The organism is Streptomyces sp. NEAU-YJ-81 (assembly GCF_017592595.1).
Lineage (GTDB): Bacteria > Actinomycetota > Actinomycetes > Streptomycetales > Streptomycetaceae > Streptomyces > Streptomyces hygroscopicus_B.
In genome coordinates this window covers 1-57,671 of the sequence record NZ_JAGFNO010000031.1, presented here as the reverse complement: position 1 = coordinate 57,671, position 57,671 = coordinate 1, and the positions used below count along the sequence as shown (strand labels likewise).

Below are 57,671 nucleotides of genomic sequence, written 5' to 3'. Positions count from 1 at the left end.
TTCGACGGCATGCTCGGCCGGCTCGCGCGCTCCAAGGACGACCAGCGGCGGCTGGTCGAGGACGCCGGGCACGAGCTGCGCACCCCGCTCACCTCGCTGCGCACCAATATCTCGCTGCTGCGCCGCTTCGAGGAACTGCCGGGGCCCGCGCGCGAGGATCTGCTGGCCGATCTGGCGGGGGAGACCCGGGAGCTGACCGACCTCGTCAATGAGCTGGTGGAGCTGGCGGCCGGGCAGCGGGACGACGAACCCCCTACGGAGGTCTCGATGGCGGACGTGGCCACCACCGCCGCGACCCTCGCCCGGCGCCGGACCGGCCGGGAGATCACCGTACGGGCCGAGGGCGACACCCGGCTGACGGGCCGTCCGGCCGCCTTGCAGCGCGCGATCTCCAATCTGGTGGAGAACGCCGCCAAGTTCGACCAGGACGGCACCGAGCCCGTCGAGGTGGTGATCACCGGCCGCCGGGTGGAGGTCCTGGACCGGGGCCCCGGCATCGCCGAGGAGGACCGAGAGCGCGTCTTCGACCGTTTCTACCGCGCGCCCGGCGCACGCAGCCTGCCCGGTTCGGGGCTGGGCCTGGCCATCGTGCGCGAGGTCGCCCTCGCACACGGCGGCACCGTCTTCGCCCGGCCGCGCCCGGGCGGGGGCGCGATACTGGGCTTCACGGTCGGCGACGGCACCGAGGCGCCGTGACACCGGGCCGTGAAGCCCGGCCGCGACGATCGTGCCGCTGGGGCTTCCCGGCTGCCGTTAGGACTTCCGGGCCACTCCCGCCCACATGTTGATGTCCGCGCTGCGGATGTGCTCCGGGCGGTCGCCGGGGTCCGGGTTCCAGTGGTGGGGCTCCGACACACCCGGGTCGACCAGCTCCAGACCGTCGAAGAAGCCCCCGACCTCGCTCTGGGAGCGGGTGGTGAAGGAGATGCCGCTCTCCTTGTAGACCTGGATGACGTTCCGCCAGGTCTCCGCCGAGAAGTCATGCGTGGAGTGGGTCAGCATCAGATAGCTGCCCGGGGCCAGGGGCGCCATCAGCTCGCGGATGATCTCGTACGGCTTGTCCTCCTCCGAGATGAAGTGGAAGAGCGCGTTCACGGAGATCGCCACCGGCTGGTCCAGGTCCAGCGTCTCATGCAGCTCGGGGGCGCTCATGATCCGCTGGGGATCGCGCACATCCGCCTGCACATAGGACGTACGGCCCTCGGGGGTGCCGATGAGCAGCGCCTGGGCATAGGCCAGCACGATGGGGTCGTAGTCGGTGTAGACCACCCGGGCCTCCGGGGCGACGCCCTGGGCGACCTGGTGGAGATTGGGCTCGGTGGGTATGCCGGTGCCGATGTCGAGGAACTGCCGGATCCCTGCCTCCCGGGCCAGCCAGCGGGTGGCGCGGTGGATGAAGGCCCGGTTGATGGTGGCGTTGAGCCGGACGGTCGGATAGACCTCCAGCACCCGCCCGGCGGCCTCCGCGTCGACCTCGTAGTGGTCCTTGCCGTTGAGGTAGAAGTCGTACATCCGAGCCGGGTGCGGCTTGGTGGTGTCGATCTGGTCAGGGGCGAGCCCGTAGTCGGTCACGCGGCCCTCCGTTCCGGTGCGGTACCCGCCGAGGAGGTCAGGTTGGGGTCTGGACGATTGAGCAGGAAGTCCGCGGCGCCGGCCTTGGCGCCCTGGATGAACCTCTCGATTTCATGGTGGGTGTAGATCAGGGCAGGGCCGTCCGGATCGGTCGACTGGCGCAGGGCGATCCGCCCGTCGTGCAGCCTCATGGCCTCCACGCACGCACCGCCGTTGGGACCGCTCCACGGCTTGGCCCAGCCTTCGGTCCCCAGATGTTTGGCCGGCATGCCGTTGTACACATGTACCTGATCCACAGTCAGAGCTCCTTGCGAATCCCACGGAGGAAACTCTCCGTGCGCCGCGCCGGTGTGGCCTGGGTGCCCATGCGGTCCAGGGCTTCCAAATAGGCGACCACATCGGAACGTTGGTCGAGATAGCCGGCGCCGGTCAGGCCCTCGGCGTAGACGATGTCCGGCAGTTCCGGGATCTTGAACCGGAAGAGCTGGAAGGGTCCGCCCATACCCGGGTGAGGGCCGGCGGAGAACGGCACCACCTGAAGGGTGATGTTGGGCTTCTGTGTCGCCTCGATCAGGTGGTCGATCTGGGCGCGCATCACCTGGGGACCCCCGATGGACAGACGGAGCACCGTCTCGTCCATCACCACCCACAGATGCGGTCCGTCCGGGCGGCTGAGCAGCTCCTGGCGCTCCATCCGCAGCGCCACCCGGCGGTCGAGCTCCTGGGCGGAGCCGTGCGGGAAGCCGATGGAGAGCAGCGTGCGGGCGTACTCCTCGGTCTGCAGCAGTCCGGGGATGAAATGCGGCTCGTAGGCGCGGATACGGCTCGCCACGCCCTCGAGGCTCACATAGAGACTGAACCAGTCCGGCAGCACATCGCGGAAGCGGTGCCACCAGCCGGGTCTGTTGGCCTCCTCGGCGAGCGCGAGGAAGGAGTCGATCTCTTCCTGTTCGGCGCCATAGGTCTGCAGCAGCTTCTCGACGTAGGGGAGTTTCAGGCCGACCTCGGCCTTCTCCATCCTGCGCACCGTGGTCTGGTTGACGTGCAGCGCCCTGGCAGCCTGGTCGTAGCTGACGCCGGCTTTCTCGCGAAGGTCCCGCAGCCTCATGCCGAGGACCATCTGCCCGACGGTCGGGGCAGATCGCGCTTCACCCACGTCGTACCTCCTGGGACGGTCTTGTCAGGATCAGTGTGCCACGTGCGAGGTGAGGGCAACAGAGTGCGCTGGCTATTCTGCATTTTGCAGATCGCGCCTTGCCAACTGATGCTCGCAGCAACGATAGTGACGGGTGTGACCAGTCCAACGTGGCTGCTGTGTCGCGCACTTGCGGCATTCACGTACGGCATTCACGCCCCCACATAGACGGACGGAAGGCACATGGCCGTGGCATTGCGTCAACGCTCGACGATGGCCCACCACCCGAACTCCGGGAGCGTTGACTCCGCCCTCCGTCAGGAGAGGTTCCAGCTGCCTGCCAGAGGCGCCTCGGTCGCCGTCGCCCGGCACCGGGTGTGCTCACGGGTGCTGGAGTGGGGCTTCGAAGAGGATCTCTGCGACGCCGCCGAGCTGGTGATGTCCGAACTGTTCACCAACGCCCTGGTGCACACCGGAAGTGAGCAGATCCTCTGTGTGCTGCGCGCCCATGAGCGGCGCATGCTCTATATCGAGGTCGCCGACCAGGGCGGCGGACCGGCCGTCCCCACGCCGAGGGAGGCCGGTCTGGAGGACGAGTGCGGACGCGGACTCGCGCTGGTCCGCGCCCTGGCCGACGCATGGGGGGACCGGCCGGGCGTGAACGGCGGACGGGTGGTCTGGGCTCAGCTGAGCGTGACCGCCGGCCGCTGACGCCGGGCCCGGCCCCTCGGCGCCGTCACACCGCCGTCGTCCGCTGCTTCCCCGGGGCGGCCGGGCCGTCCGCGCGGTCCCGGGAGAGGGCGGCGTCGCGGGTCTCCCGCATGGTGAGGTAGACGATGAGCGAGACGGCCGCACACGCCGAGACGTACCAGTAGTACCCGGACTCCGCACCGCCCTTCTTGAACCACAGCGCCACATACTCGGCGGTGCCGCCGAACAGCGCGTTCGCCAGCGCGTACGGCAGGGCCACCCCGAGCGCCCGGACATGGGTGGGGAACAGCTCGGCCTTCACCACCGCGTTGATCGAGGTGTAGCCGGTGACGATGACCAGCGCCGCGAGCGAGAGCAGCAGCGCTCCCGTGAAGGTGTCGGTGTGTGACAGCGCCGTCATGATGGGGACGGTGCCGAGCATCGAGCCGAAGCCGAAGGTGATCAGCAGCGGACGGCGCCCGATCCGGTCCGAGAGCGATCCGGCCAGCGGCTGCAACAGCATGAACAGGAACAGGGCGCAGAAGCTGACCAGCGACGCGTCCGACTTGCTCAGACCGGCCGTGTTCGACAGGTACTTGGTGAGATAGGTGGTGTACGTGTAGTACGCGACCGTACCGCCCATGGTCAGCGCGATGACGAGCGCCGCCTCCTTGCGGTGGCGCAGCAGCTCGGCCATCGTCCCTCGTTCGTCCTGGTGGGCGTCCTCCTCGGTGTAGACCTCGGTCTCCAGCAGATTGCGCCGCAGCCAGAAGACCACCGCCGCGCCCACGGCGCCGACGATGAACGGAATGCGCCAGCCGTAGGAGTGCAGCGCGTCATCGGACATGGTGTGCTGCAGCACGATCTGGAGACCGAGACCGATGAGCTGGCCCATCGTCATCGACACGTACTGGAAGCTGGAGACGAAGCCGCGACTGCCGGGCTGGGACGCCTCGGTGAGATAGGTGGCGCTGGCCGCGTACTCCCCGCCCACCGACAGACCCTGCAGCAGCCGCGCCACCAGCAGCACGGCCGCGCCGAAGTAACCGACCTGGTCATAGGTCGGGGCGATGGCGATGAGCAGCGCGCTGGCCGACATCAGCGTCACCGTCAGGGTGAGCGCCGCCTTACGGCCGCGCCGGTCGGCGAACCGGCCCAGCAGCCAGCCGCCGACGGGACGCATGAAGAAGCCGACCGCGAAGATCCCGGCGGTGTTGAGGAGCTGTGCGGTGTCGTTGCCCTTGGGGAAGAAGGCTCCGGCGAAGTAGGTGGCGAAACTGGCGTAGACGAACCAGTCGTACCATTCGACGAGATTTCCGATCGAGCCGCCGAACACGGCTCGCCAGGGTGTGCGCGTTTGGCTCCGGGGAGCGCTGTCGGTCACGGGGGCCTCCAAGTGAGCGGGGTGATCTCCACACCCCTACCCCGCGGAGGCCCGGTTGGAAAATACGCGCGACAGCACCGGTTGACGCCGATTCCCCGGCGGGGCCGCGGCTCCGGGCGGTGCGGCAGCCCTGGAAGTCAGCCCTGCCCCGTCTCCTCCTCCAGCACCGCCATCCGGCGCTTGCCCCACGCGCCCAGCGGGCCCAGTGCCGTATTCAGCTCGTCGCCCAGCCCGGTCAGCGAATACTCCACCTTCGGCGGCACCACGTCGTATATCTCCCGGTGGACGATTCCGTCCGCCTCCAACTCCCTGAGCTGCTGCGTCAGTACTTTTTCGGTCACGCCCGGAACCAGCCGCCGCAATTCCCCGAAACGGCACCGCTGGTGATTGAGCGCCCAGATGATCAGCACTTTCCACTTGCCGTCGATCACATCCACGGCCGCGTCCAGACCGCAGACATAAGGCTGATTCCGCATGGCCCCGCCCCCACTGACCTCAAGGTAAGTACGCACTCTTTAGTGGGTACTTGCCCACATTACCGCCGGGGAACGAGGCTGTGAGCGGCGCGCCGGACCCCTACGGACCAAGCGGTATCGAAACAACTGGAGCAACCGAGATGAGCGAAACCCCCGTGACGGTGCTGGGGCTTGGCGACATGGGCACGGCGCTGGCCCGCGCCCTGGTGACGGCCGGGCACCGGATGACGGTGTGGAACCGTACGGCCGCCAAGGCCGAGGCGCTCGCCGCCGAGGGCGCGCTGACCGCCGCCACGGCCGGTGAGGCCGTCGCGGCGAGCCCCCTGGTGGTGGTCTGCCTGCTGGACTACGACTCCGTACGGCAGGTGCTGGACCCGCTCGGGGACGCCCTGTCCGGGAAGGCCGTCGTCAACCTCACCAACGGCACTCCGCGGCAGGCCCGTGACCTGGCCGCATGGGCGGCCGGACACGGTGCCCAGTACCTCGACGGCGGCATCATGGCCGTCCCGCCGATGATCGGGACGCCCGCCGCCTTCCTCCTCTACAGCGGCTCACCGGCCGTCTTCGCGGCCCACCGCGCCGTGCTGGACCTCTTCGGCGAGAGCCACCATCTCGGCGAGGACCCCGGCCGCGCCCCGCTGTACGACCTCGCCCTGCTCAGCGCGATGTACGGAATGTTCTCGGGCGTGCTGCACGCCTACGCCCTCGTGCGGTCGGACGGTGTGGCGGCGGCCGATGCCGCCCCGCTGCTGGGGCGCTGGCTGACCGCCATGTCCGGGGCCGTGGACGGCTACGCGCGGCAGATCGACTCCGGTGACCACGCCACCGGGGTGGTCTCCAACCTCGCCATGCAGTCGGCCGCGTTCGTCAACTTCACCGGCTCCGCACGGGACCAGGGCATCAGCCCCGAACTGATCGCCCCGATCGGCGACCTCATGGCCCGCCGGGTCGCCGACGGCCATGGCCATGAGGGCCTCTCGGGGCTGGTGGAGCTGCTCGGCGCGGGACGGCCCGGCGCCGTGTAGGCGAGGTTGCCGCCTAGGCGTGGTGCTGCAGTACGGCCTCGCCGCATTCGGGCAGGCGCGGGCCGGGGTCGTCCTCGCTGGTGGGCTGGCGGGGGATCGGCTGGGGGAGCAGGAGCGGGGTACCGGGCTCGGCGGGCCCGGCGGGGGCGTCCGGCACCGCGTGCGGGCCGGATCCGCCGGGCCCCTCCGGATCCTCCGGCCCGCCGCCCCCACCGGTGGCGTCGTGCCCGTCGTGTCCGGGGGCGGCCGGGGCTTCGGCGACCGCGACCGGGTCCTCCCCCGCGGCTGCTTCGGTCTCGGCCTCCGCCTCGGCGTTGTGCACCGTCAGCATCACCAGGCCGGTGCTCGCGACGAGGGCCGCGACCAGGGCGAGCAGGGTGCCCGGCGTGCCGTGCCGGAAGTTCTCGCCGAGCGCCGCGATGCCGACGGCGGTGGCGACCACGGGGTTGACCACCGTTGCCGTCGCCAGCGGCGAGGCCAGCCCGGCGCCCCGGTACGACGCCTGGGAGAGCAGCACCCCGCCCGAGGCCAGCAGCCCGATCGTGACCAGGCCGGGCAGGGCGTCCTGCCACGCGTCCCAGGTCCACTCCACGGCCACGTTCTTGGTGACCACCGACGAGACACCGAAGGCCGTGCCCGCGGCCGCCGCCAGCAGCACACTGCGGATGACGGGCGACCGCATCAGGCGAGCCGCCCCGGCCAGCACGGCGATGGTGGCGACCGTGATCACGATCAGCCAGACGCCCTCCTGCTCGGCCAGCGACTGGGCCCGCGAGGTGCCGGTCAGGGAGAGCAGCCCGGCGAGCCCCGCGGTCGCCAGCAGCGCGCCCCGCCAGCCGGATCCGCCGACCCGGCGGCGGACGAATATGGCCGCCATCGGCAGGGCGAAGACGATCGTCAGAGCCCCTAGGGGTTGCACCACGCTCAGCGGGCCGTAGGCCAGGGCGATCACATGGAGGACCGCGCCCGTACCGTTGAGGGTCACGGCGGCCCACCAACTCCCGCGCCGCAGCGGAGCGGCGGCGAGGCGCGGCGTCGTGGCCGCGACATGCTCCTGGAGTATGGCTCCGGCGGCGTAGCAGACCGCCGAGACCAGGGCCAGCAGCACAGACAGCGCAAGGGAGGTCACGTCGCGGCCCCCTGGGCCGATCGGTCGTCGTCCATGCCCTCATCCTTGACGGTGGGAGGCGCCCCCGTCGTCGTCCTTGAGCACAGATTTCCGAGTACTACTTGCGTAGTAGAGACCTCCACCAATGGGGGGCCTTCGCGGCGGCCGTACGGGCCCTTTGGAGCAGCTCGTTCTGCGGCTCGGCGGGGCGGTACACGGTGAGCGCCCCGGGCCACTTGTCGATCAGCAGCTCCTCCGCGGGGTCGGCGGCGACCTCTCCATCGTAGGCCCGGCTGTCCACTGCGTGGAGGCCCGACAGCCGCAGTTGGCGCATGCGCCGTGTCGTGTAGACACGGGACCGCCCGAGCGTGCCGGTGAGCGCCGAGATCAGCAGCCGGGTGCGGGCCAGCCGCTCCTCGCCGTCGATCGCCCGCACATCGAGTAGCCCGTCGTCGAGCTGCTGACGGTAGGTGGGCGCGAATCCCTCGGGGGAGTAGATGCCGTTGCCGGCGAACAGCATCCACAGCCGCCGCGGTCGCCCGTTGACCTCGACCTCCATGGGGCTCGCGGTGCGCAGCACCCGGGTGAGCGCGACGGCGGCCGCGGGCCACTTGCCGAGCCGGCCCTCCATGCTCTCCCGGATCCGCACCAGTTCCGGGTAGAAGCCGATGCTGAAGGTGTTGACGAACTGGCTGGTCGCACCGCCTCCCACGAGGGGGGTGGCGCGGCCGAGGTCCACGGCCACGGCGTCGCCCTCGGCCACGGCGTGGGCGGTGTCCTCGAAGGCCGGTACGCCGAGGTCCAGCGCGAAGTGGTCGAGGGTGCCGCCGGGAAACACGGCGAGCGGCAGCCCGCGTTCGGCCGCGATCGTGGCGGCGGCGTTGACGCTGCCGTCCCCGCCGCAGATGCCCAGCGCCCCGGCCCGGTCGGCGGCGCGCCGGGCGGCCTGCCGGAGCAGGTCGATGAGGTCGTCGTCGGGCCCGCACTCCAGGATCTCCGCGGCGGGCAGCAGCACCTGCAGTTGCTCGGCGACCGTGAACCCGCCGGTGGGGGTGGCCATCCCGGCCCGCTGGTTGACCAGGACCACCAGCCCTTCGCCCTTGGGCAGGGCGGGCGCCGAGATCCGCGGCCGGGCCTGCGCCGGGGCCTCGGGGCGTGGCGGCCAGTAGCGGCAGGTCAGCGCGGCGGCTCCGGCGCCGAGGGCGATTCCGGCCAGCACATCGCTGGGGTAGTGGACGCCCACGTACACCCGGGAGGCGGCGACGGCGGCGGCGAGCGGGGCGACCATCAGGCCGTACCGCGAGGACTCCAGGGCCACCCCGGTGGCGAAGGCGGCGGCGGAGGCCGAATGCCCGGAGGGGAAGGAGCTGGTCCAGGGCTGCCGGCGCAGTCGGCGGACCAGGGGCACCACGTCCGGGACCGGACGCTTGCGTGCCACTGTCCACTTGACCACGACGTTCGACACGAGTGAGGCGGCGGCGAGCGAGCCGATCCCGCGCAGCGCGGCCCGCCGCGCGGTACGGCCGCCGACCGTGGCGAGCACCCCGGCCGTGCCGAACCACAGCCGGCCGTGGTCGGCGGCCCGGCTGAGCCGGGGCAGCAGCGGATGGGCGCCGCGGAGCCGGCTGTCCGCGACCCGCGCGAACAGCCGGCGGTCGAAGTCACTGATGCGTCTCATGCGTGATGGGTATCCCGGAACCGCGGTCGGCAGTCGTCATTGGACGGCGACCGGGCCGAGCCGGACCGTTCCATCGACGGGACCGTGCCGTCGAACCGGACCGCGTCATCGGACCGATCCGGGCCGACTGGGCCGATCCGGGCCGACTGGGCCGATCCGGGGCGGCCGGGCCCGGCTGGGAGATCGCTGCTGGGAGATCCTTGCCGGGGGATCAGGACGCGGGGAGCCCCCAGCGCGGCGCCGGCTCGCCTGCCTCGACCGGGCGGACCGTCAGGTCCGGGCGGTCGCCGCGGGCGGTGATGATCGCCTCCTGGCCCCTCCTGAGCGCGATCCGGATCGTTCCCGCGCCCACCGTCTCGTACGGCAGCCGCCGCCCCCGCGCGTCCCGCACCTCGATCGGCCCGTCGAGGGAGTGCCGTACGACACAGGGCGCGCCCGCCTCGCTGCGCAGCCGCACCCAGCGGGTACGGCCGTCCTCGCGGGCGGCGCTCAGCAGGAACGCGCCCTGGGTGCGGAAGTCGTGGACCACCAGCTCACGCCAGGCGGCGGGCAGCGCGGGGAAGATCCGGATCAACCCGCCCCAGCTCTGGCACACCATGTCGTGCAGCGACTGCGCGGCGGACAGCGGAGTCTCGATGACCGGGCCCGACTCCTTGTACATGGTGTTCGCCTGGATGAAGCGGCTCATCAGCTCGCCCAGGTACTTCAGCGCGTCCTCACCACGCCCCATCTGCGCGGACATCGAGGCGGCGCCGGTGAAGGTGTAGCCCTGGAGCGCGCCCTCGAAGCCGACCCAGTGGTTGAGGGAGGTCTCGATCAGCTCGCGCTTCGCCGGGTCCTCCCAGGTGACCTCGTAGAGCGGATAGACGGCGAGCATATGGGAGTAGTGGCGGTGGGACTTGGCGAACGGAACACCCGCGCCGATCATGAAGCCGTTCTCGTCGACGGGGTACGGCGTGAGCTTGGCCAGCACCTCCCGCCAGCGCGGCGCGGCGGGATCCTTGACGCCGAGCTGCCGGGCCGAGTCCAGCAGGGTGGCGCAGCCCCAGCGCAGCAGCATCAGGTCGTAGTTGCAGTCGGGCGCGTTGACGCCGTACTCGGGCGAGAAGGTGGCGGGCAGATGCAGCTTGCCGTCGCTGCCGGGGGTGAGGAAGTGGAGGTAGTAGGCGATGGCCTTGCGCAGCAGCGGATAGACCACCTCGCGCAGCACCGACTCGTCCATGGTGTGGCGGTAGGTCAGCCAGACGTTGTGCAGCGCCCAGGTGAGGTTGCCGACCTCGGGGGTGGGCGGGTCCTGGCCGGGAATGCCGACCGCGTAGCCGCCGTTCGCCGCGTCGCCGCCGTTGACCAGGTGGATGTCGGTGGTGCGGGGGATGCCCGCCGAGTCCTTGCGGTACGGGGTGTCGAGCTGGTTGGAGAGGTTGTCGCGGAATTCGCCGAGCGCCCGGGTCACCGCGTCGAGTTCGAGGTGATTGGAGCCGTGGATCAGCCAGTACTCGAGCTGCACATTGAGGTTCCACCAGGTCGCGGGCCACGGGGTGGACTCCAGCCAGGGGCCCGAGGTGGCCATCACGGGGGCGTCGGCGCGCGCGGCCGCGGCCACCTTGTAGAGCTGGATCCAGTAGAAGCGCTGCAGCCGGGCGTCGGGGAGGGAGAGGAAGCTCTTCCGGTAGTACGCGTGCCACCAGGCGCGATGGCTGGGCGCGAGGACGTCGTAGGAGAGCGCCGAGGCGAACCGGATGTCCTTGAGCGCACGGTCGCGCGCGGTGCGCCGGGGGTGGGAGTGGGCCACGGTGACGTACAGCGTCCGCCGCCCCGCGTGGGTCCGCTCCCGCCAGGCCGTCACATGCTGTCCGCCGGCGAGCAGCGGCTGCACGGCGGCCTGGATGCCGTGGTGGTCCTCGACGACGGCCGGGGGGTTGCCGGTGTAGCCGTCGGGGACCGGTTTGAAGGCGACCCGCGGGCTGATGGCCTCGGCGGGGTGGAACACCCAGCGGAACGCGGCCTCTCCGGCGCTCGGGGTCACCTCGATGGCCAGCAGGGAACGGGAGTTGTGGACGAGGGCGCGCAGGCGGAGGGTGCCCTTGTCGGTGGTGATGGTCCCGGTCAGCTCGGCGTCGCGCAGCCGCAGCCGCCAGTCGATGGCGGTGATGGCCCCGACCGGCTCCAGGGTGAAGTACCCGATGGGCAGCCGGGCGAGCCCGAAGAGGGAGCCGAACTCCGGCCGGTGGTCCTGGACCTCGCTGTGCTGCACATTGAAGCGCACCGCGTTCGCGTCGCCCGGTTCGGCGTAGATGCCCGAGCCGAGCAGGGCGTTTCCGAGGAAGGGGCCCTCGTACCAGGTCTGCGGCATCTTCTGCCACACCATGTCGGCGTCGGCGAGGACCGTGGCCCAGGGGTCCCCCGCGGGATGGGCGGCCACGGCCGCGGCGGGGGCCTGCGGCTCGGCGGCGTGCGCGGTGGCCGGGCCGGCGAGTCCGGCGGCGGCACCGGCGGCCACGGCGGTGCCGACGACTGTCCTTCGGGTGGGTGCGGATGACATGACGCTCCAGGGGATGTGAACCGGGTGCGGGCGATCTTCTGCGGGGGCAGCAGCGGGCGGTCACGTACATGCCTGAGGTTCCACGATCTGAACCCCCGCGGGCATGATGCAGCCCGCGTGGCGGAACCGGAACCCCTTGTGCGTCATAAACATCGGATGGACGGCGAGCAGTCGTGGGGAAAATGGCGCCTGTGCGGCGGCAGACGCGGTAAGACCTCGGACCTCCCGGCCCTGGGTGAGCCGGTTACGCGCTCGCTTCCCGCCCCCTGACGATCAGCCCGACGCCGTGCTGGAAGCGGTGCTCGAAGTCGCCGAAGTGCTCGGCGACCGCGGCGAGGGCGGGGAAGCGCTCGGCGGTGGCCGCCCGCAGCAGCGGCTCCATTCCGCCGAGGCCCTGGGCGGCCTGTTCCTCCTGGGTCAGGCCGAGCGTGAAGTAGACCAGCGACCAGGTCCGCCAGCCGGCTTCGGCGGGGCTGTGGCCGCCCCTGAGGAACGCGCCGGTCAGGGCCTCCGCGAGGCGCAGGGTGTGCTCCTCTGCGACATACGTCCCGGCCACGACCCGTGCGCCGTCGCGGCGGGAGAGCAGCGCGGCGCGATAGCGGTGGGCCAGGGTGCACGCCCGGTCGTCCCAGGGGTCCGGGAGCGGCGCGTCGGTGCATCCCTCGAGCATCGTGTCGGCCATCAGCTCCAGCAGCCGGGGCTTGCTGGAGGCGTGCCAGTAGACGGTGTTGAGCTGCACGCCCAGCCGCTCGGCCACCTTGCGCATCGTGAGCTTGTCCAGCCCCGCCTCGTCGAGCAGTTCCAGCGCCGCCGTCACCACGGCCGTGCGGTCCAGGCCCATGCCACCGATCTCCTTCGCTTGCCTCTTGATCCGGGATCAAGTCTACTGGGGGCGGCTTATTGATCCTGGATCAAGAGAGGGATCAAGGAGCGGACCGAGAGACAAGATCGAGAGACAAGGGAGATGGTGTGGTGAACGACGTCGTCGTGGTGGGGGCCGGACCCGTGGGGCTGCTGCTCGCCGCCGAACTGCGGCTGGTGGGTGTGGGCGTCACCGTGATCGAGCGCGCCGCCGCCCGCAGCCCGCACTCCAAGGCGCTGACCCTGCATCCGCGCACCCTGGAGGTGCTGGCGATGCGCGGTCTCGCCGGGCCGTTCGTCCGCGAGGGCGTTCCGATGCCCACCGGGCACTACGGCGGGCTGCCGGTCCGGCTGGACTTCTCCGTGCTGGACACCCGATTCCCGTACACGCTGGTCCTGCCGCAACTGCGCACCGAGCAGCTGCTGGAGGAGCGGCTGCGGGAGCTGGGCGGGGAGATCCGCTGGGAGCACCGGGCGCTGGAGGTGCGCCAGGACGCGGACGGCGCCGAGGTGGACGTGGCGGGCCCCGAGGGGGCGTACACCCTGCGCGCGGCATGGGTGGTGGGCTGCGACGGGGCCGGAAGCACCGTACGGAGCTCCGCCGGTATCGACTTCCCCGGCGCCCTGGCCACCACGACCGGCTTCCTCGGCGATGTGGTGCTCGACGCGCCGCCCTCGGTCCCCTCGGTCGACAATGAGCACGGGGGCTTCCTGGTCGTCCCGCTGGCCGACGGACACCACCGCATCGCGGGCTCCACCGGGGAGTCCCTCACCGTCCCCGCCGATCAGCCGCTCACCTTCGACGAGCTGCGCGGATATGTGCGCCAGGTCGCGGGCACGGACTTCGGGATGCGGGCGCCCCGCTGGCTGTCCCGGTTCGGCAACGCCTCCCGGCAGGCCGCCCGCTACCGCGACGGCCGCATCCTGCTCGCCGGGGACGCGGCGCATATGCATATGCCCATGGGGGGCCAGGGCCTGAACGTGGGGCTCCAGGACGCCTTCAACCTGGGGTGGAAGCTGGCCGCGGTGTGCCAGGGCCGCGTCCCCGAGGGGCTGCTGGACACCTACCACGCCGAGCGCCACCCCGTGGGGGCCGCGCTGCTGGAGAACACCCAGGCCCAGACCGTGCTCGGCGCCACGCACACCGCCGACGGGCGCGCCCTGCGCTCGGTGTTCGGGCGGCTCCTGGCCGCCCACCCGGCGGTGAACCGGCAGTTCGCCGGGGAGCTCTCCGCGCTCGACGTGGCCTACCACCCGGCGGTGGGGAAGTCGGGCGAGGCCGGGGAGACGGGGGAGCCGGGAGGGGCCGGGGAGACGGGGGAGCCGGGAGGGGCCGGGGGCGGCCACTCGCTGGCCGGCAGCCGCGCCCCCGACCTCGGGCTGGACGGGGCGCCCGAGCCCAGCCTGTACCCGCTGCTGGCCGACGGGCGCTTCGTACTGCTCCACCTCGGCCCGGGCGGCGATGCGGGGCATGCGGCGGCCGACGGCCCGGGTGCCGCCGACGCCCGCGCCGCCGCCGAGGCGATCGACGGGCGTCCGGACCGGATACGGGCCGTGACCGCGCGCCCCACCACCGCCCATGACGGCTGGGCGGGCCGGAGCACGGTGCTGGTGCGCCCGGACGGCCATGTCGCCTGGGATGCCGCGCTGTCCAGCAGGTGAGACGAGTTCGGTGGGACCCGTACGTACCAGCTCACCATGGACGGCTCCGCGCGGCCACCGGGCGCGGAAGGGGGTCCCGGCGACGGCTCGTTGTCCAGTCCCTGAGAATCGACGCGCGGACCGTTCAGACGCTGGTTAATCTGACGACAGATCCGGTTCAGCCGACACGAGGGAGTGTGCGGTGACCCCCGAACAAACACAGAGCGACGACGCGCGCGCCGATAACAGCGGGCGGTTCGTGCAGGCCGTGGAGGTGGGCAGTCTGGAAGTATGGGCGCGTTCCGCGCCGATCCGACTCGCCGGTTACGAGGACGACCTCGCCGAACCGCACATTCTCCAAAGCGTGGACTGAGCGCCCGGCGCATGCGCTGAGAGCGAGGGAGGACACCGGCCCCTCGGCCGCGGCCGCTGGCAGCAAGCGGACATCGCGGCCGTCGGCCGACCTCCTCCCTCGCCTGATCGATCACCCTCTTGGCCCAGCTACCAACTGGTAGTTAAGTCGGCCGCCCCCACGATTCGGCACCGGACTGGTGTGCTGTGCGATGGACATGGCAGGATGCGTCGCGCGGCATCGTCCGCCTTAACCAACCGTGAGGGTGTTCGAGCCCGGAGCAGCCGTGAGGGGGCGCAGATGGCAGCGGGTGCCGACAGGTCACCGGACGCCGCCGACAGCCCGCTGGCGGACCGGCTCAACTACCTGTTCACCACCATGCACCCGCCGGGCGCGCCGTACACCAACGCCTACGTCGCCGAGGAGATCAGCGGTGGCGAGGAGTACGGCGGGGTGAGCGTGACCGAGCAGTATCTGTCGATGCTGCGCAACGGCAAGCGCACCAATCCCAGCCCGGACGTGCTGCGGGCGCTCGCCAAGTTCTTCGCCGTGCCCGTCGGTTATCTGCTGGGCGACCTGTCGCCTTCGCAGGCCGAGCGGGTCGAGGAGGAGGTGCGGTTCCTCGTCGCGATGCGCGACAAGCGGGTCCGCAGCATCGCGCTGCGCTCCGTGGGCCTCCCGCCGGAGGTCCAGGACAGTCTCACCACGATCATCTCCCAGTTCCGGCAGCAGATGAACCTTCCGCCCGAACCTCCCGGTCCGAACGGGGCCGCCGGAGCGGACGGTTCGGGCGGTCCGGACGGCGAGGCGACGAATGGCCGTCGATGACCCGGAACTGTTCTCCTCCTGGCGGCGGACCGGATACGAGGGTGGTGCAGGCATGCGAGTGGGCCGGATACGGCGGCAGTGCAAGCAGCTCATCAAGGAGCTCGGGCTGCCCGCCTCGACCGACCTGCCCGGTCTGTGCGACATCGTCGCCCGCCGCGTCGGACGCCCCGTCCACCTGGTGCCGATGAGCCTGGGCGGTGTGGTCTCGGGCATGACCGCCTCCACCGACGAGGACTACTGGATCTTCTACGAGGTCCGGACGTCCCCCTGGCACCAGATCCATATCGTGCTGCATGAAATCGGCCATCTCCTGCTCGGACACGAGCAGGACCCGGCGGTCACCGAGGAAGCACTGCGGATGTGGACGCCGTCCGTCGATGTGACCACCGCGATGCGCCGGCTGGGGATGACCCCGGACTTCGCCCGCCACCACTGCTACGACAACCTCACCGAGCGCGAGACCGAGGTGCTGGGCACGCTGCTGATGGAGCATGTGGTGCCGACCTCGCCGGACCACGGGCTGCCGCTTCAGGGCCGGGCGGCCGAACTCGCCGCGGCTCTCGGCCCGGCGCTGCGCCACGTGCGCACCGACCGCGCCGACAGTGCCGACCGCACCGACAGTGCCGACCACGTCCACGGGGCCGACCGCACCGGCGGCGCCGACGGTGGCGTACGCGGTGAACCGGGCGGTGACACCGGTGTTTGACCTCGTGTATCTCTGCTTCGGCGCCGCCGCCTGGACGATGGCCGGCTACAAGGCCCGGGCCTGGTTCCGGGACCGCGCCAACGCCGATCTCGGCCTGGCCTGTGTGATGACCGCGGCCGTGGCGAATGTGTTCCTGCTCTCCGCGCCCAGCGTCTACCGCTGGTTCGACGGCCTGGTGGGTGTCGCCAATCTCGCCATGGTCTTCCTCTACTCCTCCGTCGTGCTGTTCGCCACCGGCGCCCTGGTGCTGCTGCTGCGCTGGACGGGATCGGCGGTGCGGCCGGTCGTGGTGGTCGCCGCCGTGGCCGTGGCATGGACCGTGGCCATCGTCGGCTTCGCGGTCGGCCGCCCGGACGCGGTCGAGCACCCCCGCGACTTCAGCACCGCCTATGCCGACGCCCCCGGGGTGGTCCTCTTCCTGGTGCTGTATCTGGCCATTTTCGGAGCCGGTCTGGCGGGGCTCGGCATCCTCTGCCCGCGCTATGCCGCCAGCCTGCGCGGCTCATGGCTGGCCCGGGGGCTGCGGGTGCTGGCCGCCGGATGCTGGCTGGGACTGGCGTACTGCGCCTGCAAGCTGATCGGTTTCGTCTTCTCCTGGGCGGGCCGTGAGCTGTACTGGCTCTCCAACGGGGTCGCCCCGCTGACCGCGTCGGTCGCGGCGCTCCTGGTGCTGGCCGGCTTCGCCATCCCCGCCGTTGGGCCGCGGGCCTCCGCGTGGCGCCGCTTCCGGCGGCTGCGGCCGCTGTGGCGGGAGGTCACCACACAGGCCCCCGAGGTGTCCATGGGCCACTCCCGCTGGACGGGCTGGTGGCCGTTCGCGGACCTCGAGTGGCGGGCCAACCGTCAGATGGCGGAGATCCGCGACGTACAGCGCGGCGTACGGCGCCATGTGGAGGCCACCGTCCTGGAGATCGCGCATGTCAAGGCCGGCGCGGCGGGACTCGACGATTGGCAACTTGCTGCCGTAGCGGAAGCAGCGGCGCTCAGACGCGGTTTGCTGAATCAAGCAGCGGGACATGTGCCGGAGTCCGCGGCGGACAGCGTGGTGATGACGACAGGGGCCGAACTGGTGGAGGAGCACGAGCATCTGGCCCGCGTCGCCGACGTCTATCACCTGCCGCTCGTGGACGAGGTGCTCGCGGAACTGAGGGAGGAGACCGCCGCCCAGCGGCGGTGAGCGGGGGATCACAGACGAGGTGGCCCTGGACGGGGGTCGGGGCCGCCCGTGGCACAGGCGGCGCCGGGGGGATTCAGCCCCGGCGCCGCCTCCCGGCCACCACCACGCGCACCTGTGCGCATCGCCCGGACGGGCGGAAACGCCCCACCCGTTCAGGCCCGGAGGACGCCACCGCCTAGAGTCGGGATCCATGCAGAACACCGCGCACGCCGCCGGAACGGACGGCCCGGAGCTCGTTGACACCGCCCCGATGATCGAGGACCTCTACCCGGCCCTGGCCACGCTCCGCGAGGCGGGCCCGGTCCATCGGATCGCCGGCACCGACGGACGACCCGCCTGGCTGGTGACCCGTTACGAGGATGTGCGGCGGCTGCTCGCCGATCCGCGTCTGGCCCTGGACAAGCGCCACGCCGCCCCGGGTAACTACAGCGGCTTCTCCCTGCCGCCCGCCCTCGACGCCAATCTGCTCAACATGGACCCGCCGGACCACACCCGGGTGCGCCGGCTGGTGGTCAAGGCGTTCACCCCCGGCCGTGTGGAGCGGATGCGCGAACCGGTCCGGCGGATCGCCGACGAGCTGCTCGACGCCATCGAGTCCGAGGGCCGCGCGGACCTGCTGGCCGCCTACGCCGGACAGCTGCCCATCATCGTCATCTGCGATCTGCTCGGCGTCCCGCAGCGCGACCAGCGCGACTTCCGGGCCTGGAGCGACGCCCTGATCACCCCCGATCCGGCGCGGCCGCGGGCGGCGAAGGAAGCGGTCGGCAGCATGCTCCGCTTCTACACCGGGCTGATCGAGAAGAAGCGCGCGGAGCCCGGGGACGATCTGCTCTCGGATCTGATCCGGGTCCGCGACGACGAGCCCGGGGACGGCGACGGCAGGCTCACCGAGGACGAACTGACCTCGCTCGCCTTCCTCATCTTCCTCGCGGGCTACGAGAACACCGTCCACCTCATCGCCAACTCGGTGCTCACCCTGCTCGACCACCCCACGGTCCTCCAGGAGCTGCGCGCGGATCCGGGCGGTCTCGCGGCCGCCTTCGACGAACTGGCGCGGTACGAGGGCCCGGCGTCCCTGGGGATCCGCCGCTTCCCGCTCGAGGAGATCGAGATCGGCGGTGTGACCATCCCCGCCGGGGAGACCGTGCTGCTCTCGCTGGCCTCGGCACACCGCGACCCGGCCCAGTTCAAGGATCCGGACGACTTCAATCCACATCTTGGCCGGTCCGGTCACCTTGCGCTCGGCCATGGCATCCACTACTGCCTCGGCGCGCCCCTGGCCCGGATGGAGATGGAAATCGCTCTGGCCGCGCTGGTTCGGCGTTTTCCGGGGCTGCGGCTGGACGTCCCGAGGGAGGAGCTCCGATGGCGGCCGTCGATCCGCGCGCGTGGCCTGATCTCGCTGCCCGTCGCATGGTGAAACGGGGAAGCGAACACGCTTTTGATGCATAACCCCCCGCCGATGCGGTAAAAAGGTCTTCGAGCCCGCCCGGTGTGCATCCCCCGTCGCACCGGGCGGGCCTCTGTGTGTCCGCAGCGGTCTCATGTCCAAGCAGCCGGTCTGTATCCGGGGCCGTCGTCGACCATGGGCGCCCGTTCCGCACCCCGCGCCGGGCCCATACGCCTCACCCACCCCGGCCGTGGGCGGTCGCCACTACTGAAATCCCTAGAGCTCACCCCTGAGATCACTAGAGAGTAAGCTCACAGGCTTAACCACTGCTTCGGCTTTAGCGGACCCCATTAGCCTCCTCCTATGACGGTCCTGCCCGACGGGCTTCCCCTAGCCGACGATTTCCCTGAAGTGACGCGAGACCAATGGCGCCACCTCGTCGAAGGCGTGCTGCGCAAAACCGGCACATCGGACGCCGTGGGCGCCGAGGCCGAAGAGGCCCTCGCTACCGCGCTCGAGGACGGCATCACCGTCCACCCCCTCTACACCGCCGAAGACGCGCCCCAGGACGCCGGATTCCCCGGCTTCGCGCCCTTCGTGCGCGGCGGCCGGGCCGAGGGCTCCGCCGTATCCGGCTGGGACGTACGCCAGCGCCACGCCCACCCCGATCCGGCGCGCACCAACCAGGCGATCCTCGCCGACCTGGAGAACGGCGCCGGCTCGGTCTGGCTCGCGGCCGGCGCGGCCGGGGTGCCCGTGGACGGGCTGCCCGAGGCCCTCAAGGGGGTCTACCTCGACCTCGCCCCCGTCGCCCTCGACGCGGGCGCCGACTTCGAGGACGCCGCCCGCGCCCTGCTGCGGCTCTACGCCGGCCGCGAGGTGCCGCCGGGCGCCGCGCTCGGCAACCTCGGCGCGGACCCGCTGGGGCTCGCGGCCCGTACCGGACGCGACGACGGCCTGGCCGGGCAGCTGGCCGCCGCGGCCGACCTCGCGGGGATCTGCCACCGCGACCACCCCGGGGTGATGGCCTTCGCCGTGGACGCCCTGCCGTACCACGAGGCGGGCGCCGGGGCGGCCCAGGAGCTCGGCTGCTCCCTCGCCGCCGCGGTGGCGTATCTGCGCACCCTCACCGAGGCCGGTCTGAGCGTCGAAGCCGCCTGCGCCCAGCTTGAGTTCCGCTACGCGGCCACCGCCGACCAGTTCCTCACCATCGCCAAGCTCCGGGCCGCCCGCCGCCTGTGGGCGCGTGTGGCGCAGGCGTGCGGCGCGCCCTCTCAGGCGCGCGCCCAGCGTCAGCACGCGGTGACCTCCCCGGTGATGATGACCCGGCGCGACCCCTGGGTGAACATGCTGCGCACCACCGTCGCCACCCTCGCGGCGGGCGTCGGCGGCGCGGACGCGGTCACCGTGCTGCCCTTCGACAGCGCGATCGGCCTCCCCGACGACTTCGCCCGCCGGATCGCCCGCAACACCTCCACGATCCTGCTGGAGGAGTCGCAGCTGGCCCGGGTGATCGACCCGGCCGGCGGCTCCTGGTACGTCGAGAAGCTCACCGACGACGTCGCCCGCGCCGCCTGGGCCTGGTTCCAGGAGATCGAGCGCGCCGGGGGGATGGCCGCGGCCCTCGCCTCCGGGCTGGTCCGCGACCGGCTCGCCGAAACCTGGGCGCGCCGCGGCCGCGACCTCGCCCGCCGCAAGGAGCCGATCACCGGCGTCAGCGAGTTCCCGAACCTCGCCGAGCGGCCCGTCGAGCGCGAGCCCGTCCCGGAGCCGCCCAGCGGCGGACTGCCGAGGGTGCGCCGCGACGAGGCGTACGAGGCGCTGCGCACCCGCGCCGACGCCCAGCTGGCGGCCGAGGGCAGCCGACCCAGGATCTTCCTGGCCGCGCTGGGCCCCGCCGCCGCGCACACCGCCCGCGCCTCCTTCGCCGCCAACCTCTTCCAGGCGGGCGGGATCGAGGCGGTCCACGAACCCGCCACGGTGACCGCGGAGACGGTCGCCGAGGCGTTCGCCGCCAGTGGCGCCCGCGTGGCCTGCCTGTGCTCCAGCGACAAGCTGTACGCGCAGGAGGCGGCGGCCGTGGCCGAGCGGCTCAAGACGGCCGGGGCGACCCGGGTCTACCTGGCCGGACGGCCGGGCGCACAACAGGATGAGTACGAACGGGCCGGAGTGGACGGATACGTCTTCGCGGGCTGCGACGCGGTCGAGGTACTCTCCTCGGCTCTGAACACCATGGGGGTGGCGTGATGGCCGGCGCTCCGGTGGAGCCGGGGAAGATCCCGGACTTCTCGGCGGTCGATCTGGACGGACCGGCCGAAGGCCCGGTGCCCAGCTCCGGCGACTGGGCCGCCGCGCTGCAGAACAGCGTGGGCAAGGGCGTGGAGGACCTGGTGTGGGACACCCCCGAGGGCATCGGGGTCAAACCGCTCTACACCGCCGAGGACCTCCAGGGCGTCGACTTCCTGGGCACCTACCCCGGCGCCGCGCCCTATCTGCGCGGCCCGTACCCGACGATGTACGTCAACCAGCCCTGGACCATCCGGCAGTACGCGGGCTTCTCCACCGCCGAGGAGTCCAACGCCTTCTACCGCCGCAACCTCGCGGCCGGCCAGAAGGGCCTGTCGGTCGCCTTCGACCTGCCCACCCACCGGGGCTACGACAGCGACCATCCCCGGGTCACCGGTGACGTCGGCATGGCGGGCGTGGCCATCGACTCCATCTACGACATGCGGCAGCTCTTCGACGGCATCCCGCTGGACCGGATGAGCGTGTCGATGACGATGAACGGCGCGGTGCTGCCCGTGCTCGCGCTCTACATCGTGGCCGCCGAGGAACAGGGCGTACCGCCCGAGAAGCTGGCCGGGACCATTCAGAACGACATCCTCAAGGAGTTCATGGTCCGCAACACCTACATCTATCCGCCGCAGCCGTCGATGCGGATCATCTCCGACATCTTCTCCTTCACCTCGCAGCGGATGCCGCGCTACAACTCCATCTCCATCTCCGGCTACCACATCCAGGAGGCCGGAGCCACGGCCGATCTGGAGCTGGCGTACACCCTGGCCGACGGTGTGGAGTATCTGCGGGCCGGCCGGGACGCCGGGATGGACGTGGACGCCTTCGCGCCCCGGCTGTCGTTCTTCTGGGCGATCGGCATGAACTTCTTCATGGAGGTCGCCAAGCTGCGGGCGGCGCGGCTGCTGTGGGCCAAGCTGGTCAAGCAGTTCGACCCGAAGAACCCCAAGTCGCTGTCGCTGCGCACCCATTCGCAGACCTCCGGCTGGTCGCTGACCGCCCAGGACGTCTACAACAATGTGGCGCGCACCTGTGTGGAGGCCATGGCCGCCACCCAGGGCCACACCCAGTCGCTGCACACCAACGCGCTGGACGAGGCGCTCGCGCTGCCCACCGACTTCTCCGCCCGGATCGCCCGCAACACCCAGATCCTGCTGCAGCAGGAGTCGGGCACCACCCGGGTCATCGACCCGTGGGGCGGCAGCGCGTACGTCGAGAAGCTGACGTACGACCTGGCGCGGCGGGCCTGGCAGCACATCGAGGAGGTCGAGGCGGCCGGCGGCATGGCCAAGGCCATCGACGCGGGCATCCCCAAGCTGCGTGTCGAGGAGGCCGCCGCCCGCACCCAGGCGCGGATCGACTCCGGCCGCCAGCCGGTGATCGGCGTCAACAAGTACCGCATCGACAGCGATGAGCAGCTCGAGGTCCTCAAGGTCGACAACTCGGCGGTGCGCACCCAGCAGATCGAGAAGCTGCGGCGGCTGCGCGCCGAGCGTGACGAGGCCGTCTGCCAGGACGCGCTGCGCGCCCTGACCGCCGCGGCCCGGTCCGGTCCGGGCGCGGGTCTGGAGGGCAATCTGCTGGCGCTCGCCGTGGACGCCGCCCGCGCCATGGCGACCGTCGGCGAGATCTCCGACGCGCTCGAGGCGGTCTATGGGCGCCACTCGGGGCAGATCCGTACGATCTCCGGTGTGTACCGAGAAGAGGCCGGAGCATCCTCCGGCGTGAGCCGCACCCGCGCGCTGGTGGAGAAGTTCGAGAGCGCCGAGGGCCGCCGCCCCCGCATCCTGGTCGCCAAGATGGGCCAGGACGGTCATGACCGCGGCCAGAAGGTGATCGCCACCGCCTTCGCCGACCTGGGCTTCGACGTCGACGTCGGCCCGCTGTTCCAGACCCCGGAGGAGGTCGCGCGGCAGGCGGTGGAGGCCGATGTGCACATCGTCGGCGTGTCGTCGCTCGCGGCCGGCCACCTCACGCTGGTGCCCGCGCTGCGCGAGCAACTGGCCGAGGCGGGGCGCGAGGACATCACCATCGTGGTCGGCGGGGTCATCCCGCCGCACGACGTCCAGACCCTGCACGACGCCGGCGCCGCCGCCGTCTTCCTGCCGGGCACGGTCATCCCGGACGCCGCCCATGACCTGGTGCGGAAGCTGGCCGCCGACCTCGGCCACGAGCTGTAGTCCATGCCACGGACGATCGACATCGAGGAGTACGCCAAGGGCGTGCTCGACGGCCATCGCGCGTATATCGCCCGTGCGATCACGCTCGTCGAGTCCACCCGGCCCGACCACCACGACCTCGCCCAGCGGCTGCTGGTCGAGCTGCTGCCGCACACCGGCGGGGCGCGGCGGATCGGCATCAGCGGGGTGCCCGGGGTGGGCAAGTCCACCTTCATCGACGCCCTGGGCACCATGCTCACCGGGGCCGGCCACAAGGTCGCGGTGCTCGCCGTCGACCCTTCGTCGACCCGCACCGGCGGCTCCATCCTGGGTGACAAGACCCGGATGGAGCGGCTGGCGGTCGACCCCGACGCCTTCGTACGGCCCTCGCCCAGCGCCGGGACGCTGGGCGGGGTCGCCCGCGCCACCCGCGAGTCCATGGTCGTCATGGAGGCCGCGGGCTATGACGTGGTGCTGGTGGAGACCGTGGGCGTGGGCCAGTCCGAGACCGCGGTGGCCAATATGGTCGACTCCTTCCTGCTGCTCTCCCTGGCCCGCACCGGCGATCAGTTGCAGGGCATCAAGAAGGGTGTCCTGGAGCTGGCCGACGTGGTCACCATCAACAAGGCCGACGGCCCCCACGCGCGGGACGCCAAGTCGGCGGCCCGTGAGCTGGCGGGCGCGCTGAGGCTGCTGCAGCCCGCGGACGCGCCCTGGAACCCGCCGGTGCTCACCTGCAGCGCCCGCGAGTCCACCGGGCTCGACGTGGTGTGGGAGCGCCTGGAGCAGCACCGCCGGGTGCTGGAGGCCACGGGCGCGCTGGATGCCAAGCGGCGCGACCAGCAGGTCGACTGGACCTGGTCGATGGTGCGCGACCAACTGCTCGCACGGCTGCACGCCCACCCCGAGGTGCGGCGGCTCGGGCCCGAGCTGGAGCAGCGGGTCCGCGAGGGCACCCTGACGGCCACGCTGGCGGCGGACCGGCTGCTGGAGGCGTTCCGGGCCCCGGCCGACGGTGGATGAGGCGCCGCTGCCGGAAGCGGCGCGGGTCGGGCCGTTCTTCGCCCTGCGCACCGGCATCGGCGAGCCACGCGAGGAGGGGTACGTACGGATCGGTGAGGCGTACCGGCTGACCGGCGAGGGCGCCGCCGGGCCGGTGCTGAGCGCCCGGGTCGAGGCGGTCGCCGCGAGCCTGCGCACCGATGAGCCGAGGGTCGCGGCCTCCCTCGCCTTCCAGGGCCTCGCCGCCCGGGTGTGGTCGCTCGCGCTCGGCCCGGCTGCCCTCTCCGACCAGGTGCCCCACCTCCGGCCCGACCGGCTGTGGTGGAACCCCGGGCGGGTCGCCCCCGACGACCTGTGGTGGCCCGGCGTGCCGCCGGTGATGGGCGAACCGGGAGGACTCGCCGGTCAGGTGGGCACCGCGGCGTTCGTCCATCTGATGCCGCTGCACCACGCCATCGGACGGGCCTACCGGGTCTCGGGGCGGCTGCTGTGGGGCAACGCCGCCTCGGCACTGGCCGGTTCGCTGCGCGTGCTGCACGACTGGTGCCGGGCACACGGCCGCGCCGAGGCGGCGGACCGGGCCACCGAGCTGGCGCGCGCCCAGCTCGTCCACCCGCCGCTGCGCGAGGCCGGCACCCTGAGCACCGCGCCGCTCGGCTACCGGCGCCACACCTGCTGTCTCTACTACCGCGTGCCCGGCGGCGGGTTGTGCGGCGACTGCGTACTGCGCGAGGCGCCGGGACGCGGGAGCGCGTAGGGGACGCCGGGGTGACGCGGACGGCCTCCCGATGGGCCGATACGGTGGGCGAATGCCGAAGAACGAGAACCTGTTCTCATCCTGGCGGGGCTGGTGCGGACGCGTCACCTCCCGTCTGGTCCACCGCGGATGGCGCGCCGTACAGCGGGCCGGCGCGGTGACGGCCGAGCGCCCCGGCCCGTACCGGTTCGGCCGCATCGGCGTCGGCACCCGGCTGGCGTTCCCCCAGGGCACCCTCTTCGGCGAACCGTGGATCGAGCTCGGTGAGCACTGCGTCATCGGCGAGCAGGTGACCCTCACCGCCGGCATGATGCCCGGTGTGGACCTCGGCCCCGATCCGGTTCTGCGCATCGGCAACGGCGTGGTGCTGGGCCGGGGCAGCCATGTGATCGCGTCGGTGCCCGTGGAGTTCGGTGACGATGTCTTCTGCGGCCCATACGTCTATGTGACCAGCGACAACCACTCCTACGACGATCCGGAGCAGCCCATCGGCCGCCAGTGGCCGCGCTCCGCGCCCGTCCACATCGGCCCCGGCAGCTGGCTGGGCGCGGGCGCGGTGATCCTGCCGGGGGCGCGGCTGGGCCGCAATGTGGTGGTCGCGGCGGGCGCGGTCGTACGGGGCGAGGTGCCCGACCACGCCGTGGTGGCCGGGGCGCCGGCCCGGATCATACGGCGGTGGGCCCCGGAGGAGGGCTGGCAGCCGCCGCTGCGCACCCCGGCGCCGGTGCCGATCCCCGAGGACATGACCGTCGAGCAACTGCTGGCGCTGGCGGAGCTGGAGCGCGAGCAGGAGCAGGCGGGGCAGCGGGAGCAGCCGGGGGAGCGGGGCCTGGAGCGGGAGCCGGGGGCCGGGGCGTCGTAGCAGGTCAGTAGAGTTTCGTGGACCGTTCCCCGACCCGCGAGGTGACCATCGTGAGCCCGCCGCCTCCCCCCGTGACCGTCATCGGCATCGGCGCCGACGGCTGGGACGGGCTCGGTTCCACGGCCCGCGAGGCGTTGCGCACGGCCGAGGTGCTCATCGGCGGACATCGCCATCTGGGCCTGCTGCCGCCGGAGTGCCACGGTGAGCGGGTGCCCTGGCCGTCCCCGCTGCGCCCCGCCGTCCCCGGGCTGTTCGCCGCGCACACCGGGCGGCGGGTCTGTGTACTGGCCAGCGGCGACCCCATGTTCTTCGGCATCGGCCGCACCCTGGCCGAGCTGCTGGGCGCCGAGCGGCTGCGGGTGCTGCCCCATCCGTCGTCCGTCTCCCTGGCCTGTGCGCGGCTCGGCTGGGCGCTGGAGGCGACCGAGGTGATCAGCCTCGTCGGCCGTCCCCTGGCCACGCTGAACCGTGAGCTGTACGCCGGACGGCGGCTGCTCGTGCTCAGTGCGGGCGCCGAAACCCCCGCCGAGGTGGCCGGGTTGCTCGGGGACCGCGGTTTCGGACCGAGCCGGATGCGGGTGCTGGAGCAGTTGGGGAGCGCGCGGGAGCGCTGTGTGGAGGGCACGGCCGAAGAATGGCCCCATCCGCCCGGCGACCCCCTCAACGTCATCGCCATCGACTGCGCCCCGGCGGACGGCGCCCGGCCGCTGTCGCTCGCGCCGGGGCTGCCCGACACGGCGTACGACCACGACGGACAGCTCACCAAGCGCCATGTGCGGGCCGCCACCCTCGCCGCGCTCGCCCCCGCCCCCGGGGAGCTGCTGTGGGACGTGGGCGGTGGCTCGGGCTCCATCGCCGTGGAGTGGATGCGCGCCCACCGCACCTGCCGGGCGGTCTCGGTCGAACGCGACCCGGTGCGCGCCGAGCGCATCGACCGCAACGCCGACGCGCTCGGTGTGCCCGGGCTGACCGTCGTCACCGGCGCCGCCCCGGACGCCCTGGCCGCACTGCCCATCCCCGACGCGGTGTTCATCGGCGGCGGCCTGACCGCCCCCGGAGTGCTGGAGGCGTGCTGGGCGGCCCTGCCGCCGGGTGGCCGGATCGTCGCCAACACCGTGACCCTGGAGTCCGAGGCGCTGCTCGCCGACCGGTACCGCCGCCACGGCGGCGACCTCGTCCGCCTCGCCGTCTCCCACGCCACCCCGGTCGGCGCCTTCACCGGCTGGCGGCAGGCGATGCCGGTCACCCAGTGGTCCGCCACCAAACCGCTCGACTCCCGGGGCCCTGGCGGGTATGCCGCCGATCCCGCGGGATCCGCCGAAGCCGCTCAAGGAGAGACACGATGACGGTGTACTTCATCGGCGCGGGCCCCGGTGCCGCCGATCTGATCACGGTGCGCGGCGCCCGGACCCTGGCCCGCTGCCAGGTGTGTCTGTACGCGGGCAGCCTGGTGCCGCGTGAACTGCTCGCCGAATGCCCGCCGGACGCCCGCCTCGTCGACACCGCCCGGCTCGACCTCGACCAGATCACCGCCGAGTTCGTCGCCGCCCACGAGGCGGGCCATGACGTGGCCCGCCTCCACTCCGGCGATCCGTCGGTCTTCAGCGCCGTCGCCGAGCAGATGCGCCGCCTCGACGCCGTCGGCATTCCGTACGACGTCGTCCCGGGCGTTCCCGCCTTCGCCGCCGCGGCGGCCGCGCTGAAGCGCGAGCTGACGGTCCCGACCGTCGGCCAGACCGTCATCCTCACCCGCATCGCCCAGCAGGCCACCCCCATGCCGGAAGGCGAGGACCTCGCCACCCTCGGCCGCAGCGGCGCCCTGCTCGTACTGCATCTCGCCGCCCGCTACGTGGACCGCGTCGTCGGCGAACTCCTCCCGCACTACGGCGCCGACTGCCCGGCGGCCGTGGTCGCCATGGCCAGCCGCCCCGACGAACTGGTGCTGCGCGGCACGCTGGACGACATCGCGGCCCAGGTGAAGGCGGCGGGCGTGGTACGGACGGCGGTCATCATCGTGGGCCGCACCCTGGGCGCCGAACAGTTCCGCGACAGCCACCTCTACTCCTCGGACCGCGAACGCCCCCACGAGTCCTGCCACCCGCACGGCACCTGATCCCGGCCCGGCCGGGACCGCTACCGCCTGCCGCGTGACGGCGCCCGGGGGATCGGCCGTGGTGGTGTGGTCTCGATGGGGTCGGGGAGGCTGTGCCCCGGCAGCGTGCGACGCGCGCCCGTGCGGTGCCCTGTGCGGGGGGTCGTACGGTCCGTGCGGGGCACGGGGCGAGGGGTCCGAGGCCGCGAGGGGCGGCGGCGTGTCGAGGATGCCGGCGCCGGGCCACCGCGACCGCGCCGAGCGGGGCGGCGGCGGGTCGGTCCCGGCTGCGGCGGCAGCGGGTCCGCGCGACGGGCGCGGTGAAGGCCCGCACCCCGTCCGGTTCGCCGCGTCGCGCGGGTGGACGGCGGCCGTACCGCGCCGTGCCGGTGTGTCGTCGCGTCGGCCGAAGGCGGCGGCACCGGCGCGCGTGGCCTGCGAGGCGAGGTGTCCGCGGCGTGTCGGGGGTGCTGACTCAGTGCGTGGCGGGTCCGTGCGGCGGGCGCGGTGACGATCCGTGCGCCGTCCCGTGTGCCGCGCCCCGCGGGTGGCCGTATCCCACGGGCCGGTGTGTCGCCTCGCCGACGTGTCGGCCCGGAGGGGGCGGCACGGGTGCGGGTGCCGCCGCGCGCCCTGCCGGGTGCCGTGCCGTGACGCGGGGGTGCGGCGATCGCGCCGGGGGTCAGCGCTCTCGGGGGCCGCGTGGCTCGGCGCGGCCCACGATCGTGCCTGCGCGGTCGATGCAGATCACGTCCACCGCCACCGGCGCCCCGCGCAGCACACCGAGCGCCGTGTCGCGGGCCGCCGCGGCGACCAGGTCGCCGAGTGGTACGCCGCGGGCGGAGCACAACTGCACCGTCTCCAGGCCGGTGTTGGCCGTGGCAACCGCCTCCGCCAGCTTGTCGTCCGCCCCGCCCCGGCGGGCCAGGTCCGCGAGGAACCCCTTGTCCACCTGGGAGCGTGAGGAGTGCAGATCCAGATGCCCGGCGGCCAGCTTGGAGAGCTTGGCGAAGCCTCCGGCGACCGTCAGCCGGTCCACCGGGTGGCGGCGCAGATACTTCAGCACCGCCCCCGCGAAGTCGCCCATGTCCAGCAGCGCGTCCTGTGGCAGCCCGTGCACGGCCACCGCCACCTTCTCGGACGTCGAGCCCGTACAGCCCGCCACGTGGCGCCGCCCCGCCGCGCGTGCGACATCCACCCCGCGCCGGATGCTGTCGATCCACGCCGAGCAGGAGTAGGGCACCACGATGCCCGTCGTGCCGAGGATGGACAGCCCGCCGAGGATGCCCAGCCGCGGATTCCAGGTGGAGCGGGCGATCTCCGCGCCGTGGTCCACCGAGATCTCGATCTCGACGTCACCGGTTCCGCCGTGCCGTGCCGCGACCGCGGCGATGTGGTCGCGCATCATCTGGCGCGGCACGGGGTTGATGGCCGGTTCGCCCACCGGGAGCGGCAGCCCGGGCCGGGTCACCGTGCCGACGCCCGGACCGGCCCGGAAGACCACTCCGCCGCCGGGCGGCAGGGCCCGTACCGTGGCCCTGACCAGCGCGCCGTGGGTCACATCCGGGTCGTCGCCCGCGTCCTTGACGACCGCGGCCATGGCCCGGTCCGCCGTCAGCTCCTCGGCCGCGAGCGCGAACGCGGGCCGCTGCCCCTTGGGCAGTTCGATGGTCACCGGGTCGGGGAACTCCCCGTTCAGCAGCGCGGTGTACGCGGCCGTCGTCGCGGCGGTCGCACACGCCCCGGTGGTCCAGCCGTGCCGCAGCCCCGTCCGCTCCAGCTGCGCGCTCCGTCCTCCGGTCGCCTTGGCCTCCGTCTCCGCCTCAGCCATGGGCCGGCCGCCGCGCATACGATGACGGGCGCACGGACGACGAAAGGCACCCGATGAACAGCGCACCGGCGCAGCGCCATGTGCTCATCCTCGGCGGCACCACCGAGGCGCGCCGCCTCGCCGGGGAACTCGCCGACGATCCCGCCCTGCGCGTCACCAGCTCCCTCGCGGGCCGGGTCGCCGCGCCGCGGCTGCCGGTGGGGCAGGTGCGGATCGGCGGGTTCGGGGGCGCCGAGGGCATGGCCCGCTGGCTCCGCGAGCACCAGGTGGACGCGCTCATCGACGCCACCCATCCTTTCGCCGACACGATCAGTTCCCACGCGGCCCGGGCGGCCGCCGACGTCCATGTTCCCCTGCTCGCCCTGCGCCGCCCCGGCTGGGTACCCGGCCCGGGCGACCGCTGGCATTCGGCCGGCTCACTGGCCGACGCGGCGCGGCTGGCCCCGGCCCTGGGGGAGCGGATCTTCCTCACCACGGGACGGATGGGCCTGGCCGCCTTCGCCCACCTCACCGAGCCATGGTTCCTGGTCCGCTCGGTCGACGCCCCCGAGCCGCCGGTCCCGCCCCGGATGGAGGTGATCCTCGACCGCGGCCCGTTCACCCTCGACGGCGAGGCGGAGCTGCTGCGCCGCCACCGCGTCGAGGTGCTGGTCACCAAGGACAGCGGCGCCCACGCCACCGCCCCCAAACTCGCCGCGGCCCGCGCCGCCGGCATCCCGGTCGTCGTCATCCAACGCCCACCCGCCCCCCAGGGCGTTCCGGTGGCCGAGACCCCCGCCGAAGCCGCCGCCTGGCTCCGTACGACCCTGGCCTGAGCCCGGAGGCTAGCTTTCCGGGTACCGGCGTGGCGTCCAGACGACGTCGGTGCCGTCGCCTCGGCGGACCGTGCGGGTCTGGGAGGAGCCCACCAGGAGGATCGTGCGCATGTCGACATCGGCCGGGTCGAGGTCGGCCAGGCGGACGATCCGCACCCGTTCACCGGGGCCGCCGATGTCGCGGCCCAGCACCACGGGCGTGTCGGGGGCGCGGTGCTCCAGCAGGAGTTCGCGGGCCTTGCCCACCTGCCAGACGCGGCTGCGGGAGCCGGGGTTGTAGAGGGCGAGCACCAGGTCGGCCGCGGCGGCGGCGCGCAGCCGCTCGGCGATGACCTCCCAGGGCTTGAGCCGGTCGGAGAGGGAGATCACCGCGTAGTCGTGGCCGAGCGGGGCACCGGCCCGGGCGGCGGCGGCGTGGGCTGCCGTCATACCGGGGACGATCCGCACCGGGACCTCGCGGTAGGGGTCCTCGGAGGCGGCCTCCAGGACGGCGGTGGCCATGGCGAACACGCCGGGGTCGCCGGAGGAGACCACGGCGACACGCCGGCCCCGCCGGGCGAGGTCGAGGGCGAATTCGGCGCGTACGGACTCGACCTTGTTGTCGGAGGCGTGGCGCCGCTGGCCCGGCCGTACGGGCACCCGGTCCAGATAGGTGCTGTAGCCGACGAGGTCATCGACGGCGGCCAGTTCGCCGCGCGCCTCGGGGGTGAGCCACAGCGGACCGGCCGGACCCAGGCCGACGACCACGACCTCGCCCGCGCCGGACTCATCGCGCGGCGCGTCCACGCGGCTGGGCAGCACCGCCATCGAGAAGTACGGCACCGACTCCGGGTCGACCTCGGCCAGCGGGGCGGTCCGCTCCGCGTCCATCGTGGCGCGCTCCACATAGCGCGCGTCCGCGAGCCGCCCCGACCGCTCCAGCGCGCGCCGCACCGTCGGGAACGTCCGGCCGAGCTTCATCACGGCCGCCGCGTCCGTCGTCGCCAGCCGGGCCGTCAACTCCTCCTCCGGCAGGGTGCCGGGGAGGACCGTCAGCACCTCCTCGCCCTCCACCAGCGGCGCGCCGAGCCGGGCGGCCGCGGCGCTGACCGAGGTGACACCGGGGATGACCTCGGTGGGATAGCGGTCGGCGAGCCGCTTGTGCATGTGCATGTACGAGCCGTAGAAGAGCGGATCGCCCTCCGCGAGCACCGCGACCGTGCGCCCCGCGTCCAGATGCGCGGCGAGCCTGGCGGCGGCGTCCGCGTAGAACTCGTCCATCGCGCCGCGATAGCCGCCCGGATGGTCGGTGGTCTCCGTGGTGACCGGGTAGACCAGCCGCTCCTCGATGTGGTCGGGCCGCAGATGCCGCTCGGCTATGGAGCGGGCGATGCTGCGCCCGTGCCGGGCGCTGTGGTACGCGATGACATCGGCCTCGGCGATGACCTCCACGGCGCGTACGGTCATCAGGGAGGGGTCGCCGGGGCCGAGTCCCACACCGTAGAGCCGGCCCGTCTGCTGCTCGCTCACTCTTCCTCGCTCGCTATCGCGTTGATCGCGGCCGCGGCGATGGCGCTGCCGCCCCGCCGGCCGTGCACCACCAGGTGGTCGAGCGCCGCCGGATGCCCGGCCAGCGCCTCCTTGGACTCGGCGGCGCCGATGAAGCCCACCGGCACACCGATCACGGCGGCCGGGCGCGGCGCGCCCGCCCCGCCTTCTTCGATCATCTCCAGCAGCCGGAACAGCGCCGTGGGGGCGTTGCCGACCGCCACCACCGCCCCGTCGAGCCGGTCCCGCCACAGCTCCAGTGCGGCGGCGCTGCGAGTGGTGCCCATGCGCCGCGCCAACTCCGGTACGGCGGGGTCCGCGAGGGTGCAGATGACCTCGTTGTCGGCGGGCAGCCGCTTGCGGGTGACCCCGCTGGCGACCATGCGCGCGTCACAGAGCACCGGCGCGCCGGACCGCAGCGCGGCGCGGGCGCGGGAGACCACCTCGGGGGTGTACGCGAGGTCCTTGACCAGGTCGACCATGCCGCAGGCGTGGATCATCCGCACCGCCACCTGGCTGACGTCGGCGGGGAGCCCGCCGAGGTCGGCCTCGGCGCGGATGGTGGCAAAGGACGCGCGGTAGATGGCCGCCCCATCCTTCTCGTAGTCGAACACGGTGTCCTCGATCATGTCGTTCCACGGGCCGCCGCCACGGCGCCGGCCAACTGCTCTGCTGTCACATCCACGCTGTCCGTGCTGTCCGCCTCCGGCGTGTCTCCCCTCGCGCCCCGTACGGTGACGCGGTAGTCCGTGTCGCCGGTCGCCACCGCGTCCACCCAGCGGCCCCCGGGGTGACCGCAGCGCCGTTCACAGCCGGAGACATACACCGGCAGCGGATCGGGTCCGGCCGGGCCGCCGCCGTACGCCGTGCCGCTCACAGGCCACGGCACCGAACCGCCCGCGACCACACCTGCCGGGTCCGCGGCCACACCCGCCGGGTCCGCGGCCACCCGCGCCGTGCCCGAGGGCCGTAGCGCCGGGTCCGCAGCCCCCCGCGCCGGGTCCGCGACCATGCGTGCCGTGTCGGCCCGCACATCCGCCAGGGACTTGGCACAGCCCGGCCGTCCCGTGCACGCGCCGACCCCGAGCCACGCTGAATCCGGCGTGGTCACCAGTCCCGCGTCGGACAGTTCGGCCAAGGCACCGCGCGTGTCGTCCGGGGCGAACCCGGGGAGCACCACGCCGCGCCAGGGTGTCATACGCAGCTCATCGGCCCCGCTCCGGGAGGCGAGCCCGGCGAGCAGCCGCCACTGCGCGGCGCTCACCCTGCCCAGGGGGAGGACGACGGACAGCGCGTGACGCCCGTTCGGGCCGGGGACCGGTCCGGGGGCGGGTGGTGTGGCGCGGGCGCGGGGCGCTGGTTCACGCTCCACGGGTACGGCCTCGACGCCCGCGTCGGCGAGTCGCGCGACCAATCCCTCGGTCGTCATGGCGTGTCGCGCCGGGAGTTCGTGTACCCGCCACGCCCGGGTGCCGCTCTCACGGGCCTTGGCCAGGAACTCCCCGGCGGCCAGCGCCGCCGCTCGCGGCGCGTCCTCGCTCCGCACCCGGAGGCCGCTCCCCGCCGCCGACCCGGCCGTACGAGACCCCCGCCGCGCTGCCTCGTCCGGGTGTGTCCCCGCCGTCGACGGCGGGGACACACCCGGACGAGGCAGCGGACCGCCGACCCGGAGTACCGCTCCACCGTCCGGCGTTGCGATCAATGTCACATCCGCGCCCAAGGTGGCCACATCGCCACGCCCATCGTCCAGCGCGAACAGGAACCTGCCCGACAAGCCCGACAATTCTCCGCCCCCCGCCGGTGTGCCGTCGCACAGCGCGGCGTCCAGCTCCCGCACCCACGCCACCACATCCGCGTGCCCCCCGCCGTCCAGGCCGGACAGCGGCGACGCCACGATGTTGCGCACCCGGTCATGGCGGTCCGAGGGCAGCAGTCCGGCCGCCCGCAGCCGGGCCGCCAGTTCCGCGCCGCACCCCGCATTCAGGCCGCGCACCTGCAGATTGCCCCGTGAGGTGATGTCCAGCCGCCCGTCGCCCAGCTCCTCCGCCACTCGCCCCAGAGCCAGTGCCTGACGGGCCGTCAGTAGCCCGCCCGGCACCCGGATCCGGGCGAGTGAACCGTCGTCCGCCGGGTGCAGCCGCAGCGCGCCCGGACAGGCGTCATCGCGCCCGCGCACGGGGCTTTCATCCCCGGATGGGGTGGTTGTCGGGGGGAGGGACATGGCGGCGAGCATACCGACGATCCGGTCCGGCCCACCGCCCCGGCCAGGCCGGAACTCACCGTCCCGTGGCAGGTCAGCAACGCTTACTATGCTCAGCGGCGGGTCGGTCCCGGCCCGCCGAACGCACAAGACGGCACTCACGGTAGGAAGCCGGTGGAAATCCGGCGCGGTCCCGCCACTGTGAGCGCGGCGGCTGCCGAACGGCAGCGGCCGCGCGAGCCAGGAACTGCCGCCGTCTTCAACCCGCCCGGGGCGCGGACCCCGAGGAAGGCATGCCGCCGCATGATTCTGCTGCTGTCGACGTCCGACACCGACCTGCTCAGCGCCCGTGCCGCCGCGGGCCCGGTGCCGTACCGCCTCGCCAACCCGGCCCGCCTCGCTCCGGGCGACCTCCCCGGCCTCCTCGACGGCGTCGAACTCGTCGTCGTACGGCTCCTCGGCGGCATCCGCGCCTGGCAGGAGGGGCTCGACACGCTGCTCGCGGGCGACCTCCCCGTCGTCGTCCTCACCGGTGAACAGGCGCCCGACGCCCAGCTCATGGAGGCGTCCACGGTCCCGGTCGGCATCGCCGCCGAGGCCCACGCCTACCTCGCCCACGGCGGGCCCGCCAACCTCGACCAGCTCGCCCGGTTCCTCTCCGACACCGTGCTGCTCACCGGCCATGGCTTCGAACCGCCCGCGCCCGCGCCCACCTGGGGTCCGCTGGAGCGCACCGACCGCGTGGCCGGCCCCGGCGACGTCACCGGCCCGACCATCGCGGTGCTCTACTACCGCGCCCACCACATGAGCGGCAACACCGCCTTCGTGGAGGCCCTGTGCCGGGCCGTGGAGGACGCCGGTGGCCGCCCGCTGCCGCTGTTCGTCGCCTCGCTGCGGGCCCCCGAACCCGAGCTGATCCAGGCCCTCGGCGCGGCCGACGCCATCGTCACCACCGTCCTCGCGGCCGGCGGCACCCGCCCCGCCGAGGCGTCCGCGGGCGGCGACGACGAGGCGTGGGACGCGGGCGCGCTCGCCGCGCTCGACGTGCCCGTGCTGCAGGCGCTGTGCCTGACCTCGTCGCGCGCCGCGTGGGAGGAGAACGACGAGGGGCTCTCCCCGCTGGACGCCGCGACCCAGGTCGCCGTCCCCGAGTTCGACGGACGGCTCATCACCGTGCCGTTCTCGTTCAAGGAGGTCGACGAGGACGGCCTGCCGGTCTATGCCGCCGATGCCGAGCGCGCCGCGCGTGTCGCCGGAATCGCGGTACGACACGCCCGGCTCCGCCATATCCCCGCCGCCGACAAGCGCCTGGCGCTCGTCCTCTCCGCCTACCCCACCAAGCACTCCCGGATCGGCAACGCCGTCGGCCTCGACACCCCCGCGAGCGCCGTCGCCCTGCTGCGCCGGCTGCGCGCCGATGGCTACGACCTCGGCCCCGAGGACGGGCCGGACGCGCTCCCGGGCCTGGTCTCCGGCGACGGCGACGACCTGATCCGCGCCCTCATCGAGGCCGGCGGCCACGACCAGGAGTGGCTCACCGAGGAGCAGCTCGCCCGCAACCCCGTCCGCGTCCCGGCCGCCGACTACCGCCGCTGGTACGCCACGCTCCCGCAGGCGCTCCGGGACGCGGTCGAGGAGCACTGGGGCCCGCCGCCCGGCCAGATGTTCGTCGACACCAGCCGCGACCCGGAGGGCGAGATCGTGCTGGCCGCGCTGCGCCGCGGCAACCTCCTGGTGGTCATCCAGCCCCCGCGCGGCTTCGGCGAGAACCCCATCGCCATCTACCACGACCCCGATCTGCCGCCCTCGCACCACTACCTGGCCGCCTACCGCTGGATGGCCACGCCCCGAGCCGACGGCGGATTCGGCGCCGACGCCATGGTCCATCTGGGCAAACACGGCAACCTGGAGTGGCTGCCGGGCAAGAACGCCGGACTGTCCGCCGCCTGCGGCCCCGACGCCGCGCTCGGCGATCTGCCGCTCATCTACCCCTTCCTGGTCAACGACCCGGGCGAGGGCACCCAGGCCAAGCGCCGCGTCCACGCCACCCTCGTCGACCACCTCGTCCCGCCGATGGCCCGCGCCGACTCCTACGGCGACATCGCGCGGCTGGAGCAGTTGCTCGACGAGTACGCCGCCATCTCCGCGATGGACCCGGCCAAGCTCCCCGCCATCCGCGCCCAGATCTGGACCCTCATCCAGGCCGCCCGGCTCGACCACGACCTGGGCCTGGACGACCGGCCGGACGACGACGGCTTCGACGACTTCCTGCTGCACGTCGACGGCTGGCTGTGTGAGGTCAAGGACGCCCAGATACGCGACGGACTGCATGTTCTGGGCACCGCCCCGGCCGGGCCGGCGCGCGTCAACCTGGTGCTGGCCATCCTCCGTGCCCGCCAGATCTGGGGCGGTACGTCCGCACTCCCCGGCCTGCGCGAGGCGCTCGGCCTCGACGAGTCGGCCGCCACCCGCACCGGCGCCGACGAGGCCGAGGAGCGGGCCCGCGCGCTGGTCCAGGCGATGGAGGACGCCGAATGGGCCCCGGAGGCCGTCGAGAAGGCCGTCCTCACCCTGCCCGAGGAGCAGCGCCCCGGCGTCTCCGCGATTCTCGACTTCGCCGCCCGCGAGGTCGTCCCCCGGCTGGCCGCCACGACGGACGAGATCGACCACGCCGTCCACGCCCTCGCCGGCGGGTTCGTCCCCGCGGGGCCGTCCGGCTCGCCGCTGCGCGGCCTGGTCAACGTCCTGCCGACCGGCCGTAACTTCTACTCCGTCGACCCCAAGGCCGTGCCCAGCAGGCTGGCCTGGGAGACCGGCCAGGCCCTCGCCGATTCGCTGCTGGAGCGCTACCGCGCCGACAACGACGGCCAGTGGCCGAAGTCCGTCGGCCTCTCGCTGTGGGGCACGAGCGCGATGCGCACCTCCGGCGACGATGTGGCCGAGGCGCTGGCGCTGCTGGGCGTCCGTCCGGTGTGGGACGACGCCTCGCGCCGGGTGACGGGCCTGGAACCCGTGCCGCTCGACCAGCTGGGCCGCCCGCGCGTCGATGTCACCCTGCGCATCAGCGGTTTCTTCCGGGACGCCTTCCCCCATGTCGTCGGGCTGCTGGACGACGCCGTACGGCTCGCCGCCTCCCTGGAGGAGAGCGACGAGGACAACTACATACGGGCGCACACCCGCGCCGACCTCGCCGCCCACGGTGACGAGCGCCGCGCCACCACCCGGATCTTCGGCTCCCGCCCCGGTACCTACGGCGCCGGGCTGCTCCAGCTCATCGACAGCCGCGACTGGCGCACCGACGCCGACCTCGCCGAGGTCTACACGGTCTGGGGCGGCTACGCCTACGGCCGCGGTCTGGAGGGGCGGCCGGCGCGGGCCGAGATGGAGAGCGCCTACCGCCGGATCGCGGTCGCGGCCAAGAACACCGACACTCGCGAACACGACATCGCCGACTCCGACGACTACTTCCAGTACCACGGCGGCATGGTGGCCACCGTGCGCGCCCTGAAGGGCACCGCGCCCGCCGCGTACATCGGCGACTCCACTCGCCCCGAGACGGTCCGCACCCGCACCCTCCACGAGGAGACCTCACGGGTCTTCCGCGCCCGGGTGGTCAACCCGCGCTGGATCGAGGCGATGCGCCGCCACGGCTACAAGGGCGCCTTCGAGCTCGCCGCGACGGTCGACTACCTCTTCGGCTACGACGCGACCACGGGCGTGGTCGCGGACTGGATGTACGACAAGCTCGCCCAGACCTATCTGCTCGACCCGGAGAACCGCGCCTTCCTGGAGCAGGCCAACCCCTGGGCGCTGCACGGCATGGCCGAGCGGCTGCTGGAGGCCGAGAGCCGCGGGCTGTGGGACGAGCCCGACCCGGAGGTGCTGGAGCGGGTGCGGGAGCTGTATCTGGAGACGGAGGGCGGCCTGGAGGGCGGGGACGACGAGTAGGCGCGTCCGCCTCCGCGGGGATGAGTAGGCATATCCGCGCCCCCGCGCGATGAGCCGGCCGGTGAACGGTCGGTGGTTCAGTCGGCGGACGGTCGTGCCGCCGGGCGGGCCGCCGCCTGGATCCGGTCCGGCCAGGGGGGACAGTTGACCAGTTCGGTCCACTCGCGGTCGTAGCGCCCGGGCACCGCGCGCCCCGCGGACGCCCAGCGCTCGACCAGATCCGCGTAGATCGGTACGGATGTGGATGTGTGAACGGTCTGATGAACCGTTCCGTCGCCTTCGGTGCTCCGGTCCAGCGCTCTGCTCGGCTGCGAGAGAGAACGGCGTCGCATCGTCGTCGTCATAGTCGGACAACGCGCCGCGCCCCGCCGGGTCACCTTCCGCGCGCCGGTCTCACCCGCATCGGCGTGGTCTCGCACATGTCAGCGACTCCCTGGTGGCGGGCCCGGGCGACCGGGCCGCGCACCCTTTTCGCACTCCGTAATGAAAAGCATTGCCGCATTCATAAAGCCTCTTCGTCGCTAGCGCGGAAGTTTATTGATAACCGTGTCCATTGCAGCCTTTGGTGAATTCCCCTCGGGGCTGTTTCAATTGCGCTGTCCCGAAGACGATCCGAGGAGGAGCCGGTGGGAGCTCATGCGCACGGACCCGACGAGGGGCACGGCGGAGCTGGGCACGGTGGCCACGCCCACGGCGTGGCGGAGAACGCCGACCGCCGGTGGCTGTCCCTCGCCCTCGCGCTGATCAGCGGCTTCATGGCGGTCGAGGTCGTCGTCGGGGTCATCGCCCGCTCCGTGGCGCTGCTGTCCGACGCGGCCCATATGCTCACCGACGCCGCCTCGATCGTGCTCGCGCTCATCGCGATCCGGCTCTCGGCGCGCCCCGCACGTGGCGGATACACCTATGGGCTCAAGCGGTCGGAAATCCTTTCCGCCCAGGCCAATGGCCTTTCTCTGCTGCTGCTCGGCGCCTATCTCGGCTATGAGAGCGTGGGGCGGCTGATCGATCCGCCCGAGGTGACCGGCGGTCTGGTGCTGGTCACCGCGCTGGCCGGTGTGGTGGTGAATCTCGCGGCCGCGTGGTGCATGTCGAAGGCGAACCGCTCCTCGCTCAATGTCGAGGGCGCCTTCCAGCATGTGCTCAACGATCTCTACGCCTTCATCGCCACCGCCGTCGCCGGACTGGTGGTGGTGACGACGGGCTTCGCCCGCGCCGACGCGATCGCCGGTCTGCTGGTGGTCGTCCTCATGATCAAGGCGGGTGTGGAGCTGCTGCGGGCCTCCGGCCGGGTGCTGCTGGAAGCCGCCCCGACCGGCGTCGAGCCCGATGAGGTGGGCGGCCGACTCGTCGCCCACGGACAGGTGGCCGAGGTGCACGATCTGCATGTCTGGCAGATCACCTCGGGTGAGGTCTCGCTCTCCGCCCATGTCCTGGTCGCGGCGGGCGGCGACTGCCATGCGGTCCGGGAGGACCTGGAGGCGGTGCTGCGCGGCGAGTACGGGATCACCCACACCACGCTTCAGGTCGACCATCTGGACGACCCCGCCGCGCGGGGACGGGAGGACGGGGAGCACTGCCCGACCGCCCACGGTCCGGTGCACCGGGCGGCGTCGTACGGCCACTGAGCGCGCCGCACTGAGCGGCGCCGCGCAGCGCCGCCGCCCTGCGGAAGGCCCGGGAGCGTCGTGGCGCTTCCGGGCCTCGATGACGATGACGGGGCGCCGTCCCTGGGGACGTCACCCCGAACGGCCGGCGGGCGCCGGCCGTATCAGGCGGCGGCCGGAGCGGCGGCCGGCCGGAAGGCCGAGGTCAGAAGCGTCTTCACGAACTGGGCGACAAACGCCTCCAGCGCAATCTGGGCCAGCTTGACCAGGACGGTCGTCAGAATGTGGGCCATGGGTACCTCACTGGACGGAATACGAGCGGAAGCGAGGCATCCGCTTCCAATCCGTAGCCTGACCCGCGTCGGAAAGCGGGCGGTGCACACCGGGTGAGCGTCCGGTGAATGGACGGAAAGCTCAGGTTAAGAAGCGCCCGAGATGTCCCGTTTCCGGGGTGGCGCGTTCAGACCGCGAGCGGCGCCCGCCGGGGGAAGAGCAGCCGCGGCGCGACGGCCGCCCCCAAAGTGGCGGCGGCCGAGCACGTGCCGACGACCGACCAGGCCATCGGGCCCAGGGGTGTACAGCCGAAGAAGTGGCTGACCACCGGGGTCTCCACGATGGCGAACAGCGTGGCCGCCGAGGCGACGCTGGTGACCAGCACCAGGGGGCTGTGCCAGTCGGTCATGAACGTCTGGCCAAGCTGGGTGCCGACCAGCGCCGCGAGCCCCATGGTGCTCGCCCGCCGGGCCCGGCCCGTCATCCGACCGCACTGCCAGGCCGCGGCGGCGCCCAGCGCGGTGGCACTGCCGCGCACCGCGAGAATGCGGCCCAGATCGGAGCCGAACAGCGCGGACGCCGGGCCACCGACCAGCGGGTCCTCACCGGACTTCTGCTCCCGGGACCGGGCGAGGGCGACCGCCAGGGCGGGCAGCATGTCGGTGAGCAGATTCACCAGAAGCAGCTGACGGGTGCCCAGCGGCGCCCGCCCGGCCACCGCCGCGCCCAGAATGGTGAAGGCGACCTCACCCGCGTTCCCGCCGACCAGGATCGTCACCGCGTCGCGCACACTGCGCCACAGCGCCCTGCCCTCCTGCAGCGCGTCGAGGATCCGGGTCGGGTCCGGGTCGGTGAGCACCAGGTCCGCCGCGGCGCGGGCCGAGGCCGAGCCGTGGGCGGACAGTCCGATGCCGATGTCCGCGAGACGGATGGCGGCCGCGTCGTTCACCCCGTCCCCGGTCATGGCCACCACCTGTCCGGCCTGCCGCAGCCCTTGGATGATACGGACCTTGTGCTCGGGGGAGACCCGGGCGAAGACGGTGGTACGGGCGATCCGCTCAACCCGTTCGCCTTCGGGCAGGGTGTCCAGTTCCGCCCCGGTGAGCACCGGCTCGGCGTCCGGGATGCCCAGCTCCCGGGCGATGGCGACCGCCGTGGTCGGATGGTCGCCGGTGACCATGGCGACGCGTACTCCGGCGTCCGTCAGCCGCTTGACGGTCTCGGCGGCACCCGGCCGCGTGGTGTCCGCGATGGCGATGAAGCCCAGCAGGGTGAGTTCCGTGGCGATCCCGGCGACCTCCGCCGACGGCGTGTCGGACGTGGCGGGCCGGGTCTCGGCCACCGCAAGCACCCGCAGCCCGTCGGAGGCCAGCGAGTACAGCAGGCGCTCGGTGGCATGCCGCCGCTCGGCGGTCAGCGGCACGGTGTCGCCCGCCGCCCCCGGACTCAGGGCGTAGGCGCACCGGGCGAGCACGATCTCCGGGGCACCCTTGACCGCCAGGTGCGGGCGCCCGGACTCCGTGCCCAGCGACGCCGAGAATCCCCGGCTGGCCTCGAAGGGCAGCTCGGAGACCGGAGACCAGGCGCCGTCCCCGTCGCAGTGCGCGGCCGCCGCGTCGATGACGGCCTGGTCGGTGGCGTGGGCCAGCGCCCGCCCGCCCTCGCGCTCGGGGCAGGCCCGGGCCGCCGTGCACAGCAGCCGCATGCCCAGCGCACTGCCGGTCGGCAGTTCGTGGTCGTATCCGGCGACCCGGGCCACGGCCAGCCGGCCCTCGGTCAGGGTGCCGGTCTTGTCGAAGCACACGACGTCGACCCGGCCCAGGGCCTCCAGCACCCGCGGCGAGCGCGTCAGCACCCCGCGGTGCGAGAGGCGGCGCGCCGCGGCGGACTGCGCCACCGTGGCCACCAGCGGCAGCCCCTCGGGCACGGCGGCCACCGCGATGGCCACGCCGGTGGACAGCGCCTCGCGCACCGGCACCCCGCGCATCAGCCCCAGCAGGGTGACGGCGGCGCCGCCGAGGCCGGTGGCGGGCAGCGCGACCTTGGTGAGCGCGGCCAGCCGGCCCTCGATCCCGATGGGCGCGGTGGCGCGTCCGGCCAGTGCGGCGGCGCGCCCCGCCTCGGTCTGCGCCCCGGCGGCCACGACCACGGCGTAACCGGTTCCGGCGAGCACCGTGCAGCCCTCATAGACCATGCAGGACCGGTCCGCGAGGTCGGCGCCCGGAGTGGCGGCCGGGTCCTTGGCGACCGGCCCGGACTCGCCGGTCAGCCCGGCCTCGTCCAGCTCCAGCCGGTCGCTCACCAGCAGCCGGGCATCGGCCGGTACGACATCAGAGGGCCGCAGCGCGATGATGTCCCCGACCCGCAGCTCCTCGGCGGCCACCGTGCGCACCGGGGCGGCGGTCAGCCCCGCGAAGAACACCTCGCGGTCCGCCGCCACCCCGTCCGCCAGGGACATCGCGGGCGCCCAGTCGACCAGCCGGCCGTTCATCCGCTCGCTCAGCAGCAGGCCGCGCAGCGAGCGCTCGGCGCGCAGCCGCTGTGCGCCGCTGATCACCGCATTGCCCGCCATCACGCTGACGACGAGGAAGGAGTCCACACCGGATCCCACCGCCGCCGAGGCCGCGGCGCCGAGCGCCAGCACCGGGGTGAGCGGATCGTGCAGCTCCTCGCGCACCGCGTTCACCAGCGAGGCGGTGTTCCGGTGCAGCGCCGCGAAGCGGGCGGAGGCGGCCCCCATGACACCGGGCGCCCCGGCCCGTACGACCGTCCCGGCGGCCTTGCGCACCGGGCGCACCCCGGCGGACCACAGGGCCCCGGAGGACCCCGGCGCGCCCGGCTCCCCGGGACCCGCACCGCGTGACGCGCCCGAACCGTCGGGCAGCTCCGTCCCGTTCTCCCGGAACGCGCACAGCACGCTCAGGGTCTCCCGTGCCCCCAGAGCGTGCCAGTTGCCGCGGACACGGGGCGGGGGCGGGGGGCGCCGCTCCACCCGGCGCGCCGCGCCGATCCCGCCGAGCACGGCCAGGAACGCCGCGCTGTACACCGGAGAGGTGGCGAGCCCGGCCACCGCGGGCCGGGTTCCCGCCGCGGCGATGAGCGCGCCGAGCGCGGATCCGCCCATCGACAGCCGGGCCGAGCGCCGGCTGACCGAGCGCGCGTCCTCCAGCGCCCGCAGCACCTGCCACGCATGGAGCAGGCCGGGGCCGCAGATCAGATCGGCCGACCAGCACACCCGGCTCTCGCCGCGCGCCGTGACGGCGACGCCGAGATCGGCCGCGCCGAGCGCCTCGTCATCCTCGCCGCTGATCAGCAACACGCCGTGGCCCTCGATCTGCAGCCGGCGCACCGTGTCGGGGAGCGAGGTGCCGAGGGGGAGGAGTTCGTCGGCCCATGGAGCGATCTCGTCCGTGCTGGCGTGTCCGGTGAGCACCAGGCGCCGCGCGCCGGTGTGGGCCGCCGCCACCACGGCGTCGGCCAGCGGGTCGAGTTCGCAGCCGATCCGGATCCGGGCCTGCCGCCGGCCGTCCTCGCCGTGCAGGTCCGCGGTCAGCGCCAACGGGCTCGTCGGGATCGCCGCGGGGATGTCGCGGGGCCGCTCCAGCCGCCAGAGGCCGCGCGTCCAGGGCCCCTCGCCGGACAACTCCCGCAGTGTGCGGCGGTCCAGGACGGACTGCGCGGCGCTCCACGCCTCGGCCTCCCCCAGGTCGCCGACGGTGGTGACCGACATCAGCCGCGGACGGCCGGCGCACAGCACCCGCGAGTCGATCAGCACCGCCGACACGCGGTCCAGCAGCCGCAGCGCGGTGCCGTCCATGGGCACCACGCCGTCGCGTGCCAGCACATCGCCCAGCCGGGCGGCGAACGCCTCCCGCCCCATGGCGGCCGCCTTCGGCACGGTGGCCAGCAGCGCCTTCGCGGCCTGCTCGGGGTCGCGGGTCCACGCCAGCAGCCCGCCCGCACCGGACAGCGAGGCCAGGGAGGTGCGGTCGATACAGGTCTCCACCGGCCCATGAGGCAGGGGAGCGGGCCGGGGGACGGGCGGGTGCGAGCGCTCCGGGAGCCCGTCGCCGTCCGTCACCAACTCCGGCTCCCGGCTCTGCCATACGATCTGCCGGCCGCGGATCTCGGCGAGTTGCAGCATGCGCTGCAGCGCGTCCAGGGCGATCGGGGCCTCGCCCCTGGTCAGGGCGTGCACCACGGCGTTCGACACGCCGATCAGGGTGTCGGCCTGGGCGCGGCCGAGCCGGGACTCCAGCAGACCGCGCACCCGCGGCTGGATCTCCGCCATCACCGTGGGGATGCGCAGCGCGGGGGAGAGCGCGGGCACCATCGACACCCGCCGGATCGTGGCCGCCACCAGGCCCAGGCAGTCGGCGGCGAGCGCGGTCGCGGCCAGCGTCGCCGGCGCGGAGGCGAACGGCGGCTGCGGACGGCCCGCCGGAAAGGAGTCCGCGTCCGTCCCCTGGGCCGCTTCGACGCGCTCGACCACCTTCAGCACATCCTCGCGGCCGAGCTGGTCCTCTTCGAAGTCGACCAGTACCTGGCCCAGCGCCGCGTTCACCCCGGCCCAGTTGACGCCCGCCACCCGCCGCAGCGCCTCCTCCACCGCCCGGGCCAGCCGCTCATGGCCCTCCCCGTGGCCGGTGAGCCCGTGGACCTCCACATGGGCCCGGCCGGCCCGCGCCCACACCCTCCGGCTGGTGCGCCGGTCGCCGGTGTCGCGCAGGACGTCGGCGATGTCCGCAAGGCGCAGCCGCAGCCCGGTCATCCCTCGGGACGGGGCGGAGACGAGGCCCGTGAACATAGTGATGGGCAGCAACGGCTGCTCTCCCCTCGGTCCTGATATGCCGGGATCGTAAATTCGGCCTATATTTACCTAATTCAGCCACAAAGTAACCAAAGTGACATCCGGTAGGAGGAAGGCGTGAGCGCAGCGACGACATCCAAGACGACCGACGCCCGGAAGACGGGCGCGTCCCGGGGGAAGGACCGCACCGTCACCTTCACCGTCCCTCGCGCCGCCGTGGCCACGGCGAGCGTGGCCACGATGCCGATCAGGACCGCACGGCGGATCCTGCCCGCCAAGGGCGGGCTTCCGCTCTATCTCGGCCTCGGCGCGATGGGCCTCGCCGGGGTGCTGGAATGGCCGATCGCGGTGGGCGTCGGCGTCGGCTACGCCGTGTTGCGCAACCCCCCGCCGGGCGCCGAGACTCCGAACGCGAAGGGTGCCGCCGCCTGAGCGTCGGCCCGGCCCGGTGTCACGGCCGCGACGAGCCGTGGTCCTCCAGCCTGACCGGCGGCAGAAACTCGCTCAGCAGGGTCCGATGCCACCAGGCTCCGGTGGCCCGCCGTTCCGCCGGGGTGGTGAAGCGGTAGAGATACAGCCGCGCGCGCAGATGGGTGGGCGGCGTCCCCGGGAAGGGGGTGGCGCGCAGCAGCTTCACCGTCGCCCGGTCGTTGACCAGCAGCTTGCCGATCAGCGGGGTGAACCAGGACCCGGCGTAGGCGGGCGAGAGCCCCGCGAACCACATCATCCAGTCCAGCCGCAGATGGTACGGGGCGTACTGGCGCGGCATCCGCCGCACATCGCCCGGCTTGCCCCGGAACTCGTAGTCCTTCCAGACCGTGTCCGCGGTGAGGACGGCGTCGCCGGTGCCCTGGATCACCACCTCCTGCCGGCTGCGGCTGATGCTGCCGAAGGCCCCGTAGGTGTTGACCAGGTGCAGCGGGTTGAACGAATAGTTCATCAGCTGACGGCCCGACAGCAGATTGCGGGCCGGCCAGTAGCTGAGCACCAGCACCAGCGCGGTGGCGGCCAGCACCACCACCTCGTACCAGACCGGGGGAGCGGCGAGGGGCGGTGGCCCAGACAGCCCCAGCACCTCGGCGGCGCGGCGCCCGTCGACCGCCGGGAGCGCCAGCAGGATCGTCAGCCAGTTGAGCCAGGAGAAGTTCCCGGAGGCCACCAGCCACAGTTGGGTGACCACGACGATCCCCGCCGCCACGCTCGCGACCGGCTGCGGGGTGAACAGCAGCACCGGCACGATCAGCTGCGCCACATGGTTGGCCGCCACCTCCGCCCGGTGCAGCGGCCTCGGCAGATGGTGGAAGAACCAGCTCAGCGGCCCCGGCATCGGCTGGGTCTCATGGTGGTAGTAGAGACACGTCAAGTCCCGCCAGCAGCGGTCCCCACGGATCTTGATCAGCCCGGCGCCGAACTCCACCCGGAACAGCAGCCAGCGCAGCAGCCACAAGACGAGCACGGGTGGCGCGGTGTGCTCATTGCCCAGGAAGACGGCGAGGAACCCCGATTCCAGCAGCAGGGACTCCCAGCCGAAGCCGTACCACACCTGTCCCACGTTGACGATCGACAGATACAGCAGCCACAGCACCAGCCATGCCACCATCGCGACCGGCAGGGGCGCCCGGTCCGCGGCCCCCACCAGCAGCGCGGCCGACAGCGCGGCCCCCAGCCAGGCGCAGGAGACGAAGAACCGGTCGGAGTAGTGCAGATGGAACAGGCTGGGCGAGCGCCGGAACGGCACCCGCTCGAGGAAGCGCGGCACCGGGGTCAGCCCCCGCTCGCCGAGCAGCGCCCGGCCCTGCAGGGCCGCCGTCAGAAAGGCGATCAGATAGACGGCGGCCAGCCCGCGTTGGAAGACCAGTCGGCTCAGCCAGTAGTCGGATGAGGTGAACCACTCCATGGGGGCCGCTCCCTGAGCCGGTCTGCCTTCGGCCTGCATGTATCGGTACCACCTTGGGCGGGTGCCCGCCATGCGCCGGCTCATACGGCGGACCGGGTTCATTCGGTAGGGGGCCTAGGGGGGTGATGGGTTAGGGGTTATCCGTGCCGTGCCCGGTCCGTAGCGTCAATGCCCGGCATGGATCCGGAGGGAACCACTCAATGCTTCTTCTCGAGCACCGCCGAACCCCGCGGACAGCTACCACAGCGATGGCACCGGCGAAGGCGGCGGTGGCCGCGCGGGCCGGGAGACCCAGATGACCGACCATCCGGTCCGGACACCGGGCGGCCGGCCCGTCGGGATCCTCGGCACCGGCTCCTATCTGCCGGCCGAGGCCGTGTCCAATGAGCTCGTGGCCGAGCGCGCCGGGGTGACCGCGGAGTGGATCTCGGCCAAGACCGGGATCCGGTGCCGCCGTTACGCCGCCGACCACGAGGCCACCTCCGACCTGGCCGTGGAGGCGGCCCGCGCCGCCCTCGCGGACGCCGGGATCCGCGCCGGTCAGCTCGGCTGGATCGTGGTGGCCACCTCTACTCCCGATTATCCGCAGCCCGCCACCGCCTGTCTGGTGCAGCACCGGATCGGCGCCATGGGCGCCGCCGCCTTCGACATCAACGCGGTCTGCAGCGGCTTCGTGTTCGCCCTGGTGACGGCGGCCGGGCTGCTGTCGGCCGGCTCCGGCGCCCCCGCCCCGTACGCCCTGGTGATCGGCGCCGATGTCTACTCCCGCATCATCGACCGCACCGACCGGCGCACCGCGGTGCTCTTCGGCGACGGGGCGGGGGCGGTGGTGCTGGGGCCCGTGCGCCCCGGCTACGGCCTCACCGGATCGCTGCTCACCAGCGACGGCGCACTCCACGAGCTGATCCAGGTGCCGGCGGGCGGCAGCCGCGCGCCGGCGTCGGAGAAGACCCTCGCCGACGGGGGCCACTTCTTCCGGATGCGGGGCCGCGCGGTCAGCGAGTACGTTCTCGCCGAGCTGCCGCGTGCGATACGGGCCCTGCTGGCCGCGCATCGCACGGACGCCGCCAGCGTGGACCACTTCATTCCCCATCAGGCCAATGGCGTGCTGCTGGCCAAGGCGCTCCCGGACCTCGGGCTGCCGCGGGCGCGCACGCATCTGACGGTGGCCGAGCACGGCAACACCAGCGCCGCCTCCATCCCGCTGGCGCTCGACGACGCCCGGCGGCAGGGCGTGTTCACCGACGGGGAGTTGCTGCTGCTGGCCGGTTTCGGCGGCGGGATGTCGCTCGGCGCGGCGCTCGTCAGGTGGCAGGACGGCCACGGCGGTTCGTGACCAACTCAAGGTCCCAGCCAGTGAAAGGACTCATCGGCATGGCACAGCGCTTTCCCACCGTCGCGGTGTTCGGGCTCGGCACCACCGGCCGCCACCTCGTGGACGCCCTGGTTCACGGCGGTCGGCGGGTGATCGCCGTGGAGCGGGACGAGGCGGCCCTGCGGCGCGGCCGGGGGCGGGTGACCGCGGCGGAATCCGCCGTCGAGTTCACCACTGACCCCGCGGCGGCCGCACGGGCCGATCTGGTGGTCGAGGCGGTCCCCGAACGGCTGGAGACCAAGCGGCGGCTACTCGCCCGCGCCCACGCCGACTGTCCGCCGGAGACGGTGTTCGCCACCACGACCACCGGACTGCCGGTCACCGAGATCGCCTTCGGCTCCGGCCGGACCGACCGCACGGTGGGGCTGCACCTCTTCCCGCTGGGCCCCGACCGCGAGGACCGGGCGGTGGAGGTGGTGGGCACCCCGCTCACCGGCGACGCGGTCCTGGCGGACGTCCGGGAACTGGTACGCGACCTGGGCCGGATCCCGGTGCCGGTCGCCGACCGGCCGGGCTTCATCGGCGGCGCGCTCACCATGGCGTACCTCAACAACGCGGTGGCCATGTACGAGCGGCGCTACGCCTCGCGCGACAGCATCGACACCGCCATGACGCTCGGCTGCGGACTGCCGATGGGGCCGCTGGCCCAGCTCGACGCCATGGGCCTGGACACCGCGCGGGACTCCCTGGAGGCGCTGTACGAGCGCACCGGCGATCCGCGGTACGCGCCCGCGCCCACCCTGGCCCATATGGTGACCGCCGGTCTGGTGGGGGTGAAGGCGGGCCGCGGCTTCTACGAGTACGAGGCGGGCGGCGCCGCGCGGGGCGGGGAGGCGGACGGCCTCGGCGAGCCCGTACCGGCCCGCGCGGTACGGCGGATCGGCGTGGTGGGCTCGGGCACGATGGCCGTCGGCATCGCGGAGGTGTGTGCGCGCTCCGGATACCCGACGGTGCTGGTGGCCCGGAGCGAGCTGCGCGCGAAGGAGGCCACGGCCGCCGTGGAGCGCTCGCTGGAGCGGGGGGTGCGGCGCGGCAAGCTGGCGCCCGGGCTGCTCACCGAGTCGATGGACCGGCTGACCGCGGGAGGTGAACTTCAGGCGCTCGGCACCTGCGACCTGGTGGTCGAGGCCGTGGCGGAGGACATCGACGTCAAGCGGGCCGTCTTCGCCGATCTGGACCGGGTGTGCGCACCGGGGGCGGTGCTGGCCACCTCCACCTCGAGCCTGCCCGTCATCGAGTGCGCGATGGCGACGCGGCGGCCCGAGGACGTCATCGGGATGCACTTCTTCAACCCCGCCCCGGTGATGCGGCTGGTCGAGGTGGTGCACACCGTGCTCACCTCCAAGGAGGCGCTGGGCACGGCGCACGCGGTGGCCGCGGCGCTCGGCAAGCGCGCGGTGGACTGCCCGGACCGGGCCGGTTTCATCGTCAACGCCCTGCTCTTTCCCTATCTGAACAGCGCGGTGGCGATGGTTCAGGAGGGCTGGGCCACCGCCGCGGACATCGACACGGTGATGGCGGCCGGGCAGGGCTATCCGATGGGTCCGCTGCGTCTGCTGGATGTGATCGGGCTCGATGTCTCCCTCGCCATCCAGCGCACCCTGCACGGCACCTTCCGGGATCCGGCCCTGGCGCCGGCCCGCCATCTGGAGCGACTGGTCGAGGCGGGTCACCTGGGCCGCAAGGGCGGCAGGGGGCTGCACCTCCACGAGCGATGACAATGGGTATGCACGTGCCATTGGAATAGTCCAAGGGCTGGATGTGCGGGTTGGATGTGTGGCTGCGGAATTCATTGTGACAGGGATTGGCACGCCACGTCTCTGTCCGCTTTATGGCATGAGAATTCCCGGCGAATCGCTTGCGGTTACCAGTGGCAACAGACATAAGAATCGCATTAGCGCTCAAAACGGGCAAATAAATGTTCGAAGGGGATCCCGGGGTGCCTCAATCGATGACCACTTAGTGTCGAAGTCAAGGATGTCATGAGCTGTCCCGGGTACTGCTAGGGGGTCTCGTGTATGCTGGCCGCTCCGAACAAATGCCCACGTGAACGGGGGTGGCGCAGGGTTGTCAGGGTGTTGGTGCACTTCGGCTCCGCGGTGTTGCCCCAGGTAGGGGCCGGCTCGATCGCATCGATTTTGTCGATCGTCGGGCAGTCCGCTCAGAATTGGTAATTCGTTAACGATGATTTTACGTGCGGCGATGGTGGCGTGGCAGGTGGGCGTATAGCTTGCTGGAAGTCGTACGGGCTGCCGTGAGCAGTGCTTCGCGTCGCATTCGGGGGTGCGAGCAATGGTATTTTCATCGGCCAGAGCCAGACAATTCGACGCACAATTCGAGAGACTTCGCCGGGCGTTTTCCCGGTGCCTGTCCGGGGAAGCGGGCATCGTGCTCGTCGAGGGTGCGGTCGGCTGCGGCAAGACCTATACGCTCGAAGCCGTCACGGCCCATGCGGCGAAGGCCGGAGCCCTCGTCCTCAAGGCATACGGAACGTCGGCCGACCGGGCTCCGCTCGGCACACTGCGCCAGCTTCTGGACTCGCCCCGGCTGCCCAAGGCGACCGCCGACCATCTGCGCGAGGCGCTCGACCAGGGTGCCCTCGACGCCGCACAGCCCCGTGAAACCCCTGGTGGCGACCCCGCCGGCGTGACTCCACCGCATATCCAGGGTGCCCGGGAGTTCCGTGCCGCGCTGTATGAACTCGCCTCCCGTGAACCGGTGGTGATCTGCGTCGACGAACTCCAGCTCGTCGACGCGGAGTCACTCCAGTACCTGCTGTACCTGGCGACCCGTTCACACTCCGCCAAACTGCTCATGGTGTTCGCACAGGCGACGGACAGCGATCAGAAAGACGCCGTCTTCAATACCGAACTGCTGCGTCAGCCCAATTTCCAGCGGCTGCGGCTGGAGAGGCTGTCCTGGGAGGAGACCGCACATCTGCTGACCACCCGTCTGGGTCTCCCGGATTCGGCCGATGTGGCCTACAGCTGGTATGAGGTGAGCGGCGGAAATCCGTTGTTGCTACGCGCGGTGATAGACGATTACCGCACCGCCGGGGCGCCCCCACGGCACGGTCGCGCCGTGGAACCCGTGGTGGGCGACATGTTCGTCCAGGCCGTGCTCACTTGCGTCTACCGCAGCGGGCACACCGTCTCCCGGCTCGCCGAGGGCATCGCGGTGCTCGGCGCGTCCGCCTCTCCCGAACTCCTCGGCCGGCTGCTGCGCATCGGCTCCGCCGGAACCCGGCGCGGAGTCGCCGCGCTGGACGCGGCGGGCCTCGTCGGCGGCCTCGCCTTCCGCCACCCGTATGTTGAGGCCGCGGTGCTGGAGGACATGGACCCCGAGGTCCGGCTGGACATGAACCGCCGCGCCGCCGTCCTGCTGCACCAGGGCGGCGGGGCCACCCTCGCCGTGGCCCGCCATCTGCTCGCCGCCCAGGCCGCCGACGAGCCCTGGGCGGTGCCGCTGCTGCGGGACGCCGCGCAGCAGGCGCTCGCCGAGGACGACGCCAAGCTGGCGGTCGCCTGCCTGGAGCTGGCGTACGCGGCCTGCCAGGACGGGGAGCTGCGGGCCGGCATCAGGATCGGCACCGCCGGGATCATGTGGCGGCTCAACCCCTCGGCGTCCGAGCGGATGTTGGAGGAGCCGCTGGCCGCGCTGTGCGCCGACCGGCTGCCCGCCTCCCATATCGGGCGGCTGATCGAGCTGTTGCTCGCCCACGGCCGGATCGAGGAGGCGCGCGGCGCCATCGGCCGGCTCAACGCCGTCATGAGTAACGCGGGACCCACCTGGATGGCCCAGTTCCGGATGACCGCCCGCTGGGCCCAGGACTCCGGTGCGCCGGACCGCGGCCCCGGGGCCGCGGCGCGCCAGGGCGAGGACGGCGGCGCCTCCCGTACCCCGCTCAGATCCCGCAGACCCTCCTCGCTGTCGACGATCACGGCGGCGTTCAGCGGCTTCTTCGGCCGCGGGGGGAGCGAGGAGTCGCCGGTCGCCGCGGCGGAGAAGGTACTCGAGGTCTCGCCGCTCACCGACGCCACCTTCGAACCCATCGTCAACTCGGTGAACGCGCTGGTGTACGCGGGCCGCCCGGACAAGGCGGCGCCGTGGTGCGATTCGCTGATGGAGGAGGCCGAGCGGCGCCGGGCACCGGGCTGGCGCGCCATCTTCGCCTCGATCCGGGCCGAGATCGCCCTGCGGCAGGGCAACCTCGTGGAGTCGGCGGCCTATGCGACCACCGCCCTGGACATCGTGCCCGGCAGCGACGGAAGCGTCTTCATCGGCGGCCCCCTGGCCAGCCAGATCCTCGCGTACACGGCGATGGGCAAGTACGACGCGGCGGCGCGGCAGCTGAGCCGCCCGGTCCCCGAGGCGCTGTTCAAGAGCATCTACGGACTCGGCTACACCCGCGCCCGCGGCCGCTACTACCTGGCCACCAACCGCATCAACGCGGCGCTCGGCGAATTCCTGATGGCCGGCCGGCTCGCCCAGCTGTGGGAGCTCGACCAGCCCGCGCTGCTGCCCTGGCGCTCCGACGCCGCCGAGGCGTGGCTGGAGCTCGGCGACCGGGAGAAGGCCGCGAACCTCGTCTCCGAGCAGCTGGCCAGGAACGGCGCCGGTGACTCCCGGGTCCGCGGCGTCTCCCTGCGGTTACTGGCCGCCGCGGGCGACATCGACAACCGGTCCCGGCTGCTCGGCCAGGCCGTGGAGGAGCTGCAGTGCTCCGGCGACCGGCTGGAGCTGGCCCGGGCGCTGGACGATCTGGGCCGTACGCTGCGCGGCTTCGGGGAGCTCGGACGGGCCGACGCCATCACCGGCCGGGCCTGGCGGATGGCCAAGGAGTGCGGCGCCGAGGAGCTGTGTGACCGGATCCGCCTCGACTCCGGTCTGGAGGCCCGCGATCCACGGCCGGTGGTGCGGCCGGTGTCCGGACCGCTCGGCCCGAAACCGGCGGTGCCGCCGTCCCTGGGGACGAAGCTCAGCGAATCCGAGGCCCGGGTCGCCGCCCTGGCGGTGGACGGCTATACGAACCGGGAAATAGCCGCCAGCCTCTTCATCACCATCAGCACAGTTGAACAGCATTTGACGCGGGTGTACCGCAAGCTGAATATCAGGAGTCGCCAGCAGTTGCCGACCGCGCTGCGGGCCCAGGTGGATGAAATCGCCTGAGCGCTGACGGGGGCGAGGTCCCACGGAAGGGGTGGCCGCATGATGCCACCCCTGTTCCACGACCACCCCTGATTACCCCCCTATCGCCGCGGCAGACCTGGAGCGCGGGCCGACCGCGTTGATAGCTTCTGGCCGCATGAAGGGCATAGTCCTCGCCGGAGGAAGCGGTACCCGACTGCATCCTTTGACACATGCGGTGTCGAAGCAGATCCTTCCCGTCTACAACAAACCGATGATCTATTACCCGCTGTCGGTGCTCATGCTCGGCGGCGTCAGGGAAATCCAGATCATTTCCACCCCGCTCCATGTGGGGCTGTTCCGCGCGCTCCTCGGCGACGGCCGTCGGCTGGGCCTTTCGATCGAGTACGCCGAACAGCCCGAGGCCAACGGAATCGCCGAGGCATTCATCATCGGCGCCGAGTTCATCGGCGACGATCAGGTGGCGCTGGTCCTCGGCGACAACATCTTCCACGGGCCCGGGTTTTCGAAGATGCTGCACAACGAGGCAAGTCATGTCGACGGCTGTGTGCTTTTCGGCTACGCAGTCAAGGACCCCGAGCGCTATGGTGTCGGGGAAATGGACGAGCAGGGCCGGCTGATCTCCCTCGAGGAGAAGCCGGCCGTCCCCCAATCCAATCTGGCGATCACCGGTCTGTATCTCTACGACAACGACGTCGTGGACATCGCCAAGAACGTACAGCCCTCCGCGCGCGGCGAACTGGAGATCACGGACGTCAATCGCGTCTATCTGGAGCGCGGAAAGGCCAGACTGGTGGGGCTCGGCCGCGGATTCGCCTGGCTGGACACCGGAACTCATGACTCGCTGCTGCAGGCGGGCCAGTATGTGCAGCTTCTGGAACAGCGCCAGGGAGTGCGGATCGCCTGTCTCGAGGAGATAGCCTTCCGCATGGGTTTCATCGACGCGGCCGCCTGCTATGAGCTCGGTGTGGAACTCGGCAAGACGGACTACGGAAATTATCTGATGGATATCGCGGCCAATCATCGCTGAAGGGTTGTCTCCAGTGCGCATAGTTGTGACCGGCGGCGCGGGCTTCATCGGCTCCCACTTCGTCCGGCAGACGTTGACAGGGGCGTACGCCGCCTGGGCGGACGCCCAGGTCGTGGTGGTCGACAAGCTCACCTACGCGGGCAACGAGGCCAACCTGGCCGAGGTCGCCGACAGCCCCCGGCTGCGCTTCGTCCGCGGCGACATCTGCGACGGCGAGCTCGTCGGCGAGCTGCTGCGCGGCACCGATCTGGTGGTGCACTTCGCCGCGGAATCGCATGTCGACCGCTCGATATCCGGCGCCGAGGAATTCGTGCGCACCAATGTCCTGGGCACGCACACGCTCCTCAACGCGGCCGCGAACGCGGCGGTCGGAAAATTCGTCCACGTCTCCACGGACGAGGTCTACGGCTCCATCGAAAGCGGCTCCTGGAGCGAGGAGGAACCGCTGGAGCCCAACTCGCCGTATTCCGCGTCCAAGGCATCCTCCGATCTGCTGGCCAGGGCCTTCCACCGCACCCATGGACTGCCAGTCTGTGTGACCCGCTGCTCCAACAACTACGGCCCGTACCAGCACCCCGAGAAGGTCATTCCGCTCTTTGTCACCAACCTCATGGACGGCAAACCGGTGCCGCTCTACGGCGACGGCGGAAACGTCCGGGACTGGCTGCATGTGGACGACCACTGCCGCGGTATCGCCCTGGTCGCCGAGAACGGCCGTCCGGGAGAGGTCTACAACATCGGCGGCGGCACCGAACTGACCAACCTGGAACTCACGGAACGGCTGCTCGAACTCCTCGGTGCCGACCGGTCGATGGTCGAGAGGGTGTCCGACCGCAAGGGCCATGACCGCCGTTACTCGGTGGACATCGCGAAGATCTCCGCCGAACTGGGATACCGCCCCGAGATGTCGTTTGAGAACGGCCTCGCGGAAACCGCCAAGTGGTTCATGACACACCGCGGTTGGTGGGAACCTCTCAAGAAGAGGTGACCACCCCTATACCAACGGTTAGGGGTGCCGACGGTTAGGGGTGGTTGAGGCGACTCCCGAGCCCATACCGTCGACTTCCGGATCATGGTCAGTCCAGTCGCGTCGTATCTCAACTGAGAGAAGAGTCTGAGGTCGTGATGTCGGAGAACTCCCTGGTGCGTGACGGGCACATCGCGGTCATCGGTATGGCATGTCGCGTACCGGGCGCATCGACACCGGATGAGTTCTGGCAGTTGCTGCGCAATGGAGAGAGCGCCATCACGGAGATTCCGGCGGACCGGTATGCCGATGAGCTCCGGGACGCCGGCATTCGATTCGGCGGGTTCGTCGAAACGGCAGCCGAGTTCGATCCGGAGTTCTTCGGGATTTCACCCCGCGAGGCACTGGCGATGGACCCCCAGCAGCGGCTTGCGCTGGAACTGTGCTGGGAGGCCCTGGAAAACGCCGGACTCGTCCCCGCGCACCTCGAGGGCAGCCGCACCGGCGTCTTCATCGGCGCCATCGCCGACGACTACGCGACACTGGTCCACCGCCGCGAACCGGCCGCCATCACCCAGCACACCCTCACCGGTCTGAACCGCGGCATCATCGCCAACCGGGTCTCCTACGTCCTGGGACTGCGCGGCCCCAGCGTGGCCGTGGACACCGGGCAGTCCTCGTCCCTGGCCGCCGTCCACCTGGCCTGCGAGAGCCTGCGGCGCGGCGAGACCGAGACCGCCGTCGCGGGCGGCGTCCAGCTCAACCTCGCCCCCGACAGCTTCATCGCCGCCTCCCGGTTCGGCGCGCTCTCCCCGGACGGCCGCTCCTTCACCTTCGACGCCCGCGCCAACGGCTATGTGCGCGGTGAGGGCGGCGGCCTCGTCGTGCTCAAACGGCTCGCGGACGCCCGACGCGACGGCGACCCCGTGCTGGGGGTGATCCGAGGCTCCGAGGCCAACAACGACGGTGGCGGCGACAGCCTCACCACCCCCGCGGCCCATGGGCAGGTGGCCATGCTGCGCGCCGCCTACGAGCGCGCCGGGGTCGACCCCGCCCGGGTCCAGTACGTCGAACTGCACGGCACCGGCACCAAGGTCGGCGACCCGGTCGAGGCCGAGGCGCTCGGCGCGGTCCTGGGCGCCGGCAGGGCGCACGGCGCGCCGCTGCGCGTCGGCTCCGCCAAGACGAACGTCGGCCACCTCGAAGGCGCCGCCGGAATCACCGGCCTCATCAAGACGGTGCTCTCGCTCGCGCACCGCGAACTGTTCCCGAGCCTCAACTACCGGACACCGAACCCCGCCATCCCCCTGGACACCCTGGGCCTCACGGTCCAGACCGCCCTCGACCCCTGGGCCCCGGAGGCTGACACCCCACGGCTCGCGGGCGTCAGCTCGTTCGGCATGGGCGGCACCAATGTGCACATGGTGCTGGAGCAGGCACCCGCCGAAGACCCGGCCACGGAACGGCCGATGGACCTCGACGTGGTGCCCTGGGTGCTCTCGGCCCGCGGTGACGCGGCGTTGCGGGCCCAGGCGCGGCGGCTGCGGTCGTACGTGGCGGCGCGGCCGGAGCTCGATCCGGTGGATGTGGGCCACTCGCTGGCGCTTAGCCGGTCCGCCTTCGGCCACCGGGCGGCGGTCGTCGGCCGCGACCGGGAGGAGCTGCTGAGGGGCCTCGACGAGCTGGCCACGGGGGTGGTCCCGGGCACGGTGGCGGGCCGCGGTGGGACGGCGTTCCTGTTCACCGGACAAGGTGCCCAGCGGCTGGGCATGGGGCGTGAACTGTACGGCGTCTTCCCGGTGTTCGCGGCGGCGTTCGATGCGGTGTGTGCGGAGTTGGAGCGTCATCTGGATGGTTCGGTGCGGGAGGTGGTCTTCGGCGGGGATGCGGAGGCGCTGGACCGGACGGTGTTCACGCAGACCGGGTTGTTCGCTGTGGAGGTGGCGCTGTTCCGGCTCATCCAGTCGTGGGGTCTCGCACCGGATTTCGTGGTGGGGCATTCGGTGGGGGAGCTGGCCGCGGCCCATGTGGCGGGGGTGTTCTCGCTGGAGGACGCCTGTGCGCTGGTGGCCGCGCGCGGTCGGCTGATGCAGGCGCTGCCCGAAGGCGGTGCGATGGTGTCGCTGAAGGCCGCGGAGGCCGAGGTGCTGCCGCATCTGGCCGGTTACGAGGACCGGGTGAGTGTGGCGGCGGTCAATGGCCCGGCGGCGACCGTCATCTCCGGTGAGGAGTCGGCGGTGCTGGCGGTGGCCGAGGCGGTGGGCGTCAAGAGCAAGCCACTGAGCGTCTCGCACGCTTTCCACTCGCCGCTGATGGAGGGGATGCTGGCCGAGTTCGCCGAGGTGGCGAGCCGGATCGGCTACTCCGCACCGCGACTGGCGATCGTCTCGAACGTCACGGGCGAGTTGGCGGGCGAGGAGGTGTGCTCGCCGGAGTACTGGGTGCGCCATGTGCGTCAGGCGGTGCGTTTCGGGGACGGCATACGGTTCCTCGAAGGGCAGGGTGTCACCCGGT

General features: G+C 72.3%; 43 protein-coding genes and 1 riboswitch (1 of these 44 running past the window's edge). Of the genes, 26 read left to right on the top strand and 17 right to left on the bottom strand.

All coding sequences use genetic code 11. The features are described from left to right. A protein-coding gene (locus tag J5X86_RS40805; protein ID WP_208521683.1) for a HAMP domain-containing sensor histidine kinase crosses the window boundary here: on the top strand, positions 1 to 696 show its end. It extends 717 nt beyond the left edge of the window; only the last 696 of its 1,413 coding nucleotides appear in the window; its start codon lies off the left edge, out of view; it ends in the stop codon at positions 694 to 696. Between the two features lie 57 nt (positions 697 to 753). Here J5X86_RS40805 and J5X86_RS40800 read toward each other — a convergent pair whose 3' ends face one another. From J5X86_RS40800 to J5X86_RS40790, 3 genes are read right to left on the bottom strand one after another with little or no spacing between them, the layout of a single operon-like run. After that, entirely contained in the window at positions 754 to 1,572 is an 819-nt protein-coding gene (locus tag J5X86_RS40800; RefSeq protein ID WP_208521682.1) for an SAM-dependent methyltransferase, read from the bottom strand. Further along, positions 1,569 to 1,841: a DUF397 domain-containing protein gene (locus J5X86_RS40795; protein WP_243982778.1), complete on the bottom strand. Its 273-nt coding sequence runs from the start codon at positions 1,839 to 1,841 to the stop codon at positions 1,569 to 1,571. The genes J5X86_RS40800 and J5X86_RS40795 overlap by 4 nt, the downstream gene beginning before the upstream one ends. Positions 1,842 to 1,870: 29 nt before the next feature. Continuing rightward, positions 1,871 to 2,728, bottom strand: a complete 858-nt coding sequence (locus J5X86_RS40790; RefSeq protein ID WP_308124869.1) for a helix-turn-helix transcriptional regulator — start codon at positions 2,726 to 2,728, stop codon at positions 1,871 to 1,873. A gap of 222 nt (positions 2,729 to 2,950) precedes the next feature. On the opposite strand from J5X86_RS40790, the gene J5X86_RS40785 reads away from it, so the two are divergent. Next, positions 2,951 to 3,418, top strand: a complete 468-nt coding sequence (locus tag J5X86_RS40785) for an ATP-binding protein (protein WP_208521680.1) — start codon at positions 2,951 to 2,953, stop codon at positions 3,416 to 3,418. A gap of 25 nt (positions 3,419 to 3,443) precedes the next feature. Here the strand turns inward: J5X86_RS40785 and J5X86_RS40780 are convergent, their stop codons facing one another. Together J5X86_RS40780 and J5X86_RS40775 are read right to left on the bottom strand one after the other, a co-directional pair. Further along, positions 3,444 to 4,733 (bottom strand): MFS transporter, encoded by a 1,290-nt coding sequence (locus J5X86_RS40780; protein WP_308124868.1) that lies wholly within the window; start codon positions 4,731 to 4,733, stop codon positions 3,444 to 3,446. 185 nt (positions 4,734 to 4,918) lie between these two features. Continuing rightward, positions 4,919 to 5,257: a helix-turn-helix domain-containing protein gene (locus tag J5X86_RS40775; protein ID WP_208521678.1), complete on the bottom strand. Its 339-nt coding sequence runs from the start codon at positions 5,255 to 5,257 to the stop codon at positions 4,919 to 4,921. A gap of 140 nt (positions 5,258 to 5,397) precedes the next feature. On the opposite strand from J5X86_RS40775, the gene J5X86_RS40770 reads away from it, so the two are divergent. After that, entirely contained in the window at positions 5,398 to 6,282 is an 885-nt protein-coding gene (locus tag J5X86_RS40770) for an NAD(P)-dependent oxidoreductase (protein WP_208521677.1), read from the top strand. A gap of 13 nt (positions 6,283 to 6,295) precedes the next feature. Here the strand turns inward: J5X86_RS40770 and J5X86_RS40765 are convergent, their stop codons facing one another. From J5X86_RS40765 to J5X86_RS40750, 4 genes are all read right to left on the bottom strand, one after another. Further along, entirely contained in the window at positions 6,296 to 7,411 is a 1,116-nt protein-coding gene (locus J5X86_RS40765) for a DMT family transporter (protein ID WP_208521676.1), read from the bottom strand. A gap of 97 nt (positions 7,412 to 7,508) precedes the next feature. Continuing rightward, a complete protein-coding gene (locus J5X86_RS40760) occupies positions 7,509 to 9,068 on the bottom strand; it encodes a bifunctional phosphatase PAP2/diacylglycerol kinase family protein (RefSeq protein ID WP_208521675.1) in 1,560 nt (519 codons plus the stop codon). A gap of 211 nt (positions 9,069 to 9,279) precedes the next feature. Then, entirely contained in the window at positions 9,280 to 11,610 is a 2,331-nt protein-coding gene (locus J5X86_RS40755; RefSeq protein ID WP_208521674.1) for a glycoside hydrolase family 95-like protein, read from the bottom strand. A gap of 244 nt (positions 11,611 to 11,854) precedes the next feature. Further along, complete coding sequence (locus tag J5X86_RS40750; protein ID WP_208521673.1) at positions 11,855 to 12,451, bottom strand: TetR/AcrR family transcriptional regulator C-terminal domain-containing protein; 597 nt, start codon at positions 12,449 to 12,451, stop codon at positions 11,855 to 11,857. 128 nt (positions 12,452 to 12,579) lie between these two features. Here J5X86_RS40750 and J5X86_RS40745 point away from each other — a divergent pair, with 128 nt between their 5' ends. The 13 genes from J5X86_RS40745 to cobM all read left to right on the top strand — a co-directional run bounded on the left by J5X86_RS40745 (position 12,580) and on the right by cobM (position 27,753). Next, positions 12,580 to 14,133 (top strand): FAD-dependent monooxygenase, encoded by a 1,554-nt coding sequence (locus tag J5X86_RS40745; RefSeq protein WP_308124867.1) that lies wholly within the window; start codon positions 12,580 to 12,582, stop codon positions 14,131 to 14,133. A gap of 181 nt (positions 14,134 to 14,314) precedes the next feature. Then, the gene (locus J5X86_RS40740) at positions 14,315 to 14,485 is read left to right on the top strand and encodes a hypothetical protein (protein WP_162953194.1); all 171 of its coding nucleotides are present in this window, start codon (positions 14,315 to 14,317) and stop codon (positions 14,483 to 14,485) included. A gap of 279 nt (positions 14,486 to 14,764) precedes the next feature. Continuing rightward, positions 14,765 to 15,292: a helix-turn-helix domain-containing protein gene (locus tag J5X86_RS40735; RefSeq protein WP_208521672.1), complete on the top strand. Its 528-nt coding sequence runs from the start codon at positions 14,765 to 14,767 to the stop codon at positions 15,290 to 15,292. After that, positions 15,279 to 15,998, top strand: a complete 720-nt coding sequence (locus tag J5X86_RS40730) for an ImmA/IrrE family metallo-endopeptidase (RefSeq protein WP_208521671.1) — start codon at positions 15,279 to 15,281, stop codon at positions 15,996 to 15,998. The genes J5X86_RS40735 and J5X86_RS40730 overlap by 14 nt, the downstream gene beginning before the upstream one ends. Beyond that, entirely contained in the window at positions 15,991 to 17,175 is a 1,185-nt protein-coding gene (locus J5X86_RS40725; RefSeq protein WP_208521670.1) for an MAB_1171c family putative transporter, read from the top strand. The genes J5X86_RS40730 and J5X86_RS40725 overlap by 8 nt, the downstream gene beginning before the upstream one ends. Before the next feature lie 190 nt (positions 17,176 to 17,365). After that, the gene (locus J5X86_RS40720; RefSeq protein ID WP_208521669.1) at positions 17,366 to 18,595 is read left to right on the top strand and encodes a cytochrome P450; all 1,230 of its coding nucleotides are present in this window, start codon (positions 17,366 to 17,368) and stop codon (positions 18,593 to 18,595) included. Positions 18,596 to 18,928: 333 nt separating this feature from the next. Then, positions 18,929 to 20,812 carry a methylmalonyl-CoA mutase small subunit gene (mutA, locus tag J5X86_RS40715; RefSeq protein WP_208521668.1) on the top strand — a complete coding sequence of 628 codons (1,884 nt, stop codon included), beginning with the start codon at positions 18,929 to 18,931 and terminating at the stop codon, positions 20,810 to 20,812. Continuing rightward, positions 20,812 to 23,040: a methylmalonyl-CoA mutase gene (scpA, locus tag J5X86_RS40710; protein WP_078639085.1), complete on the top strand. Its 2,229-nt coding sequence runs from the start codon at positions 20,812 to 20,814 to the stop codon at positions 23,038 to 23,040. The genes mutA and scpA overlap by 1 nt, the downstream gene beginning before the upstream one ends. 3 nt (positions 23,041 to 23,043) lie before the next feature. Then, positions 23,044 to 24,042 (top strand): methylmalonyl Co-A mutase-associated GTPase MeaB, encoded by a 999-nt coding sequence (gene meaB, locus J5X86_RS40705; RefSeq protein ID WP_208521667.1) that lies wholly within the window; start codon positions 23,044 to 23,046, stop codon positions 24,040 to 24,042. Next, the gene (locus J5X86_RS40700; protein ID WP_208521666.1) at positions 24,035 to 24,778 is read left to right on the top strand and encodes a (2Fe-2S)-binding protein; all 744 of its coding nucleotides are present in this window, start codon (positions 24,035 to 24,037) and stop codon (positions 24,776 to 24,778) included. Before meaB ends, J5X86_RS40700 begins: the two co-directional genes overlap by 8 nt. A 52-nt stretch (positions 24,779 to 24,830) precedes the next feature. Beyond that, entirely contained in the window at positions 24,831 to 25,640 is an 810-nt protein-coding gene (locus J5X86_RS40695) for a DapH/DapD/GlmU-related protein (RefSeq protein WP_208521665.1), read from the top strand. 50 nt (positions 25,641 to 25,690) lie between these two features. Then, entirely contained in the window at positions 25,691 to 26,986 is a 1,296-nt protein-coding gene (gene cbiE, locus J5X86_RS40690) for a precorrin-6y C5,15-methyltransferase (decarboxylating) subunit CbiE (protein ID WP_374229355.1), read from the top strand. After that, entirely contained in the window at positions 26,983 to 27,753 is a 771-nt protein-coding gene (cobM, locus tag J5X86_RS40685) for a precorrin-4 C(11)-methyltransferase (RefSeq protein WP_208521663.1), read from the top strand. The genes cbiE and cobM overlap by 4 nt, the downstream gene beginning before the upstream one ends. A 661-nt stretch (positions 27,754 to 28,414) precedes the next feature. Here cobM and J5X86_RS40680 read toward each other — a convergent pair. Beyond that, entirely contained in the window at positions 28,415 to 29,563 is a 1,149-nt protein-coding gene (locus J5X86_RS40680) for a cobalt-precorrin-5B (C(1))-methyltransferase (protein WP_208521662.1), read from the bottom strand. Positions 29,564 to 29,616: 53 nt separating this feature from the next. On the opposite strand from J5X86_RS40680, the gene J5X86_RS40675 reads away from it, so the two are divergent. After that, positions 29,617 to 30,378, top strand: a complete 762-nt coding sequence (locus J5X86_RS40675) for a cobalt-precorrin-6A reductase (RefSeq protein WP_208521661.1) — start codon at positions 29,617 to 29,619, stop codon at positions 30,376 to 30,378. 9 nt (positions 30,379 to 30,387) lie between these two features. Here J5X86_RS40675 and J5X86_RS40670 read toward each other — a convergent pair whose 3' ends face one another. The 3 genes from J5X86_RS40670 to J5X86_RS40660 are packed head-to-tail and all read right to left on the bottom strand — an operon-like array spanning position 30,388 to position 34,138. Further along, entirely contained in the window at positions 30,388 to 31,887 is a 1,500-nt protein-coding gene (locus J5X86_RS40670) for a precorrin-2 C(20)-methyltransferase (protein WP_208521660.1), read from the bottom strand. Next, entirely contained in the window at positions 31,884 to 32,534 is a 651-nt protein-coding gene (locus J5X86_RS40665; RefSeq protein WP_208521659.1) for a precorrin-8X methylmutase, read from the bottom strand. Before J5X86_RS40665 ends, J5X86_RS40670 begins: the two co-directional genes overlap by 4 nt. Further along, positions 32,531 to 34,138 carry a nitrite reductase gene (locus J5X86_RS40660; RefSeq protein ID WP_208521658.1) on the bottom strand — a complete coding sequence of 536 codons (1,608 nt, stop codon included), beginning with the start codon at positions 34,136 to 34,138 and terminating at the stop codon, positions 32,531 to 32,533. The genes J5X86_RS40665 and J5X86_RS40660 overlap by 4 nt, the downstream gene beginning before the upstream one ends. Before the next feature lie 132 nt (positions 34,139 to 34,270). After that, positions 34,271 to 34,354, top strand: a riboswitch (cobalamin riboswitch). A gap of 54 nt (positions 34,355 to 34,408) precedes the next feature. Here J5X86_RS40660 and cobN point away from each other — a divergent pair. After that, positions 34,409 to 38,053, top strand: a complete 3,645-nt coding sequence (gene cobN / locus J5X86_RS40655) for a cobaltochelatase subunit CobN (RefSeq protein ID WP_208521657.1) — start codon at positions 34,409 to 34,411, stop codon at positions 38,051 to 38,053. A gap of 77 nt (positions 38,054 to 38,130) precedes the next feature. On the opposite strand, the gene J5X86_RS40650 is transcribed toward cobN, so the two are convergent. After that, positions 38,131 to 38,385 carry a hypothetical protein gene (locus J5X86_RS40650; protein ID WP_208521656.1) on the bottom strand — a complete coding sequence of 85 codons (255 nt, stop codon included), beginning with the start codon at positions 38,383 to 38,385 and terminating at the stop codon, positions 38,131 to 38,133. A 294-nt stretch (positions 38,386 to 38,679) separates the two neighbouring features. Between J5X86_RS40650 and J5X86_RS40645 the strand changes: the two genes are divergently transcribed. Continuing rightward, complete coding sequence (locus J5X86_RS40645) at positions 38,680 to 39,678, top strand: cation diffusion facilitator family transporter (protein WP_208521655.1); 999 nt, start codon at positions 38,680 to 38,682, stop codon at positions 39,676 to 39,678. A 143-nt stretch (positions 39,679 to 39,821) separates the two neighbouring features. On the opposite strand, the gene J5X86_RS52175 is transcribed toward J5X86_RS40645, so the two are convergent. Together J5X86_RS52175 and J5X86_RS40640 are read right to left on the bottom strand one after the other, a co-directional pair. Then, entirely contained in the window at positions 39,822 to 39,950 is a 129-nt protein-coding gene (locus J5X86_RS52175; RefSeq protein ID WP_279595675.1) for a hypothetical protein, read from the bottom strand. 167 nt (positions 39,951 to 40,117) lie between these two features. After that, positions 40,118 to 44,752, bottom strand: coding sequence for a cation-translocating P-type ATPase (locus J5X86_RS40640; RefSeq protein WP_208521654.1), 4,635 nt, complete (start codon positions 44,750 to 44,752; stop codon positions 40,118 to 40,120). 105 nt (positions 44,753 to 44,857) lie between these two features. On the opposite strand from J5X86_RS40640, the gene J5X86_RS40635 reads away from it, so the two are divergent. Beyond that, positions 44,858 to 45,172 carry a hypothetical protein gene (locus J5X86_RS40635; RefSeq protein WP_208521653.1) on the top strand — a complete coding sequence of 105 codons (315 nt, stop codon included), beginning with the start codon at positions 44,858 to 44,860 and terminating at the stop codon, positions 45,170 to 45,172. 19 nt (positions 45,173 to 45,191) lie between these two features. Here the strand turns inward: J5X86_RS40635 and J5X86_RS40630 are convergent, their stop codons facing one another. Continuing rightward, positions 45,192 to 46,637 carry a lipase maturation factor family protein gene (locus J5X86_RS40630; protein ID WP_208521652.1) on the bottom strand — a complete coding sequence of 482 codons (1,446 nt, stop codon included), beginning with the start codon at positions 46,635 to 46,637 and terminating at the stop codon, positions 45,192 to 45,194. A gap of 295 nt (positions 46,638 to 46,932) precedes the next feature. Between J5X86_RS40630 and J5X86_RS40625 the strand changes: the two genes are divergently transcribed. The 6 genes from J5X86_RS40625 to J5X86_RS40600 all read left to right on the top strand — a co-directional run. Further along, a complete protein-coding gene (locus J5X86_RS40625) occupies positions 46,933 to 47,973 on the top strand; it encodes a 3-oxoacyl-ACP synthase III family protein (RefSeq protein WP_208521651.1) in 1,041 nt (346 codons plus the stop codon). 38 nt (positions 47,974 to 48,011) lie between these two features. Further along, positions 48,012 to 49,730: a 3-hydroxyacyl-CoA dehydrogenase family protein gene (locus tag J5X86_RS40620; protein WP_208521650.1), complete on the top strand. Its 1,719-nt coding sequence runs from the start codon at positions 48,012 to 48,014 to the stop codon at positions 49,728 to 49,730. Between the two features lie 574 nt (positions 49,731 to 50,304). Next, positions 50,305 to 53,181 carry a LuxR family transcriptional regulator gene (locus tag J5X86_RS40615; protein ID WP_243982751.1) on the top strand — a complete coding sequence of 959 codons (2,877 nt, stop codon included), beginning with the start codon at positions 50,305 to 50,307 and terminating at the stop codon, positions 53,179 to 53,181. 136 nt (positions 53,182 to 53,317) lie between these two features. Further along, on the top strand, positions 53,318 to 54,190 hold the full coding sequence (gene rfbA / locus J5X86_RS40610; protein ID WP_208521648.1) for a glucose-1-phosphate thymidylyltransferase RfbA: 873 nt from the start codon (positions 53,318 to 53,320) through the stop codon (positions 54,188 to 54,190). A gap of 13 nt (positions 54,191 to 54,203) precedes the next feature. Further along, positions 54,204 to 55,178, top strand: coding sequence for a dTDP-glucose 4,6-dehydratase (rfbB, locus tag J5X86_RS40605; protein ID WP_208521647.1), 975 nt, complete (start codon positions 54,204 to 54,206; stop codon positions 55,176 to 55,178). Between the two features lie 137 nt (positions 55,179 to 55,315). Next, positions 55,316 to 57,671: type I polyketide synthase (locus tag J5X86_RS40600; RefSeq protein WP_208521646.1), on the top strand; the 2,356-nt coding region annotated here is incomplete at its 3' end.

Excerpts from the sequence above, each read along its gene's own strand:
- J5X86_RS40615 (WP_243982751.1), top strand. The coding sequence starts at position 50,305 with ATGGTATTTTCATCGGCCAGAGCCAGACAATTCGACGCACAATTCGAG.
- J5X86_RS40620 (WP_208521650.1), top strand. The coding sequence starts at position 48,012 with ATGGCACAGCGCTTTCCCACCGTCGCGGTGTTCGGGCTCGGCACCACC.
- J5X86_RS40680 (WP_208521662.1), bottom strand. The coding sequence starts at position 29,563 with ATGGCTGAGGCGGAGACGGAGGCCAAGGCGACCGGAGGACGGAGCGCG.
- J5X86_RS40675 (WP_208521661.1), top strand. The coding sequence starts at position 29,617 with ATGAACAGCGCACCGGCGCAGCGCCATGTGCTCATCCTCGGCGGCACC.
- J5X86_RS40720 (WP_208521669.1), top strand. The coding sequence starts at position 17,366 with ATGCAGAACACCGCGCACGCCGCCGGAACGGACGGCCCGGAGCTCGTT.
- J5X86_RS40650 (WP_208521656.1), bottom strand. The coding sequence starts at position 38,385 with ATGCGACGCCGTTCTCTCTCGCAGCCGAGCAGAGCGCTGGACCGGAGC.
- meaB (WP_208521667.1), top strand. The coding sequence starts at position 23,044 with ATGCCACGGACGATCGACATCGAGGAGTACGCCAAGGGCGTGCTCGAC.
- J5X86_RS40795 (WP_243982778.1), bottom strand. The coding sequence starts at position 1,841 with ATGCCGGCCAAACATCTGGGGACCGAAGGCTGGGCCAAGCCGTGGAGC.
- J5X86_RS40755 (WP_208521674.1), bottom strand. The coding sequence starts at position 11,610 with ATGTCATCCGCACCCACCCGAAGGACAGTCGTCGGCACCGCCGTGGCC.
- cobM (WP_208521663.1), top strand. The coding sequence starts at position 26,983 with ATGACGGTGTACTTCATCGGCGCGGGCCCCGGTGCCGCCGATCTGATC.
- rfbA (WP_208521648.1), top strand. The coding sequence starts at position 53,318 with ATGAAGGGCATAGTCCTCGCCGGAGGAAGCGGTACCCGACTGCATCCT.
- J5X86_RS40760 (WP_208521675.1), bottom strand. The coding sequence starts at position 9,068 with ATGAGACGCATCAGTGACTTCGACCGCCGGCTGTTCGCGCGGGTCGCG.
- J5X86_RS40660 (WP_208521658.1), bottom strand. The coding sequence starts at position 34,138 with ATGCTCGCCGCCATGTCCCTCCCCCCGACAACCACCCCATCCGGGGAT.
- mutA (WP_208521668.1), top strand. The coding sequence starts at position 18,929 with ATGACGGTCCTGCCCGACGGGCTTCCCCTAGCCGACGATTTCCCTGAA.
- J5X86_RS40625 (WP_208521651.1), top strand. The coding sequence starts at position 46,933 with ATGACCGACCATCCGGTCCGGACACCGGGCGGCCGGCCCGTCGGGATC.
- J5X86_RS40730 (WP_208521671.1), top strand. The coding sequence starts at position 15,279 with ATGGCCGTCGATGACCCGGAACTGTTCTCCTCCTGGCGGCGGACCGGA.
- J5X86_RS40695 (WP_208521665.1), top strand. The coding sequence starts at position 24,831 with ATGCCGAAGAACGAGAACCTGTTCTCATCCTGGCGGGGCTGGTGCGGA.
- J5X86_RS40770 (WP_208521677.1), top strand. The coding sequence starts at position 5,398 with ATGAGCGAAACCCCCGTGACGGTGCTGGGGCTTGGCGACATGGGCACG.
- scpA (WP_078639085.1), top strand. The coding sequence starts at position 20,812 with ATGGCCGGCGCTCCGGTGGAGCCGGGGAAGATCCCGGACTTCTCGGCG.
- J5X86_RS40750 (WP_208521673.1), bottom strand. The coding sequence starts at position 12,451 with ATGGGCCTGGACCGCACGGCCGTGGTGACGGCGGCGCTGGAACTGCTC.
- cobN (WP_208521657.1), top strand. The coding sequence starts at position 34,409 with ATGATTCTGCTGCTGTCGACGTCCGACACCGACCTGCTCAGCGCCCGT.
- J5X86_RS52175 (WP_279595675.1), bottom strand. The coding sequence starts at position 39,950 with ATGGCCCACATTCTGACGACCGTCCTGGTCAAGCTGGCCCAGATTGCG.
- J5X86_RS40665 (WP_208521659.1), bottom strand. The coding sequence starts at position 32,534 with ATGATCGAGGACACCGTGTTCGACTACGAGAAGGATGGGGCGGCCATC.
- J5X86_RS40775 (WP_208521678.1), bottom strand. The coding sequence starts at position 5,257 with ATGCGGAATCAGCCTTATGTCTGCGGTCTGGACGCGGCCGTGGATGTG.
- J5X86_RS40630 (WP_208521652.1), bottom strand. The coding sequence starts at position 46,637 with ATGGAGTGGTTCACCTCATCCGACTACTGGCTGAGCCGACTGGTCTTC.
- J5X86_RS40785 (WP_208521680.1), top strand. The coding sequence starts at position 2,951 with ATGGCCGTGGCATTGCGTCAACGCTCGACGATGGCCCACCACCCGAAC.
- J5X86_RS40735 (WP_208521672.1), top strand. The coding sequence starts at position 14,765 with ATGGCAGCGGGTGCCGACAGGTCACCGGACGCCGCCGACAGCCCGCTG.